This window comes from Photobacterium sp. GB-1, from assembly GCF_003026165.1.
Lineage (GTDB): Bacteria > Pseudomonadota > Gammaproteobacteria > Enterobacterales > Vibrionaceae > Photobacterium.
Genome location: NZ_PYOB01000001.1, coordinates 57,672 through 115,342, shown reverse-complemented (window position 1 = coordinate 115,342; position 57,671 = coordinate 57,672). Strand labels below are relative to the sequence as shown.

General features: G+C 40.4%; 48 protein-coding genes (2 of these 48 cut by a window edge). 30 read left to right on the top strand and 18 right to left on the bottom strand.

The features are described 5' to 3' along the window. Nucleotides 1-450: the 5' portion of a CoA pyrophosphatase gene (locus C9J45_RS00500; protein WP_107205728.1), read on the bottom strand. It extends 159 nt beyond the left edge of the window; only the first 450 of its 609 coding nucleotides appear in the window; the start codon lies at nt 448-450; the stop codon falls past the left edge of the window. Nucleotides 451-531: 81 nt separating this feature from the next. After that, entirely contained in the window at nt 532-1,932 is a 1,401-nt protein-coding gene (gene pabB / locus C9J45_RS00495; protein ID WP_199189312.1) for an aminodeoxychorismate synthase component I, read from the bottom strand. Nucleotides 1,933-2,106: 174 nt separating this feature from the next. Between pabB and C9J45_RS00490 the strand changes: the two genes are divergently transcribed. From C9J45_RS00490 to C9J45_RS00475, 4 genes are all read left to right on the top strand, one after another. Further along, entirely contained in the window at nt 2,107-3,621 is a 1,515-nt protein-coding gene (locus C9J45_RS00490; protein WP_045083029.1) for a fumarate hydratase, read from the top strand. A 206-nt stretch (nt 3,622-3,827) separates the two neighbouring features. After that, nucleotides 3,828-4,865, top strand: a complete 1,038-nt coding sequence (locus C9J45_RS00485; protein ID WP_107292019.1) for an efflux RND transporter periplasmic adaptor subunit — start codon at nt 3,828-3,830, stop codon at nt 4,863-4,865. Next, the gene (locus C9J45_RS00480; protein ID WP_107292018.1) at nt 4,862-5,956 is read left to right on the top strand and encodes an efflux RND transporter periplasmic adaptor subunit; all 1,095 of its coding nucleotides are present in this window, start codon (nt 4,862-4,864) and stop codon (nt 5,954-5,956) included. The genes C9J45_RS00485 and C9J45_RS00480 overlap by 4 nt, the downstream gene beginning before the upstream one ends. Further along, nucleotides 5,956-9,030, top strand: a complete 3,075-nt coding sequence (locus tag C9J45_RS00475) for an efflux RND transporter permease subunit (protein WP_107292017.1) — start codon at nt 5,956-5,958, stop codon at nt 9,028-9,030. The genes C9J45_RS00480 and C9J45_RS00475 overlap by 1 nt, the downstream gene beginning before the upstream one ends. Before the next feature lie 91 nt (nt 9,031-9,121). Here C9J45_RS00475 and pyrC read toward each other — a convergent pair whose 3' ends face one another. From pyrC to C9J45_RS00460, 3 genes are all read right to left on the bottom strand, one after another. Beyond that, nucleotides 9,122-10,153, bottom strand: coding sequence for a dihydroorotase (pyrC, locus tag C9J45_RS00470; RefSeq protein WP_005367079.1), 1,032 nt, complete (start codon nt 10,151-10,153; stop codon nt 9,122-9,124). Nucleotides 10,154-10,306: 153 nt separating this feature from the next. Further along, nucleotides 10,307-11,245 carry a DMT family transporter gene (locus C9J45_RS00465; RefSeq protein ID WP_199190684.1) on the bottom strand — a complete coding sequence of 313 codons (939 nt, stop codon included), beginning with the start codon at nt 11,243-11,245 and terminating at the stop codon, nt 10,307-10,309. Nucleotides 11,246-11,463: 218 nt separating this feature from the next. After that, nucleotides 11,464-12,405: a LysR family transcriptional regulator gene (locus tag C9J45_RS00460; RefSeq protein ID WP_107290415.1), complete on the bottom strand. Its 942-nt coding sequence runs from the start codon at nt 12,403-12,405 to the stop codon at nt 11,464-11,466. A gap of 110 nt (nt 12,406-12,515) precedes the next feature. On the opposite strand from C9J45_RS00460, the gene C9J45_RS00455 reads away from it, so the two are divergent. Further along, a complete protein-coding gene (locus C9J45_RS00455) occupies nt 12,516-13,445 on the top strand; it encodes a DMT family transporter (protein ID WP_107205734.1) in 930 nt (309 codons plus the stop codon). Nucleotides 13,446-13,476: 31 nt separating this feature from the next. Here C9J45_RS00455 and C9J45_RS00450 read toward each other — a convergent pair whose 3' ends face one another. Next, complete coding sequence (locus C9J45_RS00450) at nt 13,477-15,444, bottom strand: methyl-accepting chemotaxis protein (protein WP_107205930.1); 1,968 nt, start codon at nt 15,442-15,444, stop codon at nt 13,477-13,479. Between the two features lie 377 nt (nt 15,445-15,821). Here C9J45_RS00450 and hinT point away from each other — a divergent pair, with 377 nt between their 5' ends. The 7 genes from hinT (at nt 15,822) to C9J45_RS00415 (ending at nt 21,519) form a co-directional block, all read left to right on the top strand. Continuing rightward, entirely contained in the window at nt 15,822-16,172 is a 351-nt protein-coding gene (gene hinT / locus C9J45_RS00445) for a purine nucleoside phosphoramidase (RefSeq protein ID WP_005367093.1), read from the top strand. Nucleotides 16,173-16,522: 350 nt separating this feature from the next. Continuing rightward, the gene (locus tag C9J45_RS00440) at nt 16,523-16,897 is read left to right on the top strand and encodes a YcfL family protein (RefSeq protein ID WP_233217595.1); all 375 of its coding nucleotides are present in this window, start codon (nt 16,523-16,525) and stop codon (nt 16,895-16,897) included. Nucleotides 16,898-16,927: 30 nt separating this feature from the next. Beyond that, complete coding sequence (gene lpoB / locus C9J45_RS00435) at nt 16,928-17,518, top strand: penicillin-binding protein activator LpoB (RefSeq protein ID WP_107205736.1); 591 nt, start codon at nt 16,928-16,930, stop codon at nt 17,516-17,518. Nucleotides 17,519-17,556: 38 nt separating this feature from the next. Then, nucleotides 17,557-18,465, top strand: a complete 909-nt coding sequence (locus C9J45_RS00430) for a phosphotransferase (protein ID WP_107287009.1) — start codon at nt 17,557-17,559, stop codon at nt 18,463-18,465. Between the two features lie 45 nt (nt 18,466-18,510). Then, a complete protein-coding gene (locus C9J45_RS00425; protein WP_107287008.1) occupies nt 18,511-19,350 on the top strand; it encodes a DUF6279 family lipoprotein in 840 nt (279 codons plus the stop codon). A gap of 148 nt (nt 19,351-19,498) precedes the next feature. Continuing rightward, entirely contained in the window at nt 19,499-20,038 is a 540-nt protein-coding gene (gene ycfP / locus C9J45_RS00420; RefSeq protein ID WP_107205739.1) for an alpha/beta hydrolase YcfP, read from the top strand. 191 nt (nt 20,039-20,229) lie between these two features. Beyond that, nucleotides 20,230-21,519: an NAD(P)/FAD-dependent oxidoreductase gene (locus tag C9J45_RS00415; protein ID WP_107205740.1), complete on the top strand. Its 1,290-nt coding sequence runs from the start codon at nt 20,230-20,232 to the stop codon at nt 21,517-21,519. Between the two features lie 77 nt (nt 21,520-21,596). On the opposite strand, the gene C9J45_RS00410 is transcribed toward C9J45_RS00415, so the two are convergent. From C9J45_RS00410 to C9J45_RS00390, 5 genes are all read right to left on the bottom strand, one after another. Continuing rightward, complete coding sequence (locus C9J45_RS00410) at nt 21,597-22,070, bottom strand: FKBP-type peptidyl-prolyl cis-trans isomerase (protein ID WP_005367112.1); 474 nt, start codon at nt 22,068-22,070, stop codon at nt 21,597-21,599. Between the two features lie 91 nt (nt 22,071-22,161). Next, complete coding sequence (locus C9J45_RS00405; RefSeq protein WP_107245443.1) at nt 22,162-22,401, bottom strand: YecH family metal-binding protein; 240 nt, start codon at nt 22,399-22,401, stop codon at nt 22,162-22,164. Nucleotides 22,402-22,507: 106 nt separating this feature from the next. Continuing rightward, nucleotides 22,508-23,062, bottom strand: coding sequence for a GNAT family N-acetyltransferase (locus C9J45_RS00400; RefSeq protein WP_107205742.1), 555 nt, complete (start codon nt 23,060-23,062; stop codon nt 22,508-22,510). An 81-nt stretch (nt 23,063-23,143) separates the two neighbouring features. Continuing rightward, the gene (mfd, locus tag C9J45_RS00395; RefSeq protein WP_107292016.1) at nt 23,144-26,605 is read right to left on the bottom strand and encodes a transcription-repair coupling factor; all 3,462 of its coding nucleotides are present in this window, start codon (nt 26,603-26,605) and stop codon (nt 23,144-23,146) included. After that, complete coding sequence (locus C9J45_RS00390; protein ID WP_107205744.1) at nt 26,598-27,182, bottom strand: PilZ domain-containing protein; 585 nt, start codon at nt 27,180-27,182, stop codon at nt 26,598-26,600. The genes mfd and C9J45_RS00390 overlap by 8 nt, the downstream gene beginning before the upstream one ends. Before the next feature lie 253 nt (nt 27,183-27,435). Here C9J45_RS00390 and lolC point away from each other — a divergent pair, with 253 nt between their 5' ends. The 4 genes from lolC to C9J45_RS00370 all read left to right on the top strand — a co-directional run bounded on the left by lolC (nt 27,436) and on the right by C9J45_RS00370 (nt 31,792). Further along, the gene (gene lolC, locus C9J45_RS00385; protein WP_107205745.1) at nt 27,436-28,644 is read left to right on the top strand and encodes a lipoprotein-releasing ABC transporter permease subunit LolC; all 1,209 of its coding nucleotides are present in this window, start codon (nt 27,436-27,438) and stop codon (nt 28,642-28,644) included. Further along, entirely contained in the window at nt 28,637-29,329 is a 693-nt protein-coding gene (lolD, locus tag C9J45_RS00380) for a lipoprotein-releasing ABC transporter ATP-binding protein LolD (protein WP_107205746.1), read from the top strand. The genes lolC and lolD overlap by 8 nt, the downstream gene beginning before the upstream one ends. After that, entirely contained in the window at nt 29,329-30,576 is a 1,248-nt protein-coding gene (gene lolE, locus C9J45_RS00375) for a lipoprotein-releasing ABC transporter permease subunit LolE (protein ID WP_107205747.1), read from the top strand. Before lolD ends, lolE begins: the two co-directional genes overlap by 1 nt. A gap of 676 nt (nt 30,577-31,252) precedes the next feature. Next, nucleotides 31,253-31,792 carry an outer membrane beta-barrel protein gene (locus tag C9J45_RS00370; protein ID WP_107205748.1) on the top strand — a complete coding sequence of 180 codons (540 nt, stop codon included), beginning with the start codon at nt 31,253-31,255 and terminating at the stop codon, nt 31,790-31,792. 258 nt (nt 31,793-32,050) lie between these two features. Here the strand turns inward: C9J45_RS00370 and C9J45_RS00365 are convergent, their stop codons facing one another. The 3 genes from C9J45_RS00365 to C9J45_RS00355 all read right to left on the bottom strand — a co-directional run bounded on the left by C9J45_RS00365 (nt 32,051) and on the right by C9J45_RS00355 (nt 34,688). Continuing rightward, nucleotides 32,051-32,719 carry a DedA family protein gene (locus C9J45_RS00365; RefSeq protein ID WP_107205749.1) on the bottom strand — a complete coding sequence of 223 codons (669 nt, stop codon included), beginning with the start codon at nt 32,717-32,719 and terminating at the stop codon, nt 32,051-32,053. 590 nt (nt 32,720-33,309) lie between these two features. Then, nucleotides 33,310-33,870 carry an HdeD family acid-resistance protein gene (locus C9J45_RS00360; protein ID WP_107205750.1) on the bottom strand — a complete coding sequence of 187 codons (561 nt, stop codon included), beginning with the start codon at nt 33,868-33,870 and terminating at the stop codon, nt 33,310-33,312. 293 nt (nt 33,871-34,163) lie between these two features. Then, nucleotides 34,164-34,688, bottom strand: a complete 525-nt coding sequence (locus C9J45_RS00355) for a DUF2062 domain-containing protein (RefSeq protein WP_107205751.1) — start codon at nt 34,686-34,688, stop codon at nt 34,164-34,166. A 31-nt stretch (nt 34,689-34,719) separates the two neighbouring features. Between C9J45_RS00355 and C9J45_RS00350 the strand changes: the two genes are divergently transcribed. From C9J45_RS00350 to C9J45_RS00325, 6 genes are all read left to right on the top strand, one after another. Then, nucleotides 34,720-37,029 carry a DNA internalization-related competence protein ComEC/Rec2 gene (locus C9J45_RS00350; RefSeq protein WP_107292015.1) on the top strand — a complete coding sequence of 770 codons (2,310 nt, stop codon included), beginning with the start codon at nt 34,720-34,722 and terminating at the stop codon, nt 37,027-37,029. Between the two features lie 165 nt (nt 37,030-37,194). After that, on the top strand, nt 37,195-38,952 hold the full coding sequence (gene msbA / locus C9J45_RS00345; RefSeq protein ID WP_107205753.1) for a lipid A ABC transporter ATP-binding protein/permease MsbA: 1,758 nt from the start codon (nt 37,195-37,197) through the stop codon (nt 38,950-38,952). Further along, a complete protein-coding gene (gene lpxK, locus C9J45_RS00340; RefSeq protein WP_107261677.1) occupies nt 38,952-39,986 on the top strand; it encodes a tetraacyldisaccharide 4'-kinase in 1,035 nt (344 codons plus the stop codon). The genes msbA and lpxK overlap by 1 nt, the downstream gene beginning before the upstream one ends. Further along, nucleotides 39,967-40,146, top strand: coding sequence for a Trm112 family protein (locus C9J45_RS00335; protein ID WP_006645988.1), 180 nt, complete (start codon nt 39,967-39,969; stop codon nt 40,144-40,146). The genes lpxK and C9J45_RS00335 overlap by 20 nt, the downstream gene beginning before the upstream one ends. Next, nucleotides 40,146-40,892, top strand: a complete 747-nt coding sequence (gene kdsB, locus C9J45_RS00330; RefSeq protein WP_107261675.1) for a 3-deoxy-manno-octulosonate cytidylyltransferase — start codon at nt 40,146-40,148, stop codon at nt 40,890-40,892. The genes C9J45_RS00335 and kdsB overlap by 1 nt, the downstream gene beginning before the upstream one ends. A 158-nt stretch (nt 40,893-41,050) precedes the next feature. Next, complete coding sequence (locus C9J45_RS00325) at nt 41,051-41,779, top strand: potassium channel family protein (RefSeq protein WP_107205756.1); 729 nt, start codon at nt 41,051-41,053, stop codon at nt 41,777-41,779. A gap of 33 nt (nt 41,780-41,812) precedes the next feature. Here the strand turns inward: C9J45_RS00325 and C9J45_RS00320 are convergent, their stop codons facing one another. The 4 genes from C9J45_RS00320 to elyC form a co-directional block, all read right to left on the bottom strand. After that, a complete protein-coding gene (locus tag C9J45_RS00320) occupies nt 41,813-42,049 on the bottom strand; it encodes an RNA-binding protein (RefSeq protein WP_107205757.1) in 237 nt (78 codons plus the stop codon). 170 nt (nt 42,050-42,219) lie between these two features. Beyond that, nucleotides 42,220-42,579 carry a ribosome hibernation-promoting factor, HPF/YfiA family gene (gene hpf, locus C9J45_RS00315; protein WP_107205758.1) on the bottom strand — a complete coding sequence of 120 codons (360 nt, stop codon included), beginning with the start codon at nt 42,577-42,579 and terminating at the stop codon, nt 42,220-42,222. 349 nt (nt 42,580-42,928) lie between these two features. Beyond that, nucleotides 42,929-44,317, bottom strand: coding sequence for an L-cystine transporter (locus tag C9J45_RS00310; protein ID WP_107292014.1), 1,389 nt, complete (start codon nt 44,315-44,317; stop codon nt 42,929-42,931). A gap of 325 nt (nt 44,318-44,642) precedes the next feature. Then, the gene (elyC, locus tag C9J45_RS00305) at nt 44,643-45,470 is read right to left on the bottom strand and encodes an envelope biogenesis factor ElyC (protein ID WP_107292013.1); all 828 of its coding nucleotides are present in this window, start codon (nt 45,468-45,470) and stop codon (nt 44,643-44,645) included. A 119-nt stretch (nt 45,471-45,589) separates the two neighbouring features. On the opposite strand from elyC, the gene cmoM reads away from it, so the two are divergent. From cmoM to C9J45_RS00265, 8 genes are all read left to right on the top strand, one after another. Beyond that, the gene (gene cmoM / locus C9J45_RS00300; protein ID WP_107205761.1) at nt 45,590-46,423 is read left to right on the top strand and encodes a tRNA uridine 5-oxyacetic acid(34) methyltransferase CmoM; all 834 of its coding nucleotides are present in this window, start codon (nt 45,590-45,592) and stop codon (nt 46,421-46,423) included. Then, entirely contained in the window at nt 46,420-47,742 is a 1,323-nt protein-coding gene (mukF, locus tag C9J45_RS00295; RefSeq protein WP_107245429.1) for a chromosome partition protein MukF, read from the top strand. The genes cmoM and mukF overlap by 4 nt, the downstream gene beginning before the upstream one ends. Then, entirely contained in the window at nt 47,723-48,466 is a 744-nt protein-coding gene (mukE, locus tag C9J45_RS00290; RefSeq protein WP_005367158.1) for a chromosome partition protein MukE, read from the top strand. Before mukF ends, mukE begins: the two co-directional genes overlap by 20 nt. Beyond that, complete coding sequence (gene mukB, locus C9J45_RS00285; RefSeq protein ID WP_107292012.1) at nt 48,466-52,929, top strand: chromosome partition protein MukB; 4,464 nt, start codon at nt 48,466-48,468, stop codon at nt 52,927-52,929. The genes mukE and mukB overlap by 1 nt, the downstream gene beginning before the upstream one ends. Before the next feature lie 231 nt (nt 52,930-53,160). Continuing rightward, complete coding sequence (locus C9J45_RS00280; protein WP_107205764.1) at nt 53,161-53,331, top strand: periplasmic nitrate reductase, NapE protein; 171 nt, start codon at nt 53,161-53,163, stop codon at nt 53,329-53,331. A gap of 38 nt (nt 53,332-53,369) precedes the next feature. After that, nucleotides 53,370-54,554, top strand: coding sequence for a pentaheme c-type cytochrome TorC (gene torC, locus C9J45_RS00275; RefSeq protein ID WP_107205765.1), 1,185 nt, complete (start codon nt 53,370-53,372; stop codon nt 54,552-54,554). A gap of 72 nt (nt 54,555-54,626) precedes the next feature. Further along, nucleotides 54,627-57,107 carry a trimethylamine-N-oxide reductase TorA gene (torA, locus tag C9J45_RS00270; RefSeq protein WP_107205766.1) on the top strand — a complete coding sequence of 827 codons (2,481 nt, stop codon included), beginning with the start codon at nt 54,627-54,629 and terminating at the stop codon, nt 57,105-57,107. Nucleotides 57,108-57,241: 134 nt separating this feature from the next. Next, nucleotides 57,242-57,671, top strand: partial view of a group II truncated hemoglobin gene (locus tag C9J45_RS00265; RefSeq protein WP_107205767.1) — the 5' portion only. 23 nt of this gene lie beyond the right edge of the window; only the first 430 of its 453 coding nucleotides appear in the window; the start codon lies at nt 57,242-57,244; its stop codon lies beyond the right edge, outside the window.

Here is a 57,671-nt window from a genome sequence, read left to right as displayed (position 1 = left end):
GTTCAGAGGCGCTTCAAAAATGCAATCGACTTCATTGGGATCTGCGATAGGGATGTAATCTGGATCTATTGTGGCGATAAAAGGCGTGACCATATACCCGCTCATGGTCGGTAAGGTAGAAAGACAACCGTGTACATCATTGCGAGAACAAGTAATATTCGTTTCTTCAAATGTTTCACGAATAGCGGTTGCGATTAAATCCTCATCTGTCGGTTCAAATCGTCCACCAGGAAAAGCAATTTGTCCTGGGTGGTGTTTAAGGTGTTTTGCCCTTCGCGTTAATACGACATTAAAGCCATTTTCGCGATAAACGAGAGGGATCAAAACAGCAGCTTGTTTAAATAGGGATGCGTCTTCCCAGTGCTGTCGAATTCGATCTTGATGGTTTTGATCATATTGAAGACTTGGTGCAAGAAGAAATCGACTTAAAATTTGCTGCTGTCCAACCATAAAACCTCGTTAGTCAAATGAAAGTGCTTTCATCTTAAATACTTTTTATTTTAAATATCATTATGATGTATTTATCTGTACCTATTGTAAGGTTGGCAGAATCTTACTCAATTTGTCGAGTGTTTCTTGATATTCGCTATCTGGATCACTATCAGCAACAATCCCGCCTCCAGCCCACGCATGAATTTTTTGTTCATTAGCCACCAATGTACGAATCGTAATACTGGTATCCATTGTGCCACAACGGCTGATATAACCGATGCTGCCACAATAAATACTGCGGCGGTGCGGTTCTAACTCTTCAATAATTTCCATGGCTCGTACTTTCGGAGCACCTGTTATTGAACCACCGGGGAAACATGCTTTTAATAGATCTGTCGCATTGTGATCTGCTGGTAATTCGCCTGAGACGGTACTCACTAAGTGATGTACGGCAGGAAAACTTTCTATTTTAAAAAGATGCGGTACTCGTACGGTACCGGGTGTGGCAACGCGACCAATATCGTTACGCAGTAAATCGACAATCATTAAGTTTTCTGCACGATCTTTTTCAGCATTTTGAAGAGCGAAAGCATTGGCATTGTCTTGAGCGGTATTTTTGCTACGTGGTCGAGTCCCTTTAATCGGTTTAGTTTCAATCAGTCCATCACGAAGTTGTAAAAAACGCTCTGGAGATACCGATAAAATCGCACCTTGTTTTAAACGAATAAAACCAGAGAATGGCGCTCCGTTTTCTGTTTCAAGAGTTAGATATGCTTGCCATTCATCGCCGGTATAATTGGCAGAAAAACGTTGCGCCAAGTTGATTTGATAACAATCGCCAGACAATAGATAATCTTGGATTTTGTTAAATTTGTTACAGTAATCCTCTTTAGTCATATTGGATGACCAATCAGATGTTAAAGAAAAGCTATCAACAAGGTTTAAATCTGTTGCGGGTTGTTGTTGTGAGAATGTCGTAAGCTGCTGTTCAAGCCATGTTTGACGCTTAGTCTCTTTTGGCTCTACTAGCGTTACCGTTTGTTCTTGATGATCCACAATTAAAGCCCAGTCATAGATCCCTAATGCTAAATCAGGTAGCGGAATGTCATGTTCAGCAATTGTTGAGATATTTTCAACCTGACGACCTAAATCGTAACTAAAGTAGCCTAATGCTCCACCAATAAATGGCAGTGTCATCATTGGGCTAACTGCAGGTAATAACTGCGCTTGTAATGTTTGTACTAATGCAAATGGATCATCGGTGTACGTTTCTTCTGCACCATTTGCATAGCAGACCTTGCTAATCCCATTTTCTGATTCAATAGTGGCTAAAGGATCAGCAACGATAATGTCAAAACGGTTATCTGGATGATTTTCTGCTGCCGAGCGTAATAGCATTGCCCATGGCAAACCAGAGAGTGGTGCAAACCATGTCAATGCCGCATCTTTTGAGTAGGCGAGCGACGTAATGCTTAATTTTGGGTGTGATTTACAAATCATTTTCTTTTTTGTGACAAGAGTTTGATTGGCGCGTAGCGCAATAATAAGTGCAAGAGTATCATATTCAGATAACGACGCCCAAAGATGTGCATGTACTTAATGTGAACATCGTCCCTACAAAATTGAAAGTAAATTTCGGGCGCTATGGAATGATATAACTCAACGAGGGCAACTATGACTGTCATCCGCAAAGAAGACGTAATTAGTAGTGTGGCAGATGCATTACAATATATTTCTTACTACCACCCACTGGATTTTGTGCAAGCTTTAGAAAAAGCCTATAACAAAGAGCAAAGCCAAGCCGCAAAAGATGCGATCGCACAAATTTTAATAAACTCTCGTATGTCTGCCGAAGGGCATCGTCCAATCTGTCAAGACACAGGGATCGTTACCTGTTTCGTGAAGATTGGTATGAACGTACAGTGGGATAGCGATCTTACTGTACAACAAATGATTGATGAAGGTGTGCGTCAAGGGTATACCAACCAAGATAACCCGTTACGTGCATCGGTTGTTGCGGATCCTGCAGGTCGTCGTATTAATACGAAAGATAATGCACCAGCTGTTGTTCATATTGATATGGTGCCAGGTGATAAGGTTGAAATTCAGTTAGCTGCTAAAGGTGGCGGCTCTGAAAATAAAACCAAAATGGTGATGTTAAACCCATCTGATGACATTGCTGAGTGGGTTGAAAAAACAGTACCACTGATGGGGGCTGGCTGGTGCCCTCCTGGCATGTTGGGTATTGGTATCGGCGGAACCGCAGAAAAAGCGGCTGTGCTTGCGAAAGAATCATTAATGGAATCAATTGATATTCATGAGTTGAAAGAGCGTGGGGCACAAACAACAGAAGAAGCATTACGCTTAGATATTTTTGATCGTGTTAACAAACTCGGTATTGGTGCACAAGGCTTAGGTGGTTTAACAACAGTTCTTGATATAAAAATTAAATCCGCACCAACACATGCGGCATCGAAGCCTGTTTGTATGATCCCTAACTGTGCCGCAACACGTCACGTGCACTTTACTTTAGATGGTACTGGTCCTGCAGAATTAACACCACCTAAGTTAGAAGATTGGCCTGAAGTGACATGGGAAGTGGGTGATAGCGTTCGTCGTGTAAATTTAGATACGGTTACGAAAGCAGATGTGCAAGAGTGGAAATCAGGTGAGACTGTTTTACTGTCTGGTAAGATTTTAACTGGTCGTGATGCAGCGCATAAACGAATTCAAGAAATGTTAGCCAAAGGTGAAGGTTTACCTGAAGGCGTTGATTTTAATAATCGTTTCATTTACTACGTTGGTCCTGTTGATGCAGTAGGGGATGAAGTCGTGGGTCCAGCGGGTCCTACAACCTCAACGCGTATGGATAAATTTACCGACATGATGTTAGGTGAAACGGGTCTAACCGGAATGATTGGTAAAGCTGAGCGTGGTCCAGCTGCAATCGAGTCAATCAAGCAGCATAAAGCTGTTTACTTAATGGCTGTCGGTGGCGCTGCTTATTTAGTTGCCAAAGCGATTAAAAAATCACGTGTCGTGGCGTTTGAAGATCTGGGTATGGAAGCGATTTATGAATTTGAAGTCGAAGATATGCCAGTAACAGTAGCCGTTGATTCTAATGGTACTAATGCTCACCAAACAGGCCCTGATACATGGCGTGTAAATATCGCTGAAATGGAAAAGTAAGCTATATAAGCATATCTAAGAAAAGGAGCCTTGTGCTCCTTTTTTATTGTCTCTTTAATCTTAAAAGGATTGTGATATTGACTCTATTTTCATATATGAAACAAGATTGTTAATTTAAAAGCCTATACTATTCATGGGTATATATTTATTTTCATACATTTTTTTAACAATAGTAACATTTAGTATGAAACATCATGGAGAGTAGTATGAGATATCGCTTTTTTGCGGCATTGTTTACATGCTTAGCATTAATTGGCTGCAAGGATGATAAATCAGCGATTGCTGAGCCTGAATCTCGACCAGTTAAATTACAATCAGTTTCAGTGGGTAATAATGAATCACAACGAGCATTCCCAGCAATTGTTGAGGCGGGAGATAAAGCCGTTTTAGCTTTTCGCGTTTCAGGTCAACTTGCCAGCGTTGATGTACATCCTGGTCAATTTGTGACGAAAGGACAAATACTTGCAACATTAAATAGCGATGAATTATCACTGCTAGTGAAGCAGGCGCAAGCGCAATATGATTTAGCGAATGTGCAATTTAAACGCGATAAAAAATTACGGAAAAAAAATGTAGTATCAGAGTTAGATTACGACACCTCGAAAGCTAACTTAAAACAGGCCAAAGCCACATTAGATAAAGCAATATCGAATTTAAGTTATGCCAAGCTTATCGCACCTTATGACGGGCACCTTTCTTTATCCATGGTTGAAAACTATGAATATATCAGTGCAAAACAGCCTGTGATGCATATTCAAAGTGCTAAATTAATCAATATGACATTTCAGCTTCCTGATTATCTTTTAGCGCGCTTTCAAGGTCATGCTGAAGCCATAAATCCTACCGTTGCTTTTGATACCTTAACTAATCAAACTTTTCCCGCACAATTTAAAGAAATTGATACAGAGCCAGATAGCAAAACATCCAGTTATAAAGTGACACTCTCAATGGCACGTCCGGAAGGCAGTAACATCATGCCAGGAATGTCTGGTAGCGTGACAATTGTTCTGCCACATGGAAATGCAGGCGCAATACCTCTGCGTGCGATCATTACTGAAGACAATAAAGATTATGTATGGCGTGTTGATGATAATCAGCAAGTTGTAAGAACTGAAGTCATATTAGATAACAATAATCGTGTGATATCAGGTTTAGAAGATGGTGACGTTATAGCGACATCAGGCGTATCTGAATTGCAATCAGGTCAGAAGGTCCGCTCATGGATCAAGGAGCGTGGATTATGATCAAACGTTATCGTTTATTGACATTGGCTATCAGTGCAACATGGTTACTCCAAGGTTGTGAGAAACCAAGTGTTGAGCCGCGCGAAGCGCAACCGCGAGTCAAGGTACAGCAGGTACAGTCAGGCAAACAATCACCGAAATTAACGTTTCCAGCCGTGGCATCAGCAGCTGATAAATCTATTTTATCATTCCGTATTGCAGGAGAAATCACGCAAATATTAGTGCGTTCAGGAGACACCGTTAAAAAAGGGCAGGTATTAGCGCGATTGGATCCACGTGATTACACATTAGAGGTGGATGATGCTCAAGCTAAATACAATGTTATTGATAGCCAATACCGCCGTTCCGCAACATTATTAAAAAATGGCTATTTACCTCAGTCTCAATTTGATGAATTAAAAGCGAAGCGAAGTATTGCGAAAGCAAATCTTGATTTAGCCAAATTAAAATTAAGTTTTACTGCGCTAAAAGCCCCATTTAGTGGTGTGATTTCAACTATTCCCGTTGAGCAATTTGAAAATATCAAAGTAGGTCAGCAGATTATGAATATTCATAGCACTGATTCTGTTGATATCGAGATCCAAGCGCCTGATATGATTTATTCCAAGCAAAGTATCTTGGATGTTAATAAAGCACAGGGTTCTTCCTCGAAAGTCATTTTACCCAATAATGAAAAATATGTGGTGACATTAAAAGAATTTACCACTGAACCTGATCCTGAATCGGGTTCATTTCTCGTGACCTTAACGATGCCGATGCCCAAAGGTCAGTTCATTTTGGAAGGCATGCCAGTTGAAGTTGAAGCCGATGCTCAAAAGTTACAAGTTTATCAAGTGGGGCAGCAAATCGTACCTCTTGAAGCTTTATTTAATTTAGACGGTGATGATATTGCCTCAAATCAGAAATATGTTTGGATACTGACACCTGACAATACGGTGTCGAAACGCCTTGTGGTAACAGATAAAGTTGTGCCTGAAGGGGTACGATTAAAATCGGGTGTTAAACAAGGGGAACAAGTTGTTGTTACAGGAGTTAACCGCTTACGAGAGGGACAAAAAGTGGTGGTATTGGCTAAGGAGGGACAACAATAATGAAGCAAGATATCGCGACTTATTTCATTAAGAATAAAGTGATCAGCTGGATGCTGACGCTAATATTTCTTGTCGGTGGCACCTTTTCTTTCTTTGGTTTAGGCCAATTAGAAGATCCGGCATTTACTATTAAAGACGCTATGGTTGTTACCTCCTACCCTGGGGCGACACCACAGCAAGTTGAAGAAGAAGTGACTTATCCTATAGAAAAAGCGATTCAGCAGTTAACTTATGTTGATGAAGTAAATTCTATCTCTAGTCGAGGGTTGTCACAAATCACAGTGACCATGAAAAACAATTATGGCCCTGACGATTTACCACAAATTTGGGATGAATTACGCCGCAAGGTTAATGATATATCCTCTAACTTACCTCCAGGAGTCGCAAAGCCTAAAGTTATTGATGATTTCGGTGATGTTTACGGCATTTTGTTATCAATAACGGGTGACGGTTATAGCTATAAAGAACTCAGTGATTATGTTGATTACTTACGCCGAGAAATTGAACTTGTTGATGGCGTGGGAAAAGTGGGTGTTACTGGCAATCAGCAAGAGCAAGTATTCATTGAAATCTCAATGCAGCGACTCAGTAGCCTCGGCATTTCTTTAGATACAATTTACAACATTTTAGCCACACAAAATTTAGTCACGAGTGCGGGCGCAGTTCGTATTGGCGATGAATATGTTCGCGTTCATCCTACTGGTGAATTCAAAAATGTTGATGAACTGGGCGATTTAATCATTACCGATAAAGGCGCTAATGGGCTGATTTACCTTCGAGATGTCGCTGAGATCAAAAAAGGTTTTAAGGAAATTCCAGATAACTTAGTTAGCTTTAACGGCAAAGAAGCGCTGAACGTTGGTATTTCTTTTGTCGCTGGCGTTAATGTTGTTGAAGTAGGCCAACGGGTTATGCAAAGACTGGCTGAACTGAAAGAGCAACAGCCAGTGGGTATCGATATTGATGCAGTATATAGCCAGCCGATTGAAGTAGATAAGTCCGTAAGTGGTTTCGTTGTTAGCTTAGGTCAGGCAGTAGCCATTGTTATTGTGGTGCTGCTGTTCTTTATGGGACTTCGTTCAGGTTTACTGATTGGTTTAATTTTGCTCCTGACTGTTTTAGGCACCTTTGTGTTTATGAAGTGGTTAGCGATCGACTTACAACGTATCTCGTTAGGTGCCCTCGTTATTGCTCTGGGTATGCTGGTGGATAATGCCATTGTGGTGGTCGAAGGAATATTGATAGGCATGCAGAAGGGGCGAACGCGAATGCAAGCGGCTTCTGACATTGTGACTCAAACCAAGTGGCCACTGCTAGGGGCAACAGTCATTGCAGTAATGGCATTTGCGCCAATTGGTTTATCACAAGATTCAACGGGTGAATATTGTCGAACACTATTTACGGTGCTTCTGATCTCACTGATGCTGAGTTGGTTTACAGCGATATCGTTAACGCCATTCTTTGCCGATCTTTTCTTTAAAAACGTCAAGGTGGATCAAGATAGCGATCAAAAAGATCCGTATGGCGGTATTTTCTTCACCGTATACCGTAAGTCATTAGAGTTTTGTATGCGTCGTGCATGGCTAACAGTGATCACTTTGATCTTGATGTTAGGTGTTAGCTTATATGGCTTTACATTATTGAAACAATCGTTCTTTCCGGCATCTACAACGCCAATGTTCATGGTGGATGTATGGCTTCCTGAAGGGACCGATATTCGTGCAACCAATAATACGCTAAAACAGCTTGAGAAAGTGGTCGCTGCGGAAAAGGGCGTGGAATACGTTAGTTCAAGTGCGGGTAAAGGTTCGCAACGTTTTATGTTGACGTACGCACCAGAGAAAAGTTACGCCGCTTATGGTGAGTTAATTGTGCGTGTTGACTCATTTGATAGTGTTGTTCCGGTGATGAAAAATTTCCGTGAACAATTAGATAAACAATTTCCCGAAATTGAATACAAAGCCAAACTAGTCATGTTAGGGCCTTCATCCGGCGCTAAAATTGAAGCGCGAATTGTTGGATCAGATCCAACCATACTACGTGGTATTGCGTCGCAAGTGGTGGATGTGATGAATGCAGATCCTGGCGCATTCAATATTCGTCATGACTGGCGAGAGCGCACCAAAGTAATTGAGCCGATATTTAATGAAAGCCAAGCAAGACGCTATGGCATTACTAAAAAAGATGTTGATGAGTTACTGCAAATGGCATTTTCAGGGATCAACATTGGTCTCTATCGTGAGGGAACAAACTTAATGCCAATCGTGGCACGTTTGCCTGAAGATGAGCGAGTCGACATTAGCACCATAGAAGGCATGAAGATCTGGAGCCCTGCCATTCAAGGTTATATTCCACTTCAACAAGTGGTGCTAGGTGTCAATGTACGTTGGGAAGATCCATTAGTGGTGCGTAAAAATCGCAAACGTGTGTTAACGGTAATGGCGGATCCAGATCCTATTGGTGAAGAAACGGCAGCGACAGTACAAAAACGTATTATGCCAGCAATCGCAGATATTGAACTGCCAGAGGGGTACACCTTGGAATGGGGGGGCGAGTATGAATCATCAGCAGACGCGCAAGCCTCGTTATTCCAAACGATGCCGATGGGTTATTTGGCGATGTTCTTAATTACTGTATTGCTTTTCAATAAGGTAAAAGAAGCATTGATCGTTTGGGCAACCGTGCCATTGGCAATTATTGGTGTGACATTAGGTTTGTTGTTACTTAATACGCCATTTGGTTTCATGGCATTGCTTGGTTTCTTAAGTCTATCCGGTATGTTGGTGAAAAACGGTATCGTATTGTTAGACCAAATTGAGATTGAGATAGCCAGTGGTAAAGAGAAATATTTAGCTGTGTTAGATGCGGCTGTCAGTCGTGTACGTCCTGTGTGTATGGCTGCTATCACCACTGTTTTAGGTATGTTACCGCTATTACCAGATGTGTTCTTTAAACCAATGGCAGTGACCATTATGTTTGGTTTAAGTTTCGCTACCGTATTAACCTTAATCGTTGTTCCGGTGCTATATCGTTTATTTCATAAGCTAAAAGTACCGACAAAAGAAACTGCTTAATGCTGAATTAAATTAACTGCAATTAAAAAGGCTTCCGATTCGGAAGCCTTTATTTTTATAAAGCTGTTTAGCGTTTGGTTTACTTCAGTGGTTAAGCGTTAACTTTCCAGCTAATGGTTTCACCCGCTTTAATAGGTACGACCGTGTTGCTACCAAATTGCATTTCTTCTGCCACTGTCCACGACTCTTTTACAAGCGTAATCGTATCTGTATTACGTGGTAGGCCGTAAAAATCAGGGCCATTGAAGCTAGCAAAACCTTCTAACTTATCTAGTGCGCCAGCTTGTTCAAAGACTTCTGCATAGAGCTCGATAGCTGCGTGAGCTGTGTAAGAGCCAGCACAACCACATGCCGCTTCTTTCATGCCTTTTGCATGCGGTGCGGTATCGGTACCTAAGAAAAACTTCTTGCTACCACTGGTTGCTGCATCCACTAATGCTTGCTGGTGAGTGTTACGTTTTAAGATAGGCAAGCAGTAGAAGTGTGGGCGAATACCACCTGCTAGCATATGGTTACGGTTAAACATTAAGTGGTGAGCTGTAATGGTTGCAGCGACATTGTCACCTGCATTTTGAACAAACTTTACAGCATCTGCTGTCGTAATGTGTTCAAGTACAATTTTGAGTGATGAAAATTCTTCAACAATAGGACCAAGTACCGTATCAAGGAATGCTTTTTCACGGTCGAAAATATCAACATGATTATGTGTGACTTCACCATGAATAAGAAGTGGCATACCAACTTCTTGCATCGCTTGTAATGCAGGGCGAATCTTATCAATTGAAGTAACGCCAGAGTCTGAGTTAGTCGTTGCGCCAGCAGGGTAGAGTTTTGCAGCATATACATGACCCGATGCTTTGGCTTTCTTAATTTCTTCAGGTGATGTGTTATCTGTTAGGTAGATAACCATAAGTGGTGAGAAAGTCGGGCTTGGTTGAGCATCAAGAATGCGGTCACGGTAAGCTAAAGCAGATTCTGTATCAGTAACAGGAGGGATTAAATTAGGCATGATGATCGCGCGTCCCATGTAACGGCTAATATCCCTTACTGTATCTTTTAATACATCGCCATCACGTAAATGTGTGTGCCAATCATCAGGACGAGTAATCGTTAATGTTGTCATTTTGTTTCCCTTCCAAAAAATTTGCCCGATTCTAAAAGTATCGTTGCGCTAAGTAAAGGTCATTAATTCAACAATCGGTTTGATTGCTGAATTAAAAGGCAATCGTTTGCCAAAAGAGAATAGGATCACAGCACTTTAGCTAGAATCTGTGTATCATTGTCCTCTTTTCTTCATGCTTATTACTGAATAAACCACGAAAAGCATGCCTATTGCATGATAAAAAGTAAAAGGTTCATTAAGTAATGTGATAGCAAAAACTGCAGTAATAGCAGGGCCAACATTGCTGGTTAAACTTAGCTGTGATGGATTTAATTTTTGCATCGCGGCTGCAACAAAAAATGATGGCAACACAGTACAAAAGATCCCTAGCGCGATCCCAAGCAGGATAAGCATTGGATCTAGCTCGAGCACATTGACGCCTTGCCATTGGCTTTGAATTAGAATAATGATCCCCGCAGATCCCATCCCGATACAGGTAAATAATTGGCTGCCCATTTGGGTAATTAACTTTTTGCTCATGATTAAGTAACAAGCGAAAACGAATGCGGACGCAATGGCCAACCCACTACCTAGCAAGACATTATTTCCCATGCTTCCTAAATCATGAAAAACAATGAAAGCGACACCAATATAGCCAAGTGCAATAGCTTTAAATGTACCTTGTGCTGGCTTTTGTTTTAGGACAGTCCAACTAATTAAAACGACGAAGCTTGGAAATAGAAAAATGAGTAGTCGCTCTAGCTGCGCACTGATATGTGCCATGGCTGCAATATCAAGGTATGACGCAACATAGTAGCCTAAGACGCCAATAGCGCTTGCCGTTAAACCATATCGTTTCAGGTTATCTCTATGCTCTGTTTTTCTTAATAGCCACAGCATCATAACAATATAAATCGGCACAGAACTTATCGCCCGTAACGACATAATCGATACCGCATCTCCACCATATTGATAAGCCAGTTTGATAAAAACGGGCTTGATAGAAAATAAAGCAGTACCGATAAGGGCATAAACAATGCCTTTATTGAGTTCAGCATGAGGGGAACTGACGTTTTCGTTAACTGGGTTGTTGTTTGAGTTCGATGATGTCATGTGATTTCTCGCTTAAAAATGAAATAAAGCTGCGAGAAATGCGAAGGTCACTGGCTGAGCATAACTCACAGCCAGATAGCAAAACTCTACCGGCCGGATGGCAGTAGTGAATTGAGGAGCCAAATGTAACAAGTGAAAATAGTTGAATAAATCATAGTGTTGCCTGTTTATTGAACGCTAAGCTCAACTTACAAGAGATAAAAAACACTTACAAGCAATTAATTGCAATTGGTAAGCTTTTTTCTTAAATCAGACGAAAACCTTTCGCTAATAAAATCAATAAACACACGTTGGCGATAAGGCATATTGATATTAGGCAGGTATTGCATGAACACAGTACCTTGGTAATTATCAAGAAGTGTCCAATCGTTAAGTACCGCAGTAAGGGCTTTTGATTGCAAAGCTTTTTGCGCGACGAATGCAGGTAATACCGCAATACCAAAGTGATTTAATGCGGCTTCTAAACGCATCTCTGTATGGTTAACAATATAACGCCCATTCACCGTCACTTTCAGCTCTTCATCTTCAGATTTAAACCGCCATTGGTTGTCAGTATTTGTTTCGCCTAGATAGATACAATCATGCTGGGCTAATTGCTTAGGGTGTGTTGGTGTACCTTTCTTTTCGAGGTAATACGGGCTTGCACATAATACCAGATCGTTAGTGGCTAACTGTTTGGCCACTAGGTTATTTTGAGGCTCGTTGGTTAACCTAAAGACGACATCTACGTCGTGATAGAGCGGATCGATTGGTTTGTCTGTAACTTGGATTTTTAGTTGTAGCTTTGGATAAGTGTCAACAAATTCCAGTAATAGAGGTTGAAGTACCTGACGACAAAACGCTTTCGGTGAGGCAATGGTGAGTATCCCTTCAATATCTTGCTTTTGCTTGCTGGCTATATTTACTACATCTTGGGCTTGCTGAAGGATATTTTTACCATATTGGTAAGCTTCTTGCCCTGCAATGGTAAGTGACTGGCTACGAGTACTGCGTTTGATTAGTTGTACTTGAAGCTCTTTTTCTAGGCGGCTTATTTGACGACTCACGCCAGATGGTGTCATTCCCAATTTTTTCGCGGCATGACTGAAGCTTTCTGACTCTACAACCGTGACAAAGGCTGCAATATCAGGAAGAAGTTGAATAATTTTATTTTTGTCCATCAGTCATAAATCCTTTGCTTATTGGCGGTATTATCAACATCAAGTCAAACATATACCATTCAATCTTACAAGAACAGTGACTAAAACCGTGTAAGAAAGGATGTGTGTGAATGGAACAGGTCGAGCAGAATAAAAGTGTATTTTTAAATACTTCATTAATAGCAACAATAGGTGTGCTAGCTGCCGCAGTTTTTTGGGGAACCAGTTTTGGTGTGGCAAAAGAATCTATGCTTTATACTGGTGTGTTGATGTTTTTGGCGATTCGTTTTTGTTGCACACTTTTAGTGATATTTCCCTTAGTCAGCAAGAAACTAAATAAACAGGTTTGGCTGCAATTAGCACCAACTGGAGGAATATTAAGTATTATTTATTTGGCCGAAACTTACGGTCTAAAACACACGACGGCTTCAAATGCTGCTTTTCTTATTAGCCTATTTATTATCTTTACGCCTGCTGTTGATGCATTGCTTAATCGTCATAAACTTGCGGTTACAGATTTATTTGCCGGATGCATTGCAATTGCCGGTGTGTGGTTATTAGTAGGAGATAGCCTGAATGCGGTAACGTTTAATATCGGTAATATTCTTATTTTGATCGCAGCACTGGGGCGTGCCGCTTTTGTGGTGACAACTAAAAAGAAAATGAATCAACAACATTGCGATCCTATGGTGGCAACATTTATCCAATTATCAGTGGTCACCGTTGTTTGTATTAGCTTATTGGTTTTCACTGTCCCTGTAGAACAATTCATCATACCTAGCGCGCCAGAGTTTTGGTTGTATATTGGCTACCTTGTTATTTTTTGTACCTTGTTCGCTTTTTACTTTCAAAACTATGGGGTGAAGCATACAAGCCCAACCCAAGTCTCTTTTTTATTGGGATTAGAGCCTGTATTTGGTGGTTTGTTTGCACATTGGTGGTTAGGAGAACGATTTGAACAGCTTCAATGGGTGGGGGCGGGACTGATTGTATTGGCCGCTATGTTTATTTCAGTGAAACCTAAATGTAAATTTTTCGCTAAAACAAAAAAGCCGATCTGATGATCGGCTTCATTTATTTGCTTAGCTTTAATTACAGTTTAAATTTATGAACGAGTTTATTTTGTTCAGTGGCTAAGCTATCTAACATGGTACTGGCTTCTGCCATTTCTTCCATTGCATTGTAGTTAGTATCAGCAATATGACTAATATCCTCTAAACTACGGGCAATGTCGGTAGTCGTCGTCCGCTGCTCTTCCGCTGATTGTGCAATTTGACTACTCATTTGACTAATTTCAATGATAATCGCTTGGATCTCTTCCATTGCGCTATTGGCATCTGATGCTTGATTAATACTGTTATCCATTTCTGTTACACAGCTTTGCATCATTTCCATCGCTTGACCTGAGCTACCTTGAAGGTTTTGGATCATCGCTTCAATCTCAGAGGTAGAGTCGGTGGTACGTTTAGCGAGAACACGAACCTCATCGGCAACAACGGCAAAGCCTCGTCCTTGATCGCCAGCACGGGCTGCTTCAATGGCGGCATTGAGTGCAAGTAGGTTAGTTTGGTCGGCAATATTACGAATAACATCTAAAATAGAACCAATATTACTGCTCATTTGTTGAAGATCAGCAACGGCTGTTACAGAGTCATCTAAACGAGTTGAAAGCTGATGGGCAATATTAATATTTTTACTCATCACTTCACGACCTGTTGCTGATGCACGTTCTACCTCATGAACACGTTCCATGGTGTTCTGCGCACTTTGCGATACATCAGTAACTGAGTGTTCCATCTCTGTCATTGCTGTTGCCACAGAAACAGTTTGCTCTCGTTGTTCATTGAGTCGCTGTTTTGCTTGTGCAGTTGTACTTTGGTTTTCTGCCGCAACTTGAGTGAGATCTTCAGATGCTTTGCTTAATTGACTTAAAATTTGTTGAAGATTGCCAGCTAACGTATTGATGTGATGACTTAGTTTATTAAACTCAATGAATTGACTGCTTTCTGTACGCTGTGTCATATCACCATCAGTTAATGATTCAAGCGTTTTTAGCATAGAAACCAGTGGACGACGAACACTTCGCGCTAAATACCAACCGATAGAAATGGCTAATAAAATAACCACAATCGCAATACCAACAGCTTTGGTTATGCCTTGATTGTAAGTGTCATCAGCTGTTGCAATCGCTTGATCCATTTGATTGGTCGCTTGCTGATTAAATTGCTCAAGAATCGATAGTGCTTGATTCACTTCTTTAGTTAGCGTGGCAATGTTGTCATAAAGACGCGTTTTCGCTTCAATGAATTCATAGTGTTGATCAAGCACACCGCCTTTTTTACCGATATCTAACGTGTATTGAGTAACGGATTTACCGAATGTTTCTTTTAAGCCTGAAAGTAGGGTTGTTAAGCTACGAAATGCGTTGGCAAGATGGTTTACACTGCGTTTATTCGCTTTTATTGCGGCTTTAATCTTACTGATATCGTCAGTGGCAAGGGCATCAGAAGTAATGGTTTCTGTTTCTTTTAACTTCACAAAGAAATTTTTAGCCATCATCTTAACAGCCATATTATCTTGCTCATTAATGTATTCTTTCATACCAATGCTGAGTTCAGCTTGCAAACGCTGAAAGCGTCGCGCTGATTGTTGGCGCTCATCACCGGCTAACATTTGCGCGCGATAATTACCCATCGCGGTTTGAGCTTCGCTGAAGTAACGCTGTTCTAATTCGGTTAGCGCTTTAATGTAAGACGTTAATTCTGGATTACTTTCGGCAATGGCTACAAGCTCTTTACGCGCAGAGGCGAACTCTCTTGTTGCTTTACGAAAGTCGGCTTCATAGGTTTTCATTGCAGCAGGATCTTGACTGGTTAAAAAGTCTTTAAAAGATTTGTCGGCGGCAAGAAGTTTAACACTGACTTTATTTGATATAGAGACTAAAGGAAGTGCGTCTGTTGTTACTGTTGTTAACTGATTATGGATACGGTTTGTTCCATCAAGCATGAGCACAATGGTTAAAACAAACAATGCAACCATAACCACAAAACCGGAGTACATACGACGTATGACCGAAGTTTGGCTAGATTTCTTCATAATATCCCTATATTTAGCAAAGGGTCAGTGTCATCATAATGCTGACCTATTAGTCATAAATGTAATTTGATAATGGGGTAACCCTTTATTTCGCAATCAATGCTAAATTTGCGAATCGAATTATCAAATTAACTCTAACCTATACTATCGTCAGTTCTGCTTGAGTCTTGATAGATAAATTTGTTTAGGCTTCAATTGTTTGATCGCTGCATCAAAAAAACACGAAAACGTGAAATTTTTTCTCTATTAAATCTTTAAAACAACGTTCAATATTGCGCAATAGAGTTGACTGACGCATACTCACTAACTAAACAAATAACAATGAGTTGATGGAGTCAGAAATGGCGGAAGAAACTATCTTCAGTAAAATTATTCGTAAAGAAATTCCAACTGATATTTTGTATCAAGATGACTTAGTCACAGCATTTCGTGATATCAATCCTCGTGCGCCAAGCCATATCTTAATTATTCCAAATAAATTGATCCCAACAGTCAATGATGTGGAAGCCGATGATGAGTTGATGATGGGGCGTATGTTTACTGTTGCGCGTAAATTAGCAGAAAAGGAAGGCGTGGCAGAAGACGGTTACCGTTTGATCGTCAATTGTAATCCTTATGGTGGACAAGAAGTTTACCATATTCACATGCACCTATTAGGTGGGCGTCCTTTAGGGCCAATGCTAGTTGGCTAGTCATGACGTGCTGATAACGTTATGTAATGGATAATAATTATCCCCAGATAGACACAAAGCTTGAGTATCTTTAATCTTCTCGTTGGGTATACGATAAGTGGTGTGATATTCAGGCTTTTTTATTGCGATAAATTGATTATATCAGATAGCTTATCTATTACTTTATTGGTAATCGTCGCTTACTAACATTAAAATCTAACGCGTTGCTATGTAACGGTAAATGCCGATATTAGATTTATTAGTAAGAACTTGTGGGTCATAGCTAAACGCACGATCATAAATGAGTTTCTTATAATGTTACTTAGAAATTTGATTGTCACGCTATTAAGAGGCATGTAATGAAGTATGTAATGGCATTATTTTTAGCATTAATTATCACTGGATGTAGCAGTGATCATGCTGGTATTAGTATCGAAAACAGCAATCAAAATGTCGTTATTGGTAACGCTTTTCTTGCACGTAGCTTAGTTTTTAAAGACGCTCATATAACGAAAGTTAATGGTTTAATGCAAGCCTCTGTTGAGGCAATAAACAAAGTTAACACAGATCTGAACTTGCAATACCGTATTTATTGGTATGATGGCCAAGGTTTAGAGATCAGTGGTAGTGCGGCACCATGGCATTCCGTTGCGTTGGCTGGCAACGGTAAAGTAATATTACAAGGTATTGCTGATAAAGTTGAAGCTACCCAATATCGTATTTACGTTCGTCGAGCAGTATACTGATTTAATATAAAATATTGTTAAGGTAAAACAATGAAAAAAAGCGTTCTTGCATTATTAGCGGCATCTTCATTATTAGGTGGTTGTGCCCAAACTGTCGATTATGTGAATTCGCATTTACCTGAAACTCCATCGGTAAATTTTGGCTCTAATGATCTTGATAACACGGCATCGGACTTAACAACAAAGATGTTGTCATCACCGGCTGTATCTTCAATTACAGCAGGCGGTAAGCATCCGATTGTGATTGTTGATAATATTCAAAACAATACCAGTGGACATGTTGATACTAAGTCGCTTACTAACACAATTAAGTCTAAAATTTCACGTTCAGGTAAATTTAACTTAGTCGATAAGTCTCGCGTTGATGCGGTGCGTAAACAAATGAACTTTAGTGAGAATGATCGTTTTGTTAATCAAGGTACTGCGATTCAATTTGCTAAAATGACAGGTGCGCAATACATGCTGTATGGTCATGTAACCAATACGAGCAAGCGTGAAGATGGTCAGAATGTCCCTTTCTATAAAATGACCATGCGTTTGATGGATACAAACTCAGGTTCAATTGAGTGGGCTGATTCAGGTTTAGCGCCTAAGAGTGAATCAGATTCTCAAGGTTGGTAATTTAGCCTAAATAATCGGGTAGCAATGTTGAAATTATAATGAAAGATAACGAGAGTTTTGATCCCACATTATTGTCTTTGTTACCCGATGTACAATTTCTAACAGCGAGCCCATTAGCGGGCGGTTTAACCAATCGCTGTTGGAAATTATTCCTGTACCATCCTTCAAATAATCAATCTTCCCATTACGTGTGGCGACCATTAACGAGCACGGCTCAAGCTTTTGGTATTAATCGAACGCATGAATATCAGTTATTACGTTTAATTGACGGTTCTAAATTAGCGCCAAAACCCTATGCATTGTTAGACATTAATCTAAATAATAATGAACAAGTATTAATTGTAGATTGGCTTGAAGGCGAACAAGCAGATCAACGATTTACCAATCAGCAACTGTGTCAACTTCAAGCGCGTATTCATGCTTTACCGCTTCCTACCCATCGATTAGATATTAAGCAACGTATTGAGCATTACTGGCAAACGATTGCTGCTAATTTAAAATCAAAACAATTACTATCTATTTATCATTATTTTGATAATCAGAATATTAATCACTACTTTCCTGATACCTGCTGTCATTTTGATTTAGGGCGTTACAATATTATTGTCCCTAATGACAGTGACCGGTTAGTTGATGTGATGAACGCTAAAGTTATCGATTGGGAATATGCCAGTGCAGGCGATCCTTCTCTTGATTTAACCATGACGATATTAGCTAATGCACTTAGCCCTGAAAAAGCAGTGAAAGATTATTGTGTGGCAAGAGAGGCGTCCGATATCACCTTGGTATCTACTGATGAATGGTTAGAGGCGGTAAATTACTGGCAGCCTTGGTGTGAGTACCTAGCATTACTGTGGTATTTGGTGGGTTATCAAGTTTGGCATGATGATGAATATTTACAGCAAGCTAAACAATTAGAGCTCAAGCTAAAACAATTGGTTACATAGAGACGTTATAGTAAGTGTGAAACGTTTGTACAAGGAGACGTACTGATGTTGAAAAGAACGATAAGCATAATCTTTATTTGTGTGGTGTTATCTGGTTGCACATTTAAATTGGTATACAATTCATTGGATTTCTGGATTGATTATTACTTATCAGATTATCTTGATTTGGACTCTCAACAACAGGGTGAGTTAGAGCAAGGTCTTGAAACTGCACTTGCACAACATCGACAGCAACAATTAGCCGTATTTCATAAGTTGATTTCTGCCTTACAAATAGATCTTAAAAAACCGTTAACAGCAGAACAAATCGCCAATTATCATCAGCGTTTTACGCAAGCAGGCGAAGCATCAGTTCTGGTTTTTGTATCACCTATCATTGATGTTGTTAAAACAATGAGCCCTTCACAAATTGCAGCCAGTTTACAAGCGATTGAAAAAGAGATAATTGAGCGACGGGAAGAGCGTTTATCGAAAAGTCCAAAACAACGCCTTGAAGATCGCTATGATGAGCTTGAAGATAAAGCCCAAAAGTGGATTGGACGTCTAACGAAGCAACAAAAGCAGTTGATCCTAAGCTTAGCGCAACTGCAATTACAGCAATCCACAATTTTTCAAAATATAGCGACAGATAACTTGTCACAATTAAAGAGGATACTGAAACAACGTAATAATGCGCAGTTTTCATTGCGTGTCGAACAACAAGTGAAAAATATTCTTTCTCTTAAAAATGCGGTCTATCAAACTCAACTCGATGAGTATTTAAGCCAGCGTTTTGTCATCATGAAGCAGTTAAACGAGAGTTTAAGCCCACAGCAGTTACGCCATTTACAAGGTGAACTCACATCACTTAGAAAAGATATCGCGACATTAATTCAAAAGAAGTAGTACTGAACGCTTTTTATCAATGCTCATAGTTTGCAAAGAAGATCATAGTTTTCATTATTATCCTGTTAAACCATATAGAAAGTGGTAGATTTATAACGTCCTATACAAGGGCACGGATGATTTTAAAATTAAGCGAGAGGGAATTGATATGATTATTTATCTACATGGCTTTGATTCAACAAGCCCTGGTAATCATGAAAAGGTATTACAGTTACAGTTTATCGATTCTGATATCCGCTTTGTAAATTACAGTACCCTGCATCCAAAGCATGATATGCAGCATTTACTAAAAGAAGTTCATAAGTTAGTAGACGAGAATAAAGATACAACGCCACTGATCTGTGGGGTTGGGTTGGGGGGCTATTGGGCTGAAAGAATTGGCTTCTTATGCGGTATTAAACAAGTCATTTTTAACCCAAACCTTCATCCTGAAAATAACATGGAAGGACGTATTGATCGTCCAGAAGAATATACTGACATTATGACGAAATGCGTTGAAGGTTTTCGCAAAAAAAATGCAGGTAATTGTCTTTGCATACTTTCAACTAATGACGAAGTATTAGATAATCAAGCTACAAAAGATGAGCTAGATCAATTTTATGATATAGTGTGGGACGAAAATGAAACACATAAGTTTAAAAAGATCTCGCAACATCTACAAACAATAAAAGCGTTTAAAGCGCAATAATAACGAAATATATTACCTCCTATACCTTAGACGGATCATAGATCCGTCTACCTACACATATGTGGCTTTACTGGCTTCAGATCTCTTTTTGCCTAGCATTTTGCGTGCAAAACAGACCACAACAAACAGTCTGCTATGCAATAAGGTATTTGTCAGTTTAAAAAATTTATAAAATTAGAGAGGAAGTGATTTTGACTCGAATTATTGTTGTTGGAGGCGGTGCGGGTGGTTTAGAGCTTGCGACAAAGCTTGGACGTACCCTTGGTCGTAAAGGCCGTGCAGAAGTTACTCTAGTGGATCGCCGTGCAAGTCACTTGTGGAAACCATTACTTCATGAAGTAGCAACAGGCTCATTAGATGCAGGTGTAGATGCTATTAGTTATCGAGCACATGCGAAAAACCATCACTTTGATTTTCAAATGGGCTCGTTAGAAACGATAGATCGTGAAAATAAAACGATCACACTTGCTGCATTATTTGATAAGCAAAACGAGCTGTTAGTACCTGAGCGTACATTGGAATACGATATTCTTGTGTTAGCGATTGGTTCTACATCGAATGATTTTAATACTCCGGGTGTGCGTGACCACTGTATTTTCCTTGATAGCCCAGAGCAAGCACACCGTTTCCGTACAGAGATGAACAACCAATTCATGAAGTTACATGGAAACAAAGATCAAAAGACCGTTGATATCGCAATTGTTGGTGCTGGTGCTACTGGTGTTGAATTATCAGCAGAGCTTCACAATGCAGTACAAGAGTTACATAACTACGGTTTCGGTGACTTAGATAGCTCTCGTCTAAATGTAAACCTAGTTGAAGCTGGCGATCGTATTCTTCCGGCATTGCCACCGCGTATTTCTCAAGCGGCACACAGTGAGCTAACGAAATTGGGTGTAACCGTACGTACTGGTACGATGGTCACTAAGGCTGATGAAACAGGCTTAACCACAAAAGATGGCGATCATATTCCAGCACAAATCATGGTATGGGCTGCCGGTATCAAAGCACCTGATTTCATGAAAGATATTGCAGGGCTTGAAACGAACCGTATTAATCAGTTAGTGGTTAAACCAACGCTACAAACAACCCGTGATGATGATATTTATGTGATTGGTGATTTGGCATCTTGTGTGCAGGAAGATGGTTCTTTTGTTCCACCACGAGCGCAAGCGGCACACCAAATGGCAAGCCGTTGTTTCTCAAACATCGTTGCGAAAATTACAGATCGTGAACAGAAACCGTATGTGTATAGCGATCATGGCTCGTTAGTATCACTAAGCCGTTTCTCAACTGTTGGTAGCTTAATGGGTAACCTATCAAAAGGTTCGATGATGGTAGAAGGGCGCATAGCACGTATGGTGTATATCTCACTATACCGTATGCACCAAATGGCGTTACATGGGATGTTTAAAACAGGACTTATTATGTTAGTAAGTCGTATTAACCGTGTACTTCGTCCAAGCTTAAAGCTGCACTAAGTTAGTCATAATGGTTTAATTGTGACATAAAAAACGCCAGCATTTTTGCTGGCGTTTTTGTTTATATCTGTTTTTTATTAGTTGATTTTAAATAACTCAACATCAAAAATGAGCACTGAGCCTGGTGGAATGCTACCTGCACCGTTATTACCATAAGCAAGATTTGCTGGAATAAAGAAACGCATTTTTTCACCAACAACCATATGTTGTAAGCCTTCCGTCCAACCTTTGATCACGCGGTTAAGTGGAAAAGAAATTTTTTCACCACGATCGACTGAGCTATCAAACACGGTGCCATTAATTAAAGTACCGTGGTAATGCACTGTTACGCTATCTGTCGCTTTAGGGTGTTCAGTCCCTGTTCCTTTTTGCAAAACAAGATATTGCAGACCAGAAGGCGTCGTTTGTACGCCTTCTTTTAATTTATTTTCCGCAAGAAAAGCTTCACCTTGCTTAATGTTTTCAGCAGCAACTTGCTTATTGTTGTATGAACGATAAAGGAAAAAAGCGAGTAATACGGCAACAATAACGGCAATAACAATTTTTGACACAATAGTTTCCTTACAAATGAATTTCTTGCATCTTACCACTGTGTCGTTTTTCTAACAGCATGAAACTGTAAAGAATGTTGTGCTTAATCGTTTAATGGTGACACATATTGGCAATGTTAGCCGTAACGATGCCATCTGTAATGGTCACTTTGTTTTTAGCAACAAAAAATTCTAGCAATTGTTCAATCGTTAAATCTTTTAACTTGCAGGTGTAAAACGTCGCATCAGAACCGTAGCTATTCGCAATTTTTTCTTTCAGTGTTTCTATTGTGTACGGCTGTTGAGATTCAATCAGTAAATTAAGGATATCGTGAGCGTGGTATGTATTCATCGGGGAGTTGTCCTTCAATATTGTTTACGAATAAAGCATAAGTGAAGGACCCAAAGAAAATGTTGATGTGTGATAATAAAGTGTATTTTAAATGCAGCTTTTTAGGTTAAGTGAATAAATCGCTTGGTACTAGCGAATAAACAAGACCATCAAGCGGTTTATTATGATAATAAATACGATTACGCGCTTCACATTCAAATTTGGCATTGCATGCTTTTGCTGTTTTTTGGCTAGCATAATTATTGATATGCGTAATGATTTCTAAGCGTGTTAGCCCTAGCATTTGAAAAGCAAATTGTACGGCTGCAATATTCGCCTCAGTCGCAAATCCTTGTCTATGACAACCTGTTTTTATCCAATAGCCTAAATTTGCACTGTTGGTCATAGGAATAATCGCACTAAGAGAAACCGTTCCAATAAACGCATCATCAAAGCGATTAAAGATGGCAAATTCATAGCTAAAATCGGTTTGCCAGCTGAGTCGACTTGCGCTTATCCATTCATGGGCATCATGTTGATCAAAGCGATTATCACACCATTCAAGCCATGGACTTAGTTCATTAACTGAGTCATGTACGGCTGCGAGAAAATCATTGAGATCAGCATTTTTAAATGGGCGAAGAATAAGCCGAGGCGTAGAGATTTCGAAATCAAGTTTCATAGCTATCCTGCCGAAATTCGGAGAGTATCTAAATATAAAGTACTGACCTTGTTCGGTCAGTACTCTTAGAGGATGGTTTACTTACACCATGTGCTGACGAAATTGTTCAAGAAGATCTTCAAGGAACTTTATTCGCTTTTTACGATCACTTTGTTCAGCAATAATTTTCAGTTTTGTTGGGCCTTCCATTCTGAAAACATTGGGCTGAGTTTGCAGTAAACCAACAAGGAAGCTTGGATTGATTGCTGCATTTTGATCAAATTCGAAATAGCCGCCTTTTTCACCGTTCTCGATTTTCTTGATGCCAAGCGTGGCAGCTTTAAGTTTGACACTGTTTACCGTCAGTAAGTTCGATGCCGCTTCTGGTAATAAGCCGAATCGGTCAATTAGCTCAACTTTAATTTCGTTTAGCTCGTTGTCATCACTAGTACTTGCGATGCGTTTGTAAAGTGATAAACGAGTATTAATATCAGGGATGTAGTCATCAGGCAGTAGCGCTGGAATACGTAACTCAACTTCTGTTTGTTGTTTAAGTAGATCATCTAGCGAAGGCTCTTTACCTTCTTTTAGAGCCTCAACGGCTTGTTCTAACATCTCCATAAAGAGGCTAAAGCCAACCGATTGAATTTGACCACTCTGTTCGTCACCAAGTAATTCACCAGCACCACGAATTTCTAAATCATGGGTCGCTAACGTAAAGCCAGCACCAAGATCTTCAAGGGAAGAAATGGCTTCAAGGCGTTTCACCGCATCTTTCGTCATACGCTTTGGATGTGGTGTTAATAGGTAAGCATAAGCTTGGTGGTGAGAACGACCAACACGACCACGTAACTGGTGTAACTGAGCCAAGCCAAGATTATCAGCGCGATCCATAATAATGGTATTAGCGGTAGGGACATCGATACCAGTTTCAATAATTGTAGTACACACAAGTACATTGAAGCGCTGGTGGTAAAAATCGCCCATGATCTTTTCGAGTTCACGCTCACGCATTTGACCGTGAGCAAAGGTGATACGGGCTTCAGGGATCAACTTTGCTAAATCTTCGGTCGTTTTTTCAATGCTATCGACTTCATTATGCAGGAAGTAAACCTGACCACCACGGCTGATTTCACGTAACACAGCTTCACGAATAACAGCATCATCGGATTGGCGAACAAATGTTTTGATCGCTAAACGACGCGCTGGTGGTGTGGCGATTATCGAAAGATCGCGCATCCCGCTCATTGCCATGTTTAAGGTACGAGGGATCGGTGTTGCCGTTAAGGTTAAGATATCGACATTGGCACGAATCGCTTTGATTTTTTCTTTCTGACGCACACCAAAGCGATGCTCTTCATCGACAATCAATAAGCCTAAATCATGGTAGTTCACACTGCTATTTAGTAGCTTATGAGTACCAATTAAGATGTCGATTTTACCTTCTTCGACATCCGCTAAAATTTGTTTTTGCTCTTTCGCTGTTTTAAATCGAGATAGCACCTCGACACGCACTGGCGTATTAGCAAAGCGGTCACGGAAGTTTTCAAAGTGCTGTTGTGCCAATAAGGTAGTTGGCACTAACACAGTTACCTGTTTGTTGTTATCAACAGCCACAAATGCAGCACGCATAGCGACTTCAGTTTTACCAAAGCCCACATCACCACAAACAAGGCGATCCATGACCTTGGTTTGGCACATATCAGACAGAACTGCGTTAATTGCTAAGGCTTGATCGTAGGTTTCTTCATAAGGGAAACCTGCGCTAAATTCAGCGTATGCTTCACGATCTAGGGTAAATTTAACGCCTGGTTTTAATTCGCGTTTAGCGTAAACATCCAGTAATTCAGCCGCCACATCACGGACTTTTTCTGCTGCTTTTCGGCGAGCCTTAGACCATGCTTCGCCACCTAATTTATGAATAGGTGCGGTATCTTCAGCACCACCTGAGTAGCTACTAATTAAATGCAGTGATGCAACAGGAACATAGAGTTTAGCGCCACCTTGATATTCAAGTGTCACATATTCGGTTTTAATACCGCCAGCTTCAAGGGTTTGTAAACCTTGGTAACGGCCTATACCGTGATCAATGTGAACGACAGGTTGCCCCACTTGCAGTTCAGCAAGGTTACGGATAATCGTATCGGCATTGACCGTGGTTTTTTTATCATCGCGACGACGGCGTTGAACAATACGCTCACCAAGTAAGTCACTTTCACACAAGAATGCAACAGCAGGATCGTCAAGAATAAAGCCATTTTCAGCCGAGCCAATAACAAGGCTATGTTTGGTTGGGTTATCAAGGGCTTCATCTAAGGTTTTACAAACCAATGGACGGACTTTGATCCGTGCTAATAGATCGAGCAGTGCTTCTCGACGGCCTTCAGAGGCTACAGAGAAAATGACTTTGCCTTGGAATTGCTCATCAAAGCGTCTGAGTTCAGCAAACGGCTCTTTAAGTTGGTGATTAATCGTGATGCTAGGGACGGGTTTTAATTCAGGATTAAAACGGCCTGCTTTTTGGCTATCGACAGGCTCCGACTGAATACGAACGCGAGGCAGATTCTTAAAGCCTGCGAACATTTCATCTTTTGTTAGCCATAGCTCTTTAGGTTCAAGTAAAGGACGCAATGGATCAACACGGCGTTGATCGTAACGGTATTCAGCATCGGCTAAAAAGCTATCAACGGCAGGCTCTAAATCACCCAGTGTGATAAGCAAAGAAGTATCAGGTAAGTAATCAAATAAGGTTTCTGTTTTATCGAAAAACAGCGGTTGCCAGTATTCAATACCTGCAGGCCATGTACGTTTGCTGACTTGTTGATAAATAGATTCTGGTTCTCGGCGAGCTTCAAAACGTTCACGCCAGCGCATACGGAAATTTTCAACTGCGATTTCATCCGTTGGGAACTCATGCGCGGGTAATAAATCGATACTATCAATTTCACCGGTAGAACGTTGGTTATCTGGATCAAATTGACGAATAGAGTCGACTTCATCGTCAAAAAAATCGATACGATAAGGAGATTGACTCCCCATTGGGAACAAATCAAGCAGCGAGCCTCGGCTGGCATACTCGCCATGCTCCATCACTTGATCAACATGACGATAACCTGATACTTCAAGCTGTAAGCGCAGCTTTTCAAGTGACATTCGATCGCCAGCTTTTACGATTAAAGCATGCTGGTGGATAAATTCTCTTGGGGTTTGACGCTGAAGTAAGGTACTGATCGGCACCAAAATAATGCCAGATTTTTGGCTTGGCATTTTGTATAAACGCGCTAAACGTTCTGAAATAATATCTTGGTGTGGCGAGAAATTATCATAAGGCAAGGTTTCCCAATCTGGAAAAACATTTACCTCGACATCGCAAAATTGCGTGATTTCTGGCTGAAGTTTTAAGGCTGTTTGGGTATCAGGCACCACCGCAAGAACTGGGCCTTTATGCGATGCGGCCACTTCTGCAAAAGACAGTGCAAGGGCTGCCCCCTTGATATTACCGATATAACGGTTATCGCCAGCCTTACTAGGTAAGGGTATAGAAAGTAAGTGTTTATTATTCATCGTTATTATTTAATTGTCGTTGTTGAGCACGTTGGCGTAAAAGTTTTTGCTGGCTATATAAAGCGGCGCGGATCAGCAAATCTCGATCATCTTCAAGCAAACGGGTATAACGCAATTTAATGATAAATTGCTCATCGCTAGCAATACTTTCGGTGACTTCAGCGTAGCAAAAAATAGCAGCGGCTGGGTAATCTAAAAACAGTTTCACTCTAACATTAGTGCCAACCGGATAGGAAGATGAACTGGTAAAACTAAGGTTACTTGCGCCAAAAGTTAAGGTAGTAAAACGATAGGTAGGATCATCTTGCTGCGATAAAACATAAGACAGTAATAGATTAATTTTACTGTTTTGTGCTGCAAGATAATCCATCAATGCTTGGGTTTCATTTTTGTTGAAACTGGCGAATAAACGATCGGCATTGTCTTCTAACGTCGAACACTCGCTGGCAATACGAAATAAAGGCGGGATTTCGGCATTGAAATCTTGTTCATCAGGTACGCTTTCATTAGATGATAAACGTTCAACGTTAATAGTAAGCCCTAGCTGGACTGAAAAATACTCATCTTGTTGTGTCATAGCGCACTCACTGTGAATAAATCCTATTTCAAACTAATAATAGGAGCGGATGCCATAACTGACAGCCACAGCATATAAAGCTTGATTTAATTGGACTGATTATTACTTAGCAATCATGCAAGGGCAAGAAAAGCGGCGTAAGTGTTTATCATTTAGTCACTGAATTTACATTACATTTACTATGTCGGATGGTAATTAAGGGTGTGAACGAGTATTCTTTACCAACCTAATAAAGGAGTGGTTTCTCAATCCTATGTTTCATCCAGTGTCTTTTTATATTGGCTTACGTTATTTACGTGGTCGTTCAGGCGATCGCTTTAGTCGCTTTGTCTCTTATATGTCTACAGCCGGTATTACTATTGGTGTAATGGCGTTAATTACCGTTATGTCTGTGATGAACGGTTTTGAAGATCAGCTAAAAGGTCGAATTTTAGGTGTTCTACCGCAAGCCGTCGTATCGAGTGCAGATGGACGAGTACCGTTATCAGAAAACGCACCAGAGGCATTAAAACAATTGCCACATGTGACAGGTGTAACGGCGATCACACGTGGTGAAGCGATTATACAAAGTGCAAACTCTATTGCTGCCGGTACGATGATTGGTATTGAACCTAATCAATATGATCCCATCTCTCGTCATATGATGGTGGGGAGCTTAAGTGATCTTACTCCTGGGAGTTTTAAAGTGGTTATTGGCCAAGCGTTGGCCGTTGAACTGGGTGTTCAACCGGGCGATAAAATTCGTCTGATGGTGACCAGTGCAAGCCAATTTACGCCAATTGGTCGTATGCCGAGCCAACGAAAATTTGAAGTTTCGGGTATTTATGACACGGGCTCTGATGTTGATAACCAATTGGTATACACCAATATTTCAGATGCTGGACGTTTATTACGCTATAAACAGGATCAAATGACAGGTTGGCGTTTATACCTTGATGATCCATTCGTTGTTCCTGAATTAGCTAAATTGAAATTACCCAATGGTTGGACATGGTCTGATTGGCGCGAGCAGCGCGGTGAGCTGTTCCAGGCAGTAAAAATGGAAAAGAATATGATGGGCTTAATGCTTAGCTTGATCATAGGTGTGGCGGCTTTTAACATCATTTCTGCTTTAGTGATGGTGGTGATGGAGAAACAATCAGAAGTTGCAATATTAAAAACCCAAGGTATGACTCACCGCCAAGTCTTGATGATTTTTATTGTTCAAGGGGCAAGTAGTGGTGTTATCGGTGCCTTATTAGGCGGCTTACTCGGCGCGTTAGTGGCGCACTATCTTAATGCCATTATTTCTGTATTGGGTGTCGATTTAGCATCGATCGGTGGCACGTTACCCACCGTGATTGAACCGATGCAAATTATGTTTGTTATTTTAGGCGCTATAAGCTTGAGTTTATTAGCGACTATTTTTCCTTCTTATCGTGCGGCCGCTGTCCGTCCTGCTGAGGCTCTTCGTTATGAATAATGCGTTGTTATCTTGTCACCAAGTTTGTAAAACCTATAAAGAAGGGCAGTTTGAGACAGAAGTTTTAAAGCAAGTTGATTTAGAGATTGCTGACAATGAGTTGGTCGCCATTGTGGGATCATCTGGCTCAGGGAAAAGTACACTGTTGCACATTCTGGGGGCTTTAGATGAACCCACTGATGGAGAAGTGTTCTTTAAAGGGCAGCGCTTAGATATTTTAAGTGCGAACAAACAAGCGAAAATTCGTAATCAAGAAATTGGCTTTGTATACCAGTTTCACCACTTACTTGCGGACTTTACTGCCGTTGAAAATGTCGCTATGCCGTTGTTAATTGGTGGTAAAAGTGTCAGTCAAGCGCGTACATGTGCACAAGACATGCTGGCTTTAGTGGGGCTTAGTCATCGTTATGAGCACCGCCCTTCGGAATTGAGTGGTGGTGAACGTCAACGTGTTGCCATTGCGCGTGCCTTGGTTAACAATCCTTCTATTGTTTTAGCTGACGAACCTACGGGGAATCTTGATCATAAAACGGCATTAGAAATTTATGATTTAATGCGTAAATTAAATGCAGAATCAGGTACCGCATTTTTAGTCGTGACCCATGATAGTGAATTAGCGGCAAAACTTGACCGTTGTATGCATATGCAAGATGGCGTGTTATCTCAAGTCGTTGTGGAGGCTTAATGTTTCGCCCTCTTTCTTTATATATAGGTAGTCGTTTTAATCGTTCGAAAAAACGTAACCGAATGGTGTCATTTATTTCAATGTCATCGATGTTAGGTATTGCCGTTGGTGTTGCGGTGATCATTGTTGGTCTGTCAGCAATGAATGGTTTTGAACGTGAACTACAAACCCGTGTGTTATCTGTGATCCCACAGGGTGAGTTACAGGCGGTTGAGCCTCCTTTAAATAATTGGCAACCGCTAGTTAAGCAAATAGAAAAACACCCGGATGTAACAGCGGCTGCGCCTTATGTTGAATTCACAGCGTTACTTGAAAAAGGCACAAAGTTAAAAGCTGTTGGTGTTCGAGGTGTTAACCCTCAAGAGCAACTTAAAGTCAGTGAATTACCGCACTATGTTTTAAATGATGCGTGGAGCAAATTTACTGCTGGTAAAAAAGAAGTCATTTTAGGTCAAGGCGTTGCTAAAAGCCTGAATGTGAAAGTGGGAGACTGGTTAACCGCATTGCTTCCTGATGCCGATCCTGAAATGACCCAGCTTCGTGCTCCGCATCGAATTCGATTACAAGTAGCGGGTATTTTAGCGCTTGGGGGAGAAATTGATCATAAATTGGCGCTAGTGCCAATGGCTGATGCACAAAAATACATGGATATGGGGCAAGGTGTCTCAGGTATTCAAATTAAAGTGGATAAAGTACTACAAGCGCAGCGTATTGTAAAAGAAGTGGGTAATACGCTTCCTGTCTATGTTTATCTGAAAAGTTGGACACAACAATACGGCTATATGTACCGTGATATTCAGTTAGTCCGTACGATTATGTATTTAGTTATGGTATTGGTTATTGGAGTTGCGTGTTTCAACATCGTTTCAACCTTGATGATGGCAGTAAAAGATCGGGCCTCTGATATCGCGATTTTAAGAACCATGGGGGCAAGTGATCGCTTAGTGAAATCCATCTTTATTTGGCATGGCGTATTATCTGGTGTGTTAGGTAGCGTGATGGGGTCAATATTTGGTAGCTTAGTTGCTGTTAACTTAACTCATATAGTTCGAGTGATAGAAAAAATCATTGGTCACCGGTTCTTATCGGGGGATATTTATTTTATTGATTTCCTACCCACTCAGTTAGCCTATAAAGATGTGTTAATTGTATCTATAACAGCAATTATACTCAGCCTTGTTGCTACTTGGTATCCCGCTCGTAGGGCAAGTAGTTTGCAACCTGCCAGGGTACTAAGTGCGAAATAGTCTTATTGTATTATTGATATCAAACGGAGCCACATTGGCTCCGTTTTTGTATCTATAGATTAAACTACTTAGAATTTTTCAAGTGTTGACGTTTTGATTTTCAATTACGTATATCTGCGATTGTTGAATCATAATACCCGAAAGGACTGTCATTATTGATATGTGTTTAAGCGATCTTGTTCTCTTATAAATAGAGAAAAGTTGCTGTCATTATGTGATTAAATTCAAGGTCATTAATTAATAAAAATAGATGAAGTCTCTACGTGATAAAAATAAAGAACAATAAATAAAAGGTAGACGATTCTTACGTTAGTTTTAGTGGTCATTATTTGGTCGATAAATAAATAATATTCACAATATTGTGAATTTTATTTTTATTTTATTTTTAACAATGCTTTTTTATTTACCTGATTGGTTGTTTTTCGTGCTCTTGTGGGTGAGTTCAACTGAATAATTAAACTTTTTTCTTATAAATTGTGAATGGTGTTCATTTGAAAATTAATTAAGTTGTTTCATTTAACAGGGATGAAACTGCGTGCTAATTTTGTCGCCACTGATTTATGGATACAAGTGTCGTAGACGGATTGTTACTTCTCTATTTAAGTAACCTAACTAAGTAAAGGGATTGCACTAAAGTGGACAACTTGTTTAAAAATAAAAACATTTAGGAAAAATAATGAAAAAGAATGCACTAAGCCTTCTAGTGGCACTATCTGTATTAGCTCCTGTTGCAGCACAAGCAGCCGTTCAACTACCTGCTGGTACTCAAGAGATCGGTGTACAAGGTAACGCAAAACTAGGTAGTGGCTGGCATGCAAATATTAACGGTACTTACGGTACTTTCGTTAAAGATAACTGGGAAGTAGGTGGTACTGCGACTGTTCGTGCTCAAGACGCTAATGATGAACTTAGTGGTCAGCTAGGTGTATTCACCGAGTACAACTTCGTGAACTCTACTAACTGGGTTCCTTACGTAGGTGCTGCTGCTGAAGTTGGTGGTCTATCTCTAAGCAACCAAGGTTCTGACAGCAACTGGGGTGCAAATGCTAAGTTCTCTGCTGGTGTTAAATACTTTATTAATCCTAACGTTGCTATCACTTCTGAAGTTAACTACAGCATCGCAACTGATAAGATCTTCTCTAGTGATTCTTACTCAAGCGAGCAAGCTAAGAACAGCCTAACTAATATCGTATTCGGTACTCGTTTCTACTTCTAAGTATAAACAGTATTACGATGTAATAAAAAACCCGCTTTAGCGGGTTTTTTTGTATCTAAAATAGGTGCCATAATAGCGAAATAGTGGTTTAAACCATCACAATAAGCCCCTGTTATTTATTAGCATAAGCGTGTTATTTAAGATACAAAGTCAATCAAGTTCCAAAAGCTTATAGGGTATGCTTAGAACCAAAAAGTCTGCTTATCCACTCACTTTTATTGTGCAGTGTGTCAGCAGACTTTTGTTATATATTGCTTGTTACAACATGGCTTTGTTTTTCTTAAAGCGTTTTAGTAACCAATTGCTTGATAAGCTAACAATAGCAATAGCGAGAGTAACAAATGGTGCAACCATTAATACCATTGTCGCTACTTTGGCGATTTTTTCTGGAAGAAGCGTTAATAAATAACCTAACCCTGTTAATAGTAATACCCAAGCTGTAGCACTTAACCAAGCAAAACGGAAAAAGTGAGCCTGACTTTTAATCCTAAATCCCATCATTAAAGGTAATAAAGGGCGGACAACAGGAATAAATCGTGCGGTAAACAAAGCAACAATACCATGACGAATAAGTAAATTATCCACAGTTTTCATTCGATGAGGTGGCACCATATTCACCCAGCCTTTTACTTTTGGTAGGTGATCTAGCCAGCGACCTTGCAAGTAAGCTAGCCAACTACCGATGGCTGATGCCACGATTAGTAAGAAGACAATCAATTTAAAATCGATGATCCCCATTGCACCTAATGTTCCAGCAAGAATAACAATGCTATCGCAAGGTAGGGGAGCTGCAGGTAAAAATGCACTTTCTAACCAAATGACAAATGTTACACAAACATAAATCATCACCATGCTTTCTGGGTTTTGTAATGCAACAAAATCTTGATGCCAGAGCGCAGAAAAAATAGATACAAATGAATCAAGCATCTATGTGTCCTTGTAATAAAAGTAGAAAATAAAAGTCGGTTGACGTTAGTGAAACAGTTGCTCCCGACTATGTGTAAAACGAAATTGAAAATTGGCTAGAGGTAAAAGTTTTTTCCGTTTTAAACAAAAATTTTCTATAGCTATCAGTATGTAAGAGAGTGAAACACTACTCTTTTGTTGTAACAAAGCAAGCAAATGATCACGTTGATGAGACAACGGAGAGCTCACCAGTTTAGGTAATGAGAGTAAAACGCGATAGCGCTGCGTTGAAGATATAAAAGTAGAGTCAACAGACGTTATTGGTGTCGTTTGTTTAAGGTATTGATTTGTATTAATAGCGCTTGCTGTTGCAGATGCACAGTGATGAAAGAAAATGCAACCAAGCAATAATGAGAAAACGTATAATCGTTGAATACACGGCATTGCTATATCTTAGTTAAAGTAATCTGCAGCGTTATTAGTACTGAAATTACAACTAAATAGCAAACGTTTAGTTGTGTACAAATATTGCAAATACGCGATGGTATCTGAATTAAAAAAGCCTCAATATCAAAAATATTGAGGCTTTTTATTTAGATTCTATTTTTATGTTATTTATTTTGAACCACTTTTTTCATTTGAGTACCAATGAAAATAAAGCTGAAGCCTTCAAATAGTAGTGATACACCAACAAAAATACCCAGTAATGACATAGAGAATTCTGGATTATTCATCAGGGTAAAGAAATAGATACCAATAGCAGTAGAAATCAAACCACTGATTACAATCCAGCGCCAACCTGCAAGGTGTTTACGACTATTAAAGCCAAATAGCATACGCGTAACACCGTTGAAAATCATTGTGGCAATCATTAATACGGTAATAGTAACTAAGCCAATAAACGGTTGGCTTAGAATAAATAAGCCGCCAATTAAATAGAATAGCGCACTAATAACGTACCAAATTTTAGTTTTCCAATCATGAATACTAAAGGTGTGATAGACCTGTACTAGACCAATCACAAGGAAAATGGTCCCTACAATTGTTGTGATTGTCATACCCGCAGCAATAGGTAAGCTAATTGCAAAAACACCGGCTAATGCGACAATAACTCCAACAATAATAAACCATTTCCAGCCTTTGCTAAGCATTGAGCTCACAGGGTTATCCATAATAAGTACCTTAAAAGTAAAATGTGTAATTTAAATGTTTTCCTAATACTAGACGTAATTATTTGATTTGCTAGTAAAACCTCTACTGATAAACAGTAATTTAAGTTTTTGAATAAAACATATGATGAAAATGGATAGTGAGTATTAACGAAAATTGAACTGGCAATGAAAATTGTGAAAAATGAAACAGGCGGGTAATTAAATGTGTTTTTTTGATCTAAAAAATAAAGATAAAAGAAGAAAGCCTCTCGTCATAGAGGCTTTTGCTTATTTATATTTTAAAGGTATTAAAGCTAGTGGGTTTTACCAATTCGGAATTTACGCTTATTCCAGCTTCTCACAACGGAATAACGCCATAAGCTACGGATGCCAAAATAGCCGATAAGCGCTGATACTACACTGCAAATAAAGCAGCCAAGTAAAAATGGGGGGCCAATTTGGCTCATTTGGTTAAGTAAAAAATCCCATGAAAGCTCAAAGTGAAACGCGATGTTAGGACTATTCAATACCCAAGCGCCTAACTTGTAAGCACCATAGAATAAAACAGGCATAGTCACAGGGTTACTTACCCAAACGAGAGCTACTGAAAGAGGCAGATTTACACCAAATAAAATAGCTAACCCAGCTGCCATAATCATTTGACTAGGAAGTGGTACGAAAGCCATGAATAAGCCAACGGCAAATGCACCTGACGCAGAACGACGGTTTAAGCACCATAAGTTCGGGTTATAAAGTACATTACCAAAGATCTTAAGTGCTTTTTGGCGCTTAATGACTTCATGGCTTGGTAAGAACTTTTTTATAAGATGTCTAGGCATAATTAGTATTTATTAAAATGGCGATAACAGCATGTTACAAACATCATTAGGTATCGCAATAGGTTTTCATTCACTGCATTGGTTATCATTTCTACCACCGTACTGGTGGTATATGACAGCAATAATAGTCAGCCTTGTTATTTTTTATTATTGTAAAAACCATTTTCTTTTCTGGTTTTCAATAAGTGCTTTTCTAGCGGTGTTATGTGCCGAACAATATCGTAAAAAAGTTGAAGACATTCCGCTAAATCGCACAAATCTTACCATAAATGTTCGTATAAGTGCTGTAATAAATGAAAATATACCAATTTCAAATATTGAAGTAGAGGTTGTTGATAATTATTTTCATTCACCGCCTGATAATCCTGTTTTGGATGCATCTCATAGGTTATTTCTGATCTGGCCGGATGCGCCAACATTAAAGCAAGGTCAAATTTGGCACTTACCTGTTAAGTTGAGTCGAATTGTTGGACGTGTAAATCAAGCTGGCTTTGATACAGAGCGATATGCTGTGAGTCGAAATGTACATGGTAATGCTGTGGTGCGTCATCGATTATCATCGCTGCCATTATTACTTCCATCAAGAATAACTTGGCGACAGCAACTCTATGATAAGGCGTTAGGTTATGTCGAAAATATGCCGAATAAAGCATACCTATTAGCATTAGCGTTTGGTGACCGAAGTGGATTAACGAAAGTAGATTGGCTTCATTTAAGAGACAGTGGAACGGCTCATTTGTTAGCTATTTCAGGGTTACACATCGCACTTGCCATGTTATTAGGATGGCAAATAGGCCTAAAATGTAAGCTTTTCTTGCCGCAGAAGCGTTACTTTATTTGGTTACCGATGATAACAGGGTTATGTATCGCATTTTCCTATGCCTGGTTAAGTGGCTTCACTACGCCGACCATACGTGCATTAATTATGTGTGTCTTTCTCGGGATCTTGAAAACAACAGATGTGTATTGGCGCCATTGGCAACTATTATTAGCTGCGTTAGCATTTAGTGTATTTATTGACCCATTCGCCATTTATAGTGCTTCTTTCTGGCTATCATTTTATGCCGTTGGTGTTTTAATTTTAGTTACCCTAAGCCAGCGCTATTTTACAGGAAGAAGCGTATTTGATGACTCGATATCGAGCAATCGCTTCAAAGCGTTTTTATTTAAACTAGCAAAAATTCAGCTTTGGCTATTGGTGCTAATGTTACCCATACAATGGTTATGGTTCGGTGGCGTATCGCTAGCAGCTCCTATTGCTAATATAGTTGCTGTTCCTTTGGTCAGTATCATCACGGTTCCTTTAGTATTATTAGCACTGCTGACGTTATGGTTTCCACCCGTTTCTTCATTGTTTTGGCAATGTGCTGACTGGTCTTTAATTCCTATCATTGAAGGGATCCAATGGTTGGAAGGTGCGTGGTATCCATTATCAGTGAACCTAACCCCTTTACTTTGGGGAGTTATCATCATTTTTGTTGCATTGATGTTATTGCCTTTATCATCATTTAAGTGGCTATATAGCTCGGTGATAGTAATTACATTGTGTTGGTTTATTAAAGAGCCGGTAAAGTCGCATTGGAAAATGTTGGTACTTGATGTTGGACATGGATTAGCGGTACTGATTATTAAAAATAACAAGGCTGTATTATATGATACTGGCAATCGATGGGAGGATAGAGCCGTTGCTGAAACCACTATTCTACCGATTCTGAGACAGCTAGGTATAAAGCAATTAGATTATTTAATTATTAGTCACGATGACAGTGATCATGCGGGTGGAAAAACAATCATTATCGAGAAGTTATCACCGCAATATAAGTACAGTAGTAATTTTGAAAAGGGATATTTGCCATGCCAGAAAGGCCAAACATGGCATTGGCAAGGTTTGACATTCAAAGTCCAATGGCCTTTACAGCGCGTGTATCATGCCCGAAATCCTCATTCTTGCGTTATCCATGTTCAAAATAGTGAGCTTCAAGGCCCATCCGTGTTATTAACGGGTGATATTGATGCGATTGCTGAGTTGATGATGTTAAAGAGCGCACCGACACTGGATGCTGATATTTTGTTAGTTCCTCACCATGGTAGCAAAACGTCATCAACGCATACCTTTATTGACACGATAAAGCCCTCATTAGCCGTTGTTTCGACTAGTTATTATAATGCATGGAATTTGCCAGCAAAAAGTATCAAAGCACGGTATCAGGATCGAGGGATTGAGTGGTTATCAACGGGAAATTCGGGGCAGATAAGCGTGACTATTAACGGACGAAACTACCAAGTTATTACTGAGCGACAACACTCAGCCACACAGTGGTATCGTCCTCGTTGGTTATAAGTGTCCTTTTTTCAATTTAGGATGTTCATCGCTTGGGTAAAGAACACTTATTGCTGCTTTTTTTTGCGCTAAAGATAAATTTTTCAAAAGGATGAGATACAAATTTGGTAGAGAAGGAAGTTAAGGGTAGAATATAAAAACTGTATTAGTAATAAATTGGTTTTCATGACTCAATTAACAGAAAAATCATCAAGCGAAACGTACAAGCGTTTATGGCCCTACATTAGCATTTATAAAGCAGGCCTTGCTGTTGCAGTGATCGCTCTTATCATCAATGCGATTGGTGATACCTTATTGGTTTCAATGATCAAGCCACTGCTTGATGAAAGCTTTGGTGGATTAGACAAAATTGATTCTAATTTCCTAGCGATGATGCCAATCTATTTAATTGGCTTAATGATAATGCGTGGTGCAAGTGGCTTCGTAGCAACTTACTGCTTATCTTGGGTATCAGGCAATGTTGTAATGAACTTACGTCGTCAGTTATTCCAACACTTCATGAAAATGCCTGTTTCATTTTTCGATAAAGAATCTTCAGGGGCATTGTTATCTCGTATTACTTACGATTCAGAGCAAGTTGCGTCAGCTACCAGTAGTGCATTAGTGAGCATTGTACGTGAAGGGGCATCTATTATTGGTCTAATGGTATTGATGTTCTGGAATAGTTGGCAACTATCCGCAATTTTGATTGTGATTGCCCCTGTTGTTGCAATCAGTATTCGTATTGTATCAAAGCGTTTTCGTAAAATTTCACGAAATATGCAGGATGCGATGGGGTCTGTGACGTCATCTGCTGAGCAAATGCTAAAAGGTCACAAAGTCGTATTAAGTTACGGTGGTCAGCAAGTAGAAAAAGAGCGCTTTGATAAAGTGAGCAATCAAATGCGTCGCCAGACCATGAAGCTTGTTTCTGCTCAGGCTATTTCAAACCCCGTAATACAGGTTATAGCGTCTTTTGCTCTTGTCGTTGTATTAATTTTGGCAAATACGCCATCTTTACGAGCGGAACTAACACCAGGTACGTTTGCCGTTATATTTGGTTCGATGTTCGGCTTGATGCGCCCATTAAAAGCGCTTACAAGTGTTACTTCTCAGTTCCAACGTGGTATGGCAGCTTGTCACACCCTGTTTGAATTAATGGATTTAGAAACCGAAAAAGACAATGGTAAAGTTGAAGTTAAACGTGTGAAGGGCGATGTAGAGATTAAGAATGTAACCTTTACTTATCCGACAAAGGACACTCCAGCATTGCGTAATGTGAGCTTTAGCATACCGGCAGGTAAAACATTAGCACTAGTCGGTCGTTCGGGTTCTGGTAAGAGTACCATTGCAAACTTATTGACGCGTTTCTATGACATTGAGTCAGGTGAAATAAACATTGATTCGGTTGAAATTCGAGATTACAAACTTTCCAATCTTCGTAACCAAGTGGCGGTTGTTTCTCAAAACGTACACTTATTTAACGACACTATTGCAAATAATATTGCTTATGCAAGTGAAGGTGCATACAGTCGTGCAGATATTGAACGTGCAGCTGAACTGGCTTATGCGATGGACTTTATCAAAGGCATGGATAAAGGCTTAGATACTATTATCGGCGAAAACGGTGTCAGTTTATCGGGCGGTCAACGTCAACGTCTTGCGATTGCTCGTGCGCTGTTACGTGATGCGCCTGTGTTAATTCTTGATGAAGCAACATCAGCACTTGATACTGAATCTGAGCGCGCAATTCAAAGTGCCTTAGATGAACTTCAAAAAGACAGAACGGTACTGGTAATTGCTCACCGTTTATCTACGATTGAAAATGCCGATCAAATCCTAGTAGTCGATGATGGTGAAATTGTTGAACGCGGTACTCACGCAGAGCTAATTAGCCATGATGGTGCATATGCACAACTTCATCGAATTCAGTTTGGTGACTAATGGCATCCCTTATTGAAAAAATGTGGTTTCAGCATCCGCCTAAAGGGGGGATGCTGTTACTTTACATTCTGCTTTGGCCTGTATTTAAACCCTTAAGTTTTTTATTTGGGGTGATTAGCCAACATAAAAGACGACAATATTCTGCTGGTAAAAAACAAGCGTATAGCGCGCCTGTACCTGTTGTTGTGGTTGGCAATATTACTGCGGGTGGCAATGGTAAAACGCCTGTTGTCGTGTGGCTGGTGGAACAACTACAAGCGCAAGGTTTAAAACCGGGTGTGGTTTCTCGTGGTTATGGTGGTAAAGCGCCGCATTATCCCTATTATGTTGAAGCGACAACTAGCACTGATATTGCAGGTGATGAACCCGTACTTATTCAACGAAGAACGAACGCCCCCGTAGCTGTTGCACCTAAACGCAGTGAAGCTGTGAAGATGCTATTAGATCACAATGTAGATGTGATCATCACTGATGATGGTCTTCAGCATTATGCATTGGATCGTGATATTGAAATTGTTGTGATTGATGGTCAACGTCGTTTTGGTAACGAGCATTTATTGCCATTGGGGCCATTACGAGAAACCTGTGAGCGTTTAGATAGCGTTGATTTTCTGATTTGTAATGGTGGTTCAGCGCAAGCAAATGAAGCATCAATGACATTAGTCCCAACCGATTTAATTAATGTGAAAACAGGTGAGCGTTGCTTGATAGGTGACTTAAAAGATATCGTAGCTATTGCGGGTATTGGTCATCCTCCTCGCTTTTTTTCTACCCTAAATCAATTAGGCGTAACCCCTGTTTTATGTCAGCCTTTTGCTGATCATCAAGCATTTGAAAAACAAACATTGTTAGAGTTAGCCCATCAAGGGCAGCATTTAGTAATGACTGAAAAAGATGCCGTGAAGTGCTATGCGTTTGCTGAAGATAACTGGTGGTATTTACCCGTTAATGCAGATATCGCTCAGCCTCAGGCAACAGACATTATTAATAAGATCATTGAGGTAAAGGAAACGTATGGATCATCGTCTGCTTGAAATCGTTGCTTGTCCTGTATGTAAAGGCAAGTTGAGTTACGATAAAAAAAATAATGAGCTGGTATGTAAATTTGATCGTTTAGCTTATCCTATTAAAGATGGCATTCCAGTTTTACTTGAGCCAGAAGCACGTACGTTAAGCTCTGACGAGGTTAAATAATGACATTTACCGTTATTATTCCTGCGCGCTATCAATCTACACGTTTACCGGGTAAACCGTTGGCAGATATTGCAGGTAAGCCAATGGTGCAGTGGGTTTACGAGAAAGCGATAAAGTCCGGTGCCGATCAAGTGATTGTTGCAACGGATGATCAACGCATTGTTGATGTGGTGAAAGGTTTTGGTGGTGAGGTGTGTTTAACACGCACAGATCACGAATCTGGTACCGAGCGTTTAGCTGAAGTAGTTGAGAAATATCAATTAGCCGATGATCATATTGTCGTTAATGTGCAAGGGGATGAGCCACTTATTCCTGACACGATTATCCGCCAAGTTGCTGATAATATTGCGCATAAAGACGCACCTATGGCGACATTAGCGGTAGAAATTGATCACTATGATGAAGTATTTAATCCAAATGCTGTAAAAGTTGTTACGGATAAAGATGGTTATGCATTGTATTTTAGCCGTGCAGCCATACCTTGGGATCGTGATAATTTTGCCAAGCAGCCACGAATTGTGCATCATAATTTACTTCGTCATATTGGTATTTATGCATACCGTGCAGGGTTTATTAAAACCTATATCAATTGGGCACCAAGTGCACTTGAGCAAATAGAGTCTCTAGAGCAATTGCGCGTGCTTTGGCACGGAGAAAAAATCCATGTTGATGTGGCAATTGATGCACCACCTGCGGGTGTAGATACGCCAGAAGATCTGGAGAAAGTTCGTCAGTTCGTGGGTTAAAAATGCAATAACAGATAAAGCCTAAACAGAGTTTAGGCTTTTTTATTTGTCTTGATTATGGAATAGAGATCAGGCTTTATATCTATTAAATACAAAGTCGTAAGTTACAAGTGTTACAGTGATAACGTCACTTGGTTTAACGGATGAGGATACAATCCATGGCATTTATTAAGAAGTTATTTTTAAGCCAATGGAGCACTGATTTTCGCTACGTCAAACCTGCGATAAAAAATCAAAATGATCATGTAAAACAAGTCTGGAATGATGAAAAAGAAAATACATTTGGCATCGAGAGATTATTCAAACTTTTTCTCGTTCTATCATCATATATTTTTCCTGGACTGTATATTCGACATATCTCTGGTAAGTTTGGATTATTAGCAAGGAAAATATGTTCAGAAGTTTATGTTATTCTTAAATTAATAACACCGATACTGATCTTTAATTTTAATCTTGAATCATCACCATTCTCTATTTTATTTATATCTTATTTACTATTAGAAACGTTGCTTTATTTATTAAGTATCATTTTTCTTTCAGATATCTATAGCCCGCCAATATCTAAAAAACGTTCATTTTTAATGTTAGTTATTAATTATATCGAAGTCTGCTTAGGTTTTGCTGTTTTATATAAAGCGACAGGTGGAGTGAGCAATCTAGTCTCCAATTTTGATGCGATATATTTTAGTTTTATTACGGCGACAACAATAGGGTATGGGCACATGGCACCAATCGGACATGATGCGAAAGCCTTGGTGATATTACATGCAATGTATAACTTTATATTTATAGGTTTAATTTTAAGCAATTTTGCTATTAATATCACTTATAAAGATAGTAGCTACAGAGTAAAGGATAATAAAAATAGTCCGCGTAAAGCTGATTAACAGGGCAATGTATTGCCCTGTTAGATAGACTTATTACTGTGCTGTTTTTACACGGATACGACTTTTGTCTACCATCGTTTCATTTAAAGCTTTCATCGCACGGACTGCTTGTTGCTCATCGTCCATTTCTAAAAAAGCAAAGCCTTTTGACTTACCTGTAATTGTATCTAAAACAAGGTTACAGTTTCCTACTTTGCCAAACTCTTCAAAAATTTTACGAATTTGGATTTCAGTGGTGCTACGAGAAAGGTTACGAACTAGAATTTTCATTTAGAGATCTTTTATTTGGTATGTTTTACTATTTTAACACGAAAAATATCGAAGAGAGGTATATGGCGGAGTAAGAAATGAGGAATACAGATATTTCTATTACCTATATTGAAAAGCGATCACCGAAATAAATGATGTAAAACAGTGACCGCTTTTAGTGGCAAGATGATTTATAACTTAGCTAACGTTTCGTCTTCTTCTTTAATTAAGTTTTCTTTCTCTTTTTGTGCTTTTTCACTGAGGTGAGCTTGTGGTTTTTCTTTGTGCTTAATGACTTGACGCTCTAGACGGTCAAAGGCTTCGTTGAATGCATCGATTAGCTCGTTAGCTTCACCAGTAGCGTCGATTTTACCTAGGTTAGACTTAGTTGCGATTTCAACAGTAAACTTACGGCCTTCCTCAAGTTTCATAAATACATCTTTGCTTTGGAAAGTAATTTTGAATTTATCAAACTTAAAGAATGCTTCTTTAATATGTTGTTCTAGGTAGTCTGGAAGTTCAAAACCGCGTGCTGTAATTTTAATGCTCATAATAAGTTACTCATAATGTGTTGGAGTTTATGCTTAATAAGACTAGTCTAAAAATGATTATCTAACGTGATCTATGTCACATTAATTACCATAAGAGGATTTGTTAAAAAGAGGAAGGTCTTGATTGCTTAATAAGCAATTTATAGTGATGGTAATAATGAAAAATAAAGTATTTATCGAATAAGAATGAAAAAAACACTATTTATTAAAATTAAATAATAAATAGTGTTAATGAAATGTAATTTTTATGTTTTTTACTAAAAAAGTAATCTTTGATTGAAAAGTGAAAAACTAAAAAAAAGTGAGATTTTTATTTGTTAATACAAGAGCAATCATAGCTAAATTATGTTTAAGCGTGTGTGTCAATAACGTTTGGTTGTTTCTCTTTATCTATCTCAGTCGTTTTATTTAAGCCTAAAATACGAGAAGTAATAGTTCCTGCCGTCATTGAGCCACTAACATTTACTGCAGTTCTTCCCATATCAATTAAAGGCTCAATCGAAATTAACAAGCCTGCAAGTGCAACGGGCATACCTAATGTTGAAAGAACGATAAGAGCGGCAAATGTCGCACCACCTCCAATACCTGCAATACCAAAAGAGCTGACGGTTACAATGGCAATAAGGGAAATCATAAAGCTGGGATCTAATGGATTAATGCCCACTGTCGGCGCAATCATTACGGCAAGCATAGCTGGATATAACCCCGCACAGCCATTTTGTCCCATCGTAGCGCCAAAGGAAGCAGAGAAGTTAGCAACCGCATCGCCATTGCCAAGCGATTTTACTTGAGTATCAATGTTTAACGGAATTGTGCCAGCACTTGAACGTGAGGTAAAAGCAAACGTTAGTACCGGTAATATCTTCTGCAAAAAGCGCAGAGGATTGACCCCAACAAAGCTAACGAGTACTAAATGCAATACCAGAATTAACCCAAGCCCAACATAAGATGCGATAACAAAATTCAATAAACTTAGAATATCGTCGTAGTTAGAGCCAGCAACCACTTTCGTCATTAATGCCATCACACCATAAGGTGTTAAGCTCAGTACCATGCGTACGAGTGTACGTACAATTTCTTGGGCAACATTAACAAACTTTTCAAAGCTAGCGCCTAACTCTGGATTTGTTTTAATAACCGTTAAGCCAGCCATACCAACAAATGCAGAGAATATTACAACGGCAATCGTAGAAGTAGGACGCGTACCCGCTAAATCAGCGAAAGGGTTAGAAGGGAAAAATGAAACTATCATGTCTGCAAACGACACATTCGCAATACTGCCCAAGCGTGTTTGTAATGCTTCACCTCGGGCAATTTCTCGCGCACCTTCAACAATACCATCAGCGGTTAAACCAAATAGGTGAGTGATCATTATGCCGATTAAAGCAGAGATTGCTGTTGTTGCTAATAAAATACCTATGGTGAGAAATGATATTTTACCCAGCGCACTTGAATCTTTCACCTTAATAATTGCGCCAATGATAGAAACCATAATAAGTGGCATAACAATCATTTTTAACAGGCTGATATAACCCGCCCCAACAGTATTAATGTACTCGAGGGTGTCACTAACGACAGGCGTTTGTGGGTGATATAACCATTGTAGAGCAGCGCCAAATAAGACACCGAGAATTAATCCGGTAAAAACGCGTTTTGAAAGGGTGCTATCGGTACGTTGCTGCTTAATCAACAAGGCGATCAGTAGCGTAAAGACGGCTAAATTTATAATTTGATACATACTGCTAACCTTTAAATTATCAATATAATAAAAACGAGAAAGCAATAATTTGCAGTTAAATAAACTGATGCTTGTAAAATTTAGGAATTAAAATGTTAAGCAATTATTGTTTCTGATTGGAGAAGAATCATAGTGGCTAACGCTTTTTTCAGATACATTTTTTATGACGTTTTTTAGCTTAATTGTTTTGTATATATAACTTTTAGCTATATGTGTTTGTGATAATACGTTGAGGACGACTCAGAAAAATAAAGAAAGGTAAGTGATCTTGGCAAAAAAAAGCCCAGTAATGATTTACTGGGCGATCAGGGCGTTTTGTATGGTTTTAGCCTGCAACGGTTAATGCATCTGCACTATTATGATTGTTTACATCCGTGCTTGGCTCTTTATGGTTAGCAAGAAATGTACGCAATTGTTGCCATAAACTGCCTAGTTTTTCATGCCAATAACGTTCAGTTTGGTTTAAAAACTGCGAGCTTGGCGCGTAGCGTATCCAAGGTTGTTTAATTTTGTTCGTCGCTAAAAAGTTAGTCGGTGCTGGAATTGGATACAGTCCAGCTTGATGAAATTCATACAAGGCTCGCGGCATATGGCTGGCTGAAGTAACAAGTACTAAGCTTTTATCACCAACAACAGAAGCAGCTTGATGCGCTTCTTCCCAGGTATCTTTCGCTGTTTCCAACAACAGAATATCCGATTTACTCACTCCCAATGCTAGGGCGACTTTAGCCATCATACGAGCTTGACTGATATTGGTTCCACCACCGTAACCGGAAAGGATTATTTTAGATCCCGGATACATTCGCGCAATACGAATACCTTCAACTAAACGCATTAACGCAGTACGTGAAAGTTCTGAGGTGATAGGAAACGTTTTATCGATCACATGACCACTACCAAGCACCATAACAAAATCGATAGGTTTAGATGAACCGACAAAAGCGGGATATTGTTGCTCTAATGGTCGCAATAAACTCGTAGAAACAGGCTGAAAAGAGACGGCAAAAATACCTAAAAAAGAGAATGCAATAATTCCCGAAGCGAGTTTTTTCTTACGCGTAAACCATAAAAACAATAATCCAATAACCCCAATGATCAGCAGTGCTGGGAGGGGCATAAGGAGTGTTGCGATTAATTTTTTTAATTCAAACATGAAATGTAGTCCGAAATTTCAGCAGTTGAGCTTGAAAAAGCATCACAAGCCTTTATTCCTTTACTGCTTGTGAGAAAATGAGTCACTTTTTAGATTCGCTATCATAACGTAAAGCAGCCGTGATCAAAGACCGAAATTTTGATGATTTAGCGCAAAAGTTCGCTGAAAACATATATGGCACAGCAAAAGGGCAAATACGACAAACTGTCGTATGGCAAGATATTGAACAAATTCTTACCTCGCTTAGCAGTGTATCACCTCTTACTGTATTAGATGCAGGGGGAGGTATTGGACAATTGTCACAAAAAATTGCATCACTTGGACATCAAGTAACGTTATGTGATCTTTCTAGCGAAATGTTGACATTAGCTCAACAAGAAATTGCTAAAAACGGTTTGCTTGAGCAATATCGTTTTGTGCATTGTCCTGTGCAGGAAATTGATGAGTTCATATCTGAACCTGTCGATTTAATTTTATTTCATGCAGTAATGGAATGGTTAGCTGAACCAATCGAGGTACTTACTGGTCTATTAGACAATGTGAAACCAGGCGGTGCCATTTCCGTGATGTTTTATAACTATAACGGTCTACTGTTTAAAAACTTAATTTGCGGTAACTTGACTCATATTGAGCAAGGAATGCCACATCGCAAGCGCTTTAAATTACAGCCGCAGCAAGGGATAAAACCAGAAGATGTTTATCAGTGCCTAACCGATGCAGGGTTTGAAATCATGGGTAAAACAGGGGTGAGAACCTTCCATGATTATATGCAAACTTTCCGTGTAGGTGACTACAGTTTTGAACAGGTTCTTGAGATGGAGCAGAAGCTTTGCCGTCAAGAGCCGTTTTTGTCGTTGGGGCGTTATATTCATGTGTATGCCCGTAAGCCTTTTGCGAAAGAAACGCACACAACAACGACAAACTCTAATAACAGCAATAAGGACAAGGGATGAGTGAAGTTACCCAGACGGTTCCCGAGTTGGTTAACTGGGTAAAGCAAAACGATTTTGCTTTAAACCTACCAACGGAACGGCTGGCGTTCTTGTTAGCCATTGCCGTTTTAAGCGGTGATCGCTTTGATGAAGAATTAGGGGAAGGAGAACTGGTTGACGCATTTCGCATCGTAAGTGATATGTTCGGCCAATCCAAAGAAACCCTGGCATTTCGCGCCAACAACGCCATTAATGAATTGGTAAGACAGCGATTAATTTCACGCTTTACTAGTGAAGTAACTGATGGCGCTAGTATTTATCGTTTAAGCCCATTAGCGTTAGGCATTACTGATTATTACGTTCGCCAACGAGAGTTTTCAACACTCAAGCTATCTATCCAGTTAGCAATGGTGGCAGACGAAATCAATAAAGCAGCAACGGCGGCACAAGAAGACGGTGATGAAAAACACTGGCGTCAAAATGTTCATGCCGTATTGAAATACTCAGTAGCTGAAATATTCGATCGCATCGATTTAAACCAGCGCACCATGGATGAGCAACAGCAGCAAGTCAAAGTCGATATTGCTGAATTGCTAAACCAAGACTGGCGCGCGGCAATCAGTAGTTGTGAGCAGTTACTTGATGAAACGTCTGCGACGTTAAAAGAGCTTCAAGACACACTACAAGCGGCAGGCGATCAGCTACAAACGCAGTTACTGACGATTCAAGAATCCACACAAGGTCGTGATGATTTAGATTATGTTGATGGGATGGTGTATATCCTTCAAGCAAAACTGGATCGCATTATCAGTTGGGGTCAGCAAGCGATTGATTTATGGATTGGCTACGATCGCCATGTCCATAAGTTTATTCGTACCGCGATAGACATGGACAAGAACCGTGCATTTAGTCAGCGTTTACGCCAGTCGGTTACTGATTATTTTGATGCGCCATGGTTATTGACCTATGCAGATGCTGAACGTTTATTAGACATGCGTGATGAAGCATTAGTGCTTCGTGACGATGAAGTAACAGGTATTGTTCCCGCTGAGATGGAATTTGAAGAGCTCGACTTAGTTAATGATATATTGGCAGAAAAAGTTGCAGCAATGCTAAAAGCGCACAAATCGACAGGCGCACCCATCAACCTAAGCTCACTGCTCAAAGATTATTTGGCTCAACACCCATTTGCCCAGCATTTTGATTTGGCAAGAATCGTGATTGATCAAGCAGTAAGAATGGGATACTCAGAGGCTGATTTCAATGCAATTCAGCCTGATTGGGAAGCAATTAACGAATACGGAGCCAAGGTACAAGCTCATGTCATTGACAAATATTGAAGAATTCATGCCGGAAAATTTAGCAAAAGCGATTGCTAATCCACTTTTCCCCGCACTGGATAACGCGCTCCGTTCAGGTCGCCATATTTCTAGTGAAGATTTAGATAACCATGCCTTTTTGATCGAATTTGAACAAGAACTCGGCATGTTTTACAAGCGTTACAATGCAGAATTAGTCCGTGCGCCAGAAGGCTTTTTATACCTTCGTCCACGTTCAACCTCATTGATTGGTCGTTCTGTATTATCAGAAATCGACATGCTGGTGGGTAAAGTGTTGTGTTTCCTTTACCTAAGCCCAGAGCGTTTAGCGCACGAAGGTATTTTTACTAACCAAGAGTTGTTTGATGAGTTAGTGACATTAGCAGATGAACAAAAGCTAATGAAATTAGTGACTAACCGCGCAACAGGTTCCGATCTTGATCGTGAAAAACTGTTCGATAAAGTGAAAACATCATTGCGTCGTTTACGCCGTATAGGGATGTTAATTCCAATTGGTGATCACGGTAAATTCCGTATTAGTGAAGCGGTATTCCGTTTTGGTGCCGATGTACGAACAGGTGATGATATGCGTGAAGCGCAGCTACGCTTGATCCGTGACGGTGAAGCCGTTGTGCATCATCAAGAACCAAGCCAATCAAGTTTGCTCGACGATATCGAACAAGACAGTCAAGAATCACTTGAAAATGCAGATGCACAACAAGTGGAACAGGAGAGTAGTATTTAATGGAACGCGGTAAGTATCAATCGCTCACCATGGTCAACTGGAACGGCTTCTTTGCTCGTACCTTTGACATTGATAATTTGGTGACAACGCTTTCAGGTGGTAACGGTGCGGGTAAGTCAACAACCATGGCTGCTTTCATTACCACACTCATTCCTGATCAAAGCCTGCTTCATTTCCGAAATACAACGGAAGCGGGAAGTTCAAATGCCTCACGCGATAAAGGTCTTCACGGTAAACTGAAGCCGGGGGCCTGTTATGCTGCGCTTGATGTGGTTAACTCGAAAAAGCAACGCATTATCTTTGCTGTAAAATTACAGCAAGTCGCGGGTCGTGATAAGAAAGTTGATATTAAGCCTTTCTTAATTCAAGGCTTGCCTTCAAACATCAAACCCACTGATGTGTTAATTGAAACACTATCAGAAAACCAAGCGCGTGTTCGCCAGCTTAATGATGTTAAAGACATTGTTGCACAATATGAAGGCGTGCAATTTAAAGCATTTAACTCGGTAACTGATTACCACGTTCAAATGTTTGAAATGGGCGTGTTACCGAAGAAATTACGTAACAGCCAAGATCGTTCTAAGTTCTACCGCTTAATTGAAGCATCACTATACGGTGGTATTTCAAGTGCGATCACACGTTCATTACGTGATTACCTATTACCGCACAACACCGGTGTTAAAAAAGCCTTCCAAGATATGGAAGCAGCACTGCGTGAAAACCGTTCGACATTAGAAGCGATCAAACTGACTCAGCGTGACCGTGACTTGTTTAAGCATTTGATCTCAGAAGCAACGAACTATGTTGCTGCCGATTATATGCGTCATGCTAACGAGCGTCAGAAGAAGCTAGAGCAAACATTAAGCTTACGTGGTGAGCTAATGGGCTCACGTCAAACCTTAATCGATCAGCAGTCTACGTTTAATAACATGACCGCAGAGCTGAATGAATTGACCGAGCAAGAAGGCGCGTTAGAGCAAGATCATCAAGCTGCATCAGATCACCTACAGCTAGTACAAACCGCAGTCCGTCAAGCTGAGAAAATCGAGCGTTACAAAGAAGATCTTGAAGAGCTAACAGAGCGTCTTGAAGAGCAGGTCATGGTGGTTGAAGAAGCGGCAGAGCAACTTGCGATTGCCGAAGAACAATCACAGCTAACGGAAGAAGAAGTTGATAGCTTAAAAACCCAGTTAGCCGATTACCAGCAAGCATTAGATATGCAGCAAACCCGTGCATTGCAGTACCAACAAGCGGTACAGGCATTAGAAAAAGCACGTGATTTGTCTGGCGATCATCAAATGCTACCTGATCAAGCGCCACCGTATCTTGCGCAACTTAAACAACAGCAAGATACCCAAACAACAGCATTATTAGCCCTTAAACATAAACTGGATATGTCGTCAGCGGCGGCGCAACAGTTTGATAAAGGCTTAGCGATCATTACCACCATTGCCGGTGCCGTTGATCGCGCAAACGCAAGTAACAAAGCCCGTGAATTGATTGATCATGGTCGTCAATTACGTGCGATTTCAGATCGTGGTGAGCAGCTAAAAGCGCAATACCGTGATTTAGAGCGTAGCGTGCGTAGTCAACGCCAAGCGGTTGAATTAGCTGAAACGTATACCAAGAAATTCGCCACCACATTAGATAGCGAATTAGCGTTAGTTGAAGAACAAGCGCGCCATGAAGCAACGCTTGAAAGCCTAGAGCAAGATCAAGCAACGCTGGTTGAGCAACGCAACGACATGCGCCATGACGAGCAACGTTTAGTTTCTCGTATTACCGCATTAGAATCGCAAGCTCCAACATGGATTGCAGCTTCTGATGCGCTTGAAAAATTAGCAGAGCAAGCCAATGCTGATCTTTCAAGTAGCCAAGCGGTGATGGATGCAATGCAGCTAACGTTGGATAACGAGCGTGAAGCTTCGCGTCAACGTGATGAATTAGCCGCACGTAAGAAGCAACTTGACGCTGATATTGAGCGTTTAGCACAGCCTGGCGGTAGTGATGACTCACGTTTACGTGGCCTAGCCGATACCCTTGGCGGTACGCTGTTATCTGAAGTTTATGATGATATCACTATTGATGATGCGCCATATTTCAGTGCGATGTACGGCCCTGCTCGACACGCGATTATTGTTCCTGATCTTAGCGGCATTAAAGAAAAATTAGTCACACTAGATGATTGTCCAGATGATCTTTACATCATCGAAGGAGACGCGGATTCATTTGATGACAGTGGCTTTGATGTTGATGAACTCGAAGATGCAGTGTGTGTTCATTTAAACGATCGCCAACTGCGTTACTCACGTTTCCCTGAAATGCCACTATTTGGTCGTGCAGCACGTGAACAACGTCTAGAGTTCTTACGTGATGAGAAAGATCAAGTAGTAGAAGATCACGCAAAAGCATCGTTTGATTCGCAAAAACTTCAGCGTTTGTACCAAAGCTTCAATAGCTTTGTAGCCACCCACATGTCTGTGGCATTTAACCCAGATCCAGAAGTAGAATTAAAGCAAGCACGTGATCAACGTAACCAAATTGCACGTCAGCTATCTGAATCACAAGCGCAAGAACAACAACAGCGTAGCCAGTTAGCGGCAGCACGTGAAGGTCTTGCATTATTGGGTAAATTAAACCCAGTAGTAACACTGCTTGAAGATGACACCCTAAGCGCACGTTTTGAAGAAGTTGAACAACAACTTTCACAAATGGATGAAGCACGTAACTACCTTGACCGTCATGGTAAAGCGTTAGCCGAGCTTGAAACATTAGTGTCTTCGCTGGACGCTGATCCCGAGCAATTCGATGCGCTACAAGCTGATTACGAAGCGGCAGATAAGAAGCTACAAGAGCTGAAAACCCTGATCTTTGCGGTCGCTGATTTAGCTGAACGTCGTCACTACTTTAGCTATGCCGATGCGGTAGAGCTACTAAGCAAGAGCTCAGAGTTAAACGAGCAGCTTAAAGCGAAACTTGCAACCGCAGAACAAGCCCGTGGTCGCAGCCGTGAAAGCTTAAAACAAGCGCGCGCACAAGCAAACCAGTACAACCAGTTAATGGCGTCACTGAAGAGCTCGCACCAAGCGAAAATGGAAACCGTTCAAGAATTTGAACGTGAACTGCAAGAGCTAGGTGTACGTGCAGATGTTGAAGCTGAAGAACGCGCGCGTATTCGTCGTGATGAACTCAATGAGCGTTTACACAGTTCACGTAGTCGCCGTAGCCAGTTAGAAAAATCAACCACCTCTATCGAACTTGAAATGAAGTCGTTAGTGAAGCGTTTACGTAAAGTGGGTAAAGATTACCAAGACTTCCGTAAGTTAGTGGTTAACGCGAAAGCGGGTTGGTGTGCGGTATTACGTTTAGCACGTGAAAGCGATGTTGAACGTCGTTTACACCGTCGTGAAATGGCATATATGTCGGCAGATGAACTACGTTCACTATCGGATAAAGCGCTCGGTTCACTGCGTCTTGCGGTTGCGGATAACGAAGATTTACGTGATGCATTACGCGCGTCAGAAGATGTGACGCGTCCTGAACGTAAAGTTCTGTTCTACATCGCGGTGTACCAGCATCTACGTGAGCGTATTCGTCACGATATTATTCGTACTGACGATCCAGTAGAAGCTATCGAAGAAATGGAAGCAGAGCTGGGACGTTTAACCGAAGAGCTAACGGCGCGTGAACAACGTTTAGCGATCAGTTCAGATTCCGTTGCGAATATTATTCGTAAAACAATCCAGCGTGAGCAAAACCGTATTCGTATGCTAAACCAAGGCTTGCAAAGTATTGGCTTTGGTCAGGTAAATGGTGTGCGTCTAAACGTTAAAGTACGTGATACGCACGAATCGCTACTTGCAGGACTTGTTGAGAATAAAGATCAGCATAGCGATCTATTCGGTAATAACCGTTTATCATTCTCGGAAGCGATTGCGAAGTTGTTCCAACGTTTGAATCCACATATCGATATGGGGCAACGTTCACCGCAAATCTTGGGTGAAGAGCTGTTAGATTACCGTAATTACCTAGAGTTAAGCATTGAAGTTAACCGTGGTACAGACGGCTGGCTACAAGCGGAATCAGGCGCGCTATCTACGGGTGAAGCGATTGGTACAGGTCAGGCAATTCTGTTAATGGTTGTTCAGAGCTGGGAAGAAGAATCGCGACGTTTACGTGGTAAAGATATCATTCCTTGTCGACTCTTGTTCTTGGATGAAGCGGCACGACTGGATGGTAAATCAATCGCAACATTGTTTGAGTTATGTGAACGCTTAGACATGCAGTTACTGATTGCGGCACCGGAAAATATCAGTCCGGAAAAAGGTACAACCTACAAACTAGTACGTAAGATTTTCAAAGATCGTGAACACGTACACGTGGTAGGTTTACGTGGCTTTGGTAATACACCGAAACATGAAAAACCAATCCAAACAGTCTTAGATATCGACACGATAGACTAACTTTTCGTTAAATATCGCAAAAAAGGTCAGCAGAAGTGCTGGCCTTTTTTTATATCTAAAACAAAAGGTTAGATAAAAAATAAGGTTGTAAAAGATAAGAAAAAAATGTGATCGAATTGGCTTTTTAACAAGCTTGAAAATTAAATGTAAAAGCATTGTCTATAATTCACTTTAAGCACTGGAAAAGCCTATTAAGAATAATAAGGCTTACTAATAAGTGAGAGAGCAATAATGTTAAGTGAAGAAATGGATGATAAAGAGAGAGGCCGTTATGAATGGCGAACATTTCTCTTTATCATTGTTTTACTGTTTCCTATTTTATCTGTCATTTTTGTGGGCGGGTATGGTTTTTTTATTTGGGCGATGCAAGTGTTTTTCCTTGGGCCTCCGGGTCATGGTTAGGCACACGTCAATATTGAATAAAAAACGGTAGGTAAATAATGAAGTCGTCCTTAAAAAAAGCTTGGGTAACGCTGTGGCGCCCAGCAACAAAAATAAGCCTTGGCGTACTCGCATTAGGTGGTTTTATCGCGGGGGTTATATTTTGGGGGGGATTTAATACTGCCCTTGATATGACCAACACAGAAAAATTTTGTATCAGTTGTCATTCGATGAGAGACACCGTATATCCTGAATTAAAAGGCACCGTTCATTGGTCGAATAATTCAGGGGTTAGGGCAACCTGTCCTGATTGCCATGTTCCGCATAATTGGTCGGATAAAATCGCTCGAAAAATGCAGGCGAGTAAAGAAGTCTTTGGCGCCATTGTTGGCTCCATTGATACACCTGCAAAGTTTGAGGCAAAAAGGCTGGAATTAGCCCAACACGAATGGAAACGGTTTGCAGCGAACGGTTCGCTAGAATGTAAGAGTTGCCACAGTTATGCCAGCATGAAATGGGATGAAATGTCACCTCGGGCGCAGGCACAAATGAAACAAGCTGCGGTTAAAGATCAAAGTTGTATAGACTGCCACAAAGGTATAGCCCATCACTTACCAGCGGATATGGCCTCGTCTGGTGGGATTGTCTCTGAATTGACTGCGGCATCACATAGTACCGATTACTCAGACGGTGATACCTACTACAGCGTGCAATTTTTGCCTCTTTACGAAGATGAAGCCAAAACCAAAGACGGGGGTTCTTTAGAGCCTGCATCGGCAGTGAAAGTGTTGGCCATTAAAGACGACATGCTGCAAATTGAACTGAACGGTTGGCGAAAAGTAAAAGGTTTTGGTCGGGTGATTAATCAAGATTTCGGAATGAATATACCGACAGCCGCCTTAAGTAAAAATGCTGCGCAAAGTGCGGATATTGTAAAAGGTTTCGAGAAAAAAGAAGATGACGTCACAGGCCTAGAATGGCAACAAGTAACCGCAACATTATGGGTTGAGAAAAAGAACTTTGTTAGTGATGTCAGTACTATTTGGAGTGCCGCAAAATCGGCCTACAACACCAACTGTAGCGTATGTCATACCCAGCCAGCAGAAAACCATTTTGACGCAAATACTTGGCCTGGCATGTTTAACGGTATGCTTGCATTTGTGAATTTTGATACAGATAGCGAAGCTATTGTTTTGAAATATTTACAAAACCATTCGTCAGACTTTTCTAAAGCTGAACATTAATCAAACTAAAGGTTGCTAAACATACATTATGTTCAGCAGCCTTTTTACGTTTTAATCGTGAGGAATTTTTTTATGTCACTGAGTAGACGTAAATTTTTGCAAGGCTTAGCAACTACGAGTGCCGCTTCTGTTATTGGTCCTGGATTGCTGATGCAAGCGGCTAAAGCTGCTGAAGAAGTCACAAAATCAACAGAGCCGCCCGGTATTTGGAAAGTGACAGGTTCACACTGGGGAGCATTCAGAGCGCGTATTTATAACGGTCAAGTTGCAGAAATTAAACCCTTTGAATTAGATAAGCATCCAACTGATATGCTAAACGGGATTAAAGGGTTAATTTATAGTCCTTCAAGAATTCGTTATCCCATGGTGCGGTTAGACTGGCTTAAGAAAAACAAATACAGTGGTGAAACACGAGGTAACAATCGCTTTATTCGAGTAACGTGGGATGAAGCGTTAGATCTCTTCTACCAAGAATTACAACGTATCCAAAAAGATTATGGTCCTTGGGCACTGCATGCGGGGCAAACAGGCTGGCGTGAAACCGGACAGTTCCAAAGCTGTACCTCACACATGCAACGTGCGGTGGGGATGCATGGCAACTTTATTAAAAAAGTGGGGGATTATTCCACTGGGGCAGGACAAGTTATTTTGCCTTACGTGTTAGGTTCAACCGAGGTTTATGCCCAAGCCACCACATGGACAACCATTTTAAAAGATACCAAAACCTTAATTTGGTGGTCTAACGATCCGATCAAAAATAGCCAGATTGGTTGGCAGTGTGAAACGCACGGCTCTTATGGTTATTACGCCCAATTAAAAGACAAAGTCGCGAAGGGCGAGATCACCATGATATCCGTCGATCCTGTGGTGTCGAAAAGCCAAAAATATTTCGGTTGTGAACACCAATACGTGAACCCCCAAACCGATGTTCCTTTCATGTTAGGTATTGCCCATACCTTATACAAAGAGAACCTTTACGATAAACAATTTTTAGAAACGTATACCTTAGGGTTTAACGAATTTTTGCCGTACTTACTTGGTACTGGCAAAGATAAAATCGAGAAAACCCCAGAATGGGCAGAAAAAATTTGTGGTGTTAAAGCCGACGACATTCGTAAATTTGCTCGTCGATTAGTGAAAGATCGCACCATGATAATGTTTGGCTGGGCAGTACAGCGCCAGCAACATGGTGAACAGCCGTATTGGATGGGAGCCGTGTTGGCATCCATGCTTGGGCAAATAGGCTTACCCGGTGGTGGGGTGTCTTATTCTCATTTCTATAGTGGTGTTGGGCTGCCATTTAGTACCGCAGCAGGGCCAGGTGGTTTTCCACGAAATGTCGATGAAGGGCAAGTGCCAGTTTGGAATAACAATGATTTCAAAGGTTATAGTTCAGTTATTCCTGTTGCTCGTTGGATTGATTCGATTATGGAACCGGGGAAAAAGATCAAATTTAACGGCGGTAACGTCGTATTACCCGATATTAAAATGATGGTGTTTAGTGGCTGTAATCCATGGAATCACCATCAACAACGTAACCGAATGAAAGAAGCGTTTAGAAAGCTACAAACCGTCGTCAATATTGATTACACATGGACGCCAACGTGTCGTTTCTCTGATATCGTATTACCGGCATGTACGCAGTTTGAACGTAATGATCTCGACCAATACGGCACGTATTCTACCTCTGGTGTATTGGCGATGCATAAATTGATAGATCCCTTATACCAATCAAAAACAGATTTTCAGATCTTCACCGAACTCACCGAACGATTTGGGAAAAGTAAGCAATATACTCGCGGCATGACAGAAATGCAGTGGATACATCAGCTGTATAATGATTGTCGTGAGGCAAACAAAAATAGTAACCCAATGCCAGAATTTAACGAATTTTGGAAAAATGGCATCGTCGAATTTAAAACCGACCAAACCTACGTAAGCCACGAAGCGTTCAGAAAAGATCCTGAAATCAATTCACTGGGTACACCGTCAGGGTTCATTGAAATTTATAGTCGAAAAATAGCGCGCTATAACTATGAACATTGCCAAGGCCACCCAATGTGGTTTGAAAAAGAAGAGCGTTCACATGGTGGGCCGAAATCGAAGCAATTTCCATTTTGGCTGCAATCTTGCCATCCCAATAAACGTTTACACTCACAAATGTGTGATTCGGAAAAATACCGTAATACCTATGCAGTAAAAGATCATGAGCCCGTTTATATTAATCCCGATGATGCTAAGAAAAAAGGCATTAAAGACGGTGATATTGTTCGAGTCTTTAATGATCGCGGGCAATTATTAGCAGGGGCGGTATTATCGGAAGATTACCCAACAGGCGTAATAAGAATTTACGAAGGGGCATGGTTTGGGCCGTTGAATAACGACATTGGTGCGATTGATACTTATGGCGATCCTAATACCGTTACCATTGATATTCCAACCTCACAGTTAGCGCAAGCAACCAGTGCCAATACCGTTGTTGTTGATATTGAAAAATTCACTGGCGAAGTGCCACCTGTGACGTCATTCAGTGGGCCTATTTATGTGACTTAAGGCTTAATAACAGCAGCAGTAAATCAACCATTGCTGTGACATCAAGCAAACAATAAAGAGCCAGTAACAGGGCTCTTTATTTTTTTTTAGATATAATAAAATAAACAAAAGCAGTAAAAGACAGTGAGTCGAGATTGGATAGTTCAGAATACCCAGAGCAAGATGAGTTTTCAGGTGTAAAGAAAGCCAAAGCGCCCGTATATGGGGTGGGAGACAGCACCTTACAAGCGGCGGGAGGTGAGCAAGGTGTAAAACAATTAGTGGATGCCTTTTATCACTATATGGATACCTTGCCCGTTGCTGCTACAGTACGTGCTATGCATCACCCTGATTTAACGGAATCTAAAGCGAAACTCACCACATTTTTAGTCGGCTGGATGGGTGGCCCTTCTCGTTACGCAGAAATGTATGGTTCGATCAATATACCGGGCGCACACCGTCATTTAGATATTGGTTTAGCAGAAAAAGATGCTTGGCTATTGTGTATGCAAAAAGCGTTAGACGACCAACCTTATGAAGAAACCTTCAAACGTTACATCATGGTACAGCTTTCCTTCCCCGCCG

Bases quoted from the DNA above. Each gene is read 5' to 3' on its own strand.
- pabB (WP_199189312.1), bottom strand. From the start codon at position 1,932: ATGATTTGTAAATCACACCCAAAATTAAGCATTACGTCGCTCGCCTAC.
- C9J45_RS00490 (WP_045083029.1), top strand. From the start codon at position 2,107: ATGACTGTCATCCGCAAAGAAGACGTAATTAGTAGTGTGGCAGATGCA.
- C9J45_RS00485 (WP_107292019.1), top strand. From the start codon at position 3,828: ATGAGATATCGCTTTTTTGCGGCATTGTTTACATGCTTAGCATTAATT.
- C9J45_RS00480 (WP_107292018.1), top strand. From the start codon at position 4,862: ATGATCAAACGTTATCGTTTATTGACATTGGCTATCAGTGCAACATGG.
- C9J45_RS00475 (WP_107292017.1), top strand. From the start codon at position 5,956: ATGAAGCAAGATATCGCGACTTATTTCATTAAGAATAAAGTGATCAGC.
- pyrC (WP_005367079.1), bottom strand. From the start codon at position 10,153: ATGACAACATTAACGATTACTCGTCCTGATGATTGGCACACACATTTA.
- C9J45_RS00465 (WP_199190684.1), bottom strand. From the start codon at position 11,245: ATGACATCATCGAACTCAAACAACAACCCAGTTAACGAAAACGTCAGT.
- C9J45_RS00460 (WP_107290415.1), bottom strand. From the start codon at position 12,405: ATGGACAAAAATAAAATTATTCAACTTCTTCCTGATATTGCAGCCTTT.
- C9J45_RS00455 (WP_107205734.1), top strand. From the start codon at position 12,516: ATGGAACAGGTCGAGCAGAATAAAAGTGTATTTTTAAATACTTCATTA.
- C9J45_RS00450 (WP_107205930.1), bottom strand. From the start codon at position 15,444: ATGTACTCCGGTTTTGTGGTTATGGTTGCATTGTTTGTTTTAACCATT.
- hinT (WP_005367093.1), top strand. From the start codon at position 15,822: ATGGCGGAAGAAACTATCTTCAGTAAAATTATTCGTAAAGAAATTCCA.
- C9J45_RS00440 (WP_233217595.1), top strand. From the start codon at position 16,523: ATGGCATTATTTTTAGCATTAATTATCACTGGATGTAGCAGTGATCAT.
- lpoB (WP_107205736.1), top strand. From the start codon at position 16,928: ATGAAAAAAAGCGTTCTTGCATTATTAGCGGCATCTTCATTATTAGGT.
- C9J45_RS00430 (WP_107287009.1), top strand. From the start codon at position 17,557: ATGAAAGATAACGAGAGTTTTGATCCCACATTATTGTCTTTGTTACCC.
- C9J45_RS00425 (WP_107287008.1), top strand. From the start codon at position 18,511: ATGTTGAAAAGAACGATAAGCATAATCTTTATTTGTGTGGTGTTATCT.
- ycfP (WP_107205739.1), top strand. From the start codon at position 19,499: ATGATTATTTATCTACATGGCTTTGATTCAACAAGCCCTGGTAATCAT.
- C9J45_RS00405 (WP_107245443.1), bottom strand. From the start codon at position 22,401: ATGAATACATACCACGCTCACGATATCCTTAATTTACTGATTGAATCT.
- C9J45_RS00400 (WP_107205742.1), bottom strand. From the start codon at position 23,062: ATGAAACTTGATTTCGAAATCTCTACGCCTCGGCTTATTCTTCGCCCA.
- mfd (WP_107292016.1), bottom strand. From the start codon at position 26,605: ATGAATAATAAACACTTACTTTCTATACCCTTACCTAGTAAGGCTGGC.
- C9J45_RS00390 (WP_107205744.1), bottom strand. From the start codon at position 27,182: ATGACACAACAAGATGAGTATTTTTCAGTCCAGCTAGGGCTTACTATT.
- lolC (WP_107205745.1), top strand. From the start codon at position 27,436: ATGTTTCATCCAGTGTCTTTTTATATTGGCTTACGTTATTTACGTGGT.
- lolD (WP_107205746.1), top strand. From the start codon at position 28,637: ATGAATAATGCGTTGTTATCTTGTCACCAAGTTTGTAAAACCTATAAA.
- lolE (WP_107205747.1), top strand. From the start codon at position 29,329: ATGTTTCGCCCTCTTTCTTTATATATAGGTAGTCGTTTTAATCGTTCG.
- C9J45_RS00370 (WP_107205748.1), top strand. From the start codon at position 31,253: ATGAAAAAGAATGCACTAAGCCTTCTAGTGGCACTATCTGTATTAGCT.
- C9J45_RS00365 (WP_107205749.1), bottom strand. From the start codon at position 32,719: ATGCTTGATTCATTTGTATCTATTTTTTCTGCGCTCTGGCATCAAGAT.
- C9J45_RS00360 (WP_107205750.1), bottom strand. From the start codon at position 33,870: ATGGATAACCCTGTGAGCTCAATGCTTAGCAAAGGCTGGAAATGGTTT.
- C9J45_RS00355 (WP_107205751.1), bottom strand. From the start codon at position 34,688: ATGCCTAGACATCTTATAAAAAAGTTCTTACCAAGCCATGAAGTCATT.
- C9J45_RS00350 (WP_107292015.1), top strand. From the start codon at position 34,720: ATGTTACAAACATCATTAGGTATCGCAATAGGTTTTCATTCACTGCAT.
- msbA (WP_107205753.1), top strand. From the start codon at position 37,195: ATGACTCAATTAACAGAAAAATCATCAAGCGAAACGTACAAGCGTTTA.
- lpxK (WP_107261677.1), top strand. From the start codon at position 38,952: ATGGCATCCCTTATTGAAAAAATGTGGTTTCAGCATCCGCCTAAAGGG.
- C9J45_RS00335 (WP_006645988.1), top strand. From the start codon at position 39,967: ATGGATCATCGTCTGCTTGAAATCGTTGCTTGTCCTGTATGTAAAGGC.
- kdsB (WP_107261675.1), top strand. From the start codon at position 40,146: ATGACATTTACCGTTATTATTCCTGCGCGCTATCAATCTACACGTTTA.
- C9J45_RS00325 (WP_107205756.1), top strand. From the start codon at position 41,051: ATGGCATTTATTAAGAAGTTATTTTTAAGCCAATGGAGCACTGATTTT.
- C9J45_RS00320 (WP_107205757.1), bottom strand. From the start codon at position 42,049: ATGAAAATTCTAGTTCGTAACCTTTCTCGTAGCACCACTGAAATCCAA.
- hpf (WP_107205758.1), bottom strand. From the start codon at position 42,579: ATGAGCATTAAAATTACAGCACGCGGTTTTGAACTTCCAGACTACCTA.
- C9J45_RS00310 (WP_107292014.1), bottom strand. From the start codon at position 44,317: ATGTATCAAATTATAAATTTAGCCGTCTTTACGCTACTGATCGCCTTG.
- elyC (WP_107292013.1), bottom strand. From the start codon at position 45,470: ATGTTTGAATTAAAAAAATTAATCGCAACACTCCTTATGCCCCTCCCA.
- mukF (WP_107245429.1), top strand. From the start codon at position 46,420: ATGAGTGAAGTTACCCAGACGGTTCCCGAGTTGGTTAACTGGGTAAAG.
- mukE (WP_005367158.1), top strand. From the start codon at position 47,723: ATGTCATTGACAAATATTGAAGAATTCATGCCGGAAAATTTAGCAAAA.
- mukB (WP_107292012.1), top strand. From the start codon at position 48,466: ATGGAACGCGGTAAGTATCAATCGCTCACCATGGTCAACTGGAACGGC.
- C9J45_RS00280 (WP_107205764.1), top strand. From the start codon at position 53,161: ATGTTAAGTGAAGAAATGGATGATAAAGAGAGAGGCCGTTATGAATGG.
- torC (WP_107205765.1), top strand. From the start codon at position 53,370: ATGAAGTCGTCCTTAAAAAAAGCTTGGGTAACGCTGTGGCGCCCAGCA.
- torA (WP_107205766.1), top strand. From the start codon at position 54,627: ATGTCACTGAGTAGACGTAAATTTTTGCAAGGCTTAGCAACTACGAGT.